This window comes from Betaproteobacteria bacterium (genome assembly GCA_016194905.1).
Taxonomy (GTDB): Bacteria; Pseudomonadota; Gammaproteobacteria; order Burkholderiales; family JACQAP01; genus JACQAP01.
The window spans coordinates 1-57,671 of the sequence record JACQAP010000012.1 but is presented as its reverse complement, the minus strand read 5'-3'; the positions used below and the strand labels follow the sequence as shown (position 1 = coordinate 57,671).

At 59.6% G+C, this 57,671-nt stretch carries 53 protein-coding genes, 1 tRNA gene and 1 pseudogene (1 of these 55 running past the window's edge); 12 read left to right on the top strand and 43 right to left on the bottom strand.

Annotation, left to right across the window (positions count from 1 at the left end):
• From HY067_06920 to HY067_06855, 14 genes and pseudogenes are all read right to left on the bottom strand, one after another.
• Positions 1-2,048: the 5' portion of a CHASE2 domain-containing protein gene (locus HY067_06920; GenBank protein MBI3527684.1), read on the bottom strand. It extends 496 nt beyond the left edge of the window; only the first 2,048 of its 2,544 coding nucleotides appear in the window; it begins with the start codon at positions 2,046-2,048; its stop codon lies beyond the left edge, outside the window.
• A 264-nt stretch (positions 2,049-2,312) separates the two neighbouring features.
• Positions 2,313-2,450, bottom strand: a complete 138-nt coding sequence (locus tag HY067_06915) for a phosphatase PAP2 family protein (protein ID MBI3527683.1) — start codon at positions 2,448-2,450, stop codon at positions 2,313-2,315.
• Positions 2,432-2,611, bottom strand: a complete 180-nt coding sequence (locus tag HY067_06910; GenBank protein MBI3527682.1) for a hypothetical protein — start codon at positions 2,609-2,611, stop codon at positions 2,432-2,434. Before HY067_06910 ends, HY067_06915 begins: the two co-directional genes overlap by 19 nt.
• A 136-nt stretch (positions 2,612-2,747) precedes the next feature.
• A pseudogene (locus HY067_06905) lies at positions 2,748-3,948 on the bottom strand (glycosyltransferase family 1 protein).
• Between the two features lie 103 nt (positions 3,949-4,051).
• Positions 4,052-4,435, bottom strand: a complete 384-nt coding sequence (locus HY067_06900; protein MBI3527681.1) for a diacylglycerol kinase — start codon at positions 4,433-4,435, stop codon at positions 4,052-4,054.
• Between the two features lies 1 nt (position 4,436).
• On the bottom strand, positions 4,437-4,937 hold the full coding sequence (gene tpx, locus HY067_06895) for a thiol peroxidase (GenBank protein MBI3527680.1): 501 nt from the start codon (positions 4,935-4,937) through the stop codon (positions 4,437-4,439).
• Positions 4,938-5,105: 168 nt separating this feature from the next.
• Complete coding sequence (locus HY067_06890; protein ID MBI3527679.1) at positions 5,106-5,918, bottom strand: zinc-ribbon domain-containing protein; 813 nt, start codon at positions 5,916-5,918, stop codon at positions 5,106-5,108.
• Positions 5,919-5,928: 10 nt separating this feature from the next.
• Positions 5,929-6,822, bottom strand: a complete 894-nt coding sequence (gene prmA / locus HY067_06885) for a 50S ribosomal protein L11 methyltransferase (protein MBI3527678.1) — start codon at positions 6,820-6,822, stop codon at positions 5,929-5,931.
• 24 nt (positions 6,823-6,846) lie between these two features.
• Positions 6,847-8,202 carry an acetyl-CoA carboxylase biotin carboxylase subunit gene (accC, locus tag HY067_06880; GenBank protein ID MBI3527677.1) on the bottom strand — a complete coding sequence of 452 codons (1,356 nt, stop codon included), beginning with the start codon at positions 8,200-8,202 and terminating at the stop codon, positions 6,847-6,849.
• 46 nt (positions 8,203-8,248) lie between these two features.
• The gene (locus HY067_06875) at positions 8,249-8,707 is read right to left on the bottom strand and encodes an acetyl-CoA carboxylase biotin carboxyl carrier protein (GenBank protein MBI3527676.1); all 459 of its coding nucleotides are present in this window, start codon (positions 8,705-8,707) and stop codon (positions 8,249-8,251) included.
• Positions 8,708-8,718: 11 nt separating this feature from the next.
• Positions 8,719-9,213, bottom strand: a complete 495-nt coding sequence (gene aroQ / locus HY067_06870) for a type II 3-dehydroquinate dehydratase (protein ID MBI3527675.1) — start codon at positions 9,211-9,213, stop codon at positions 8,719-8,721.
• A 286-nt stretch (positions 9,214-9,499) separates the two neighbouring features.
• Positions 9,500-11,767 carry a protein-disulfide reductase DsbD gene (gene dsbD / locus HY067_06865; GenBank protein MBI3527674.1) on the bottom strand — a complete coding sequence of 756 codons (2,268 nt, stop codon included), beginning with the start codon at positions 11,765-11,767 and terminating at the stop codon, positions 9,500-9,502.
• A gap of 30 nt (positions 11,768-11,797) precedes the next feature.
• The gene (locus HY067_06860) at positions 11,798-12,133 is read right to left on the bottom strand and encodes a divalent-cation tolerance protein CutA (GenBank protein ID MBI3527673.1); all 336 of its coding nucleotides are present in this window, start codon (positions 12,131-12,133) and stop codon (positions 11,798-11,800) included.
• A 50-nt stretch (positions 12,134-12,183) separates the two neighbouring features.
• Positions 12,184-13,062 carry an SDR family oxidoreductase gene (locus HY067_06855; GenBank protein ID MBI3527672.1) on the bottom strand — a complete coding sequence of 293 codons (879 nt, stop codon included), beginning with the start codon at positions 13,060-13,062 and terminating at the stop codon, positions 12,184-12,186.
• Between the two features lie 50 nt (positions 13,063-13,112).
• On the opposite strand from HY067_06855, the gene HY067_06850 reads away from it, so the two are divergent.
• Positions 13,113-14,147 carry a CDP-6-deoxy-delta-3,4-glucoseen reductase gene (locus HY067_06850; protein MBI3527671.1) on the top strand — a complete coding sequence of 345 codons (1,035 nt, stop codon included), beginning with the start codon at positions 13,113-13,115 and terminating at the stop codon, positions 14,145-14,147.
• A gap of 11 nt (positions 14,148-14,158) precedes the next feature.
• On the opposite strand, the gene ppc is transcribed toward HY067_06850, so the two are convergent.
• From ppc to HY067_06805, 9 genes are all read right to left on the bottom strand, one after another.
• The gene (gene ppc, locus HY067_06845) at positions 14,159-16,942 is read right to left on the bottom strand and encodes a phosphoenolpyruvate carboxylase (GenBank protein ID MBI3527670.1); all 2,784 of its coding nucleotides are present in this window, start codon (positions 16,940-16,942) and stop codon (positions 14,159-14,161) included.
• A 180-nt stretch (positions 16,943-17,122) separates the two neighbouring features.
• A complete protein-coding gene (locus HY067_06840) occupies positions 17,123-18,331 on the bottom strand; it encodes a heme biosynthesis protein HemY (protein ID MBI3527669.1) in 1,209 nt (402 codons plus the stop codon).
• Between the two features lie 33 nt (positions 18,332-18,364).
• On the bottom strand, positions 18,365-19,411 hold the full coding sequence (locus HY067_06835; protein ID MBI3527668.1) for a uroporphyrinogen-III C-methyltransferase: 1,047 nt from the start codon (positions 19,409-19,411) through the stop codon (positions 18,365-18,367).
• A gap of 24 nt (positions 19,412-19,435) precedes the next feature.
• Positions 19,436-20,224, bottom strand: coding sequence for a uroporphyrinogen-III synthase (locus HY067_06830; protein ID MBI3527667.1), 789 nt, complete (start codon positions 20,222-20,224; stop codon positions 19,436-19,438).
• Positions 20,221-21,174, bottom strand: coding sequence for a hydroxymethylbilane synthase (hemC, locus tag HY067_06825; GenBank protein MBI3527666.1), 954 nt, complete (start codon positions 21,172-21,174; stop codon positions 20,221-20,223). The genes HY067_06830 and hemC overlap by 4 nt, the downstream gene beginning before the upstream one ends.
• Positions 21,175-21,284: 110 nt before the next feature.
• Positions 21,285-21,755, bottom strand: a complete 471-nt coding sequence (locus HY067_06820; protein ID MBI3527665.1) for a DNA starvation/stationary phase protection protein — start codon at positions 21,753-21,755, stop codon at positions 21,285-21,287.
• A 98-nt stretch (positions 21,756-21,853) separates the two neighbouring features.
• Entirely contained in the window at positions 21,854-22,345 is a 492-nt protein-coding gene (locus HY067_06815; GenBank protein ID MBI3527664.1) for a hypothetical protein, read from the bottom strand.
• Between the two features lie 17 nt (positions 22,346-22,362).
• Positions 22,363-23,136, bottom strand: a complete 774-nt coding sequence (locus HY067_06810) for a response regulator transcription factor (protein ID MBI3527663.1) — start codon at positions 23,134-23,136, stop codon at positions 22,363-22,365.
• A complete protein-coding gene (locus HY067_06805; protein MBI3527662.1) occupies positions 23,133-24,146 on the bottom strand; it encodes a histidine kinase in 1,014 nt (337 codons plus the stop codon). The genes HY067_06810 and HY067_06805 overlap by 4 nt, the downstream gene beginning before the upstream one ends.
• Before the next feature lie 73 nt (positions 24,147-24,219).
• Here HY067_06805 and argH point away from each other — a divergent pair, with 73 nt between their 5' ends.
• The 6 genes from argH to HY067_06775 all read left to right on the top strand — a co-directional run bounded on the left by argH (position 24,220) and on the right by HY067_06775 (position 30,418).
• Positions 24,220-25,629 carry an argininosuccinate lyase gene (gene argH / locus HY067_06800; GenBank protein ID MBI3527661.1) on the top strand — a complete coding sequence of 470 codons (1,410 nt, stop codon included), beginning with the start codon at positions 24,220-24,222 and terminating at the stop codon, positions 25,627-25,629.
• Between the two features lie 206 nt (positions 25,630-25,835).
• Positions 25,836-27,128 carry an ABC transporter substrate-binding protein gene (locus HY067_06795; protein ID MBI3527660.1) on the top strand — a complete coding sequence of 431 codons (1,293 nt, stop codon included), beginning with the start codon at positions 25,836-25,838 and terminating at the stop codon, positions 27,126-27,128.
• A 34-nt stretch (positions 27,129-27,162) separates the two neighbouring features.
• Entirely contained in the window at positions 27,163-28,059 is an 897-nt protein-coding gene (locus tag HY067_06790) for a branched-chain amino acid ABC transporter permease (protein ID MBI3527659.1), read from the top strand.
• Positions 28,056-28,997, top strand: a complete 942-nt coding sequence (locus HY067_06785) for a branched-chain amino acid ABC transporter permease (protein ID MBI3527658.1) — start codon at positions 28,056-28,058, stop codon at positions 28,995-28,997. Before HY067_06790 ends, HY067_06785 begins: the two co-directional genes overlap by 4 nt.
• Before the next feature lies 1 nt (position 28,998).
• Positions 28,999-29,784, top strand: a complete 786-nt coding sequence (locus HY067_06780) for an ABC transporter ATP-binding protein (GenBank protein MBI3527657.1) — start codon at positions 28,999-29,001, stop codon at positions 29,782-29,784.
• On the top strand, positions 29,771-30,418 hold the full coding sequence (locus HY067_06775; protein ID MBI3527656.1) for an ATP-binding cassette domain-containing protein: 648 nt from the start codon (positions 29,771-29,773) through the stop codon (positions 30,416-30,418). The genes HY067_06780 and HY067_06775 overlap by 14 nt, the downstream gene beginning before the upstream one ends.
• Before the next feature lie 50 nt (positions 30,419-30,468).
• Here the strand turns inward: HY067_06775 and HY067_06770 are convergent, their stop codons facing one another.
• The 3 genes from HY067_06770 to HY067_06760 are packed head-to-tail and all read right to left on the bottom strand — an operon-like array spanning position 30,469 to position 32,876.
• Complete coding sequence (locus HY067_06770; GenBank protein MBI3527655.1) at positions 30,469-30,717, bottom strand: hypothetical protein; 249 nt, start codon at positions 30,715-30,717, stop codon at positions 30,469-30,471.
• 3 nt (positions 30,718-30,720) lie between these two features.
• Positions 30,721-32,592 (bottom strand): ferrous iron transporter B, encoded by a 1,872-nt coding sequence (locus tag HY067_06765; protein MBI3527654.1) that lies wholly within the window; start codon positions 32,590-32,592, stop codon positions 30,721-30,723.
• Positions 32,589-32,876 carry a ferrous iron transport protein A gene (locus HY067_06760; protein ID MBI3527653.1) on the bottom strand — a complete coding sequence of 96 codons (288 nt, stop codon included), beginning with the start codon at positions 32,874-32,876 and terminating at the stop codon, positions 32,589-32,591. The genes HY067_06765 and HY067_06760 overlap by 4 nt, the downstream gene beginning before the upstream one ends.
• 362 nt (positions 32,877-33,238) lie before the next feature.
• Here HY067_06760 and HY067_06755 point away from each other — a divergent pair, with 362 nt between their 5' ends.
• Genes HY067_06755 through HY067_06745 form a run of 3 tightly spaced genes read left to right on the top strand, consistent with a single transcriptional unit; the run spans position 33,239 to position 36,359 of the window.
• Positions 33,239-34,648, top strand: a complete 1,410-nt coding sequence (locus HY067_06755) for a cystathionine beta-synthase (protein ID MBI3527652.1) — start codon at positions 33,239-33,241, stop codon at positions 34,646-34,648.
• A gap of 50 nt (positions 34,649-34,698) precedes the next feature.
• A complete protein-coding gene (locus HY067_06750; protein ID MBI3527651.1) occupies positions 34,699-35,868 on the top strand; it encodes a PLP-dependent transferase in 1,170 nt (389 codons plus the stop codon).
• Positions 35,868-36,359, top strand: coding sequence for a disulfide bond formation protein B (locus HY067_06745; protein MBI3527650.1), 492 nt, complete (start codon positions 35,868-35,870; stop codon positions 36,357-36,359). The genes HY067_06750 and HY067_06745 overlap by 1 nt, the downstream gene beginning before the upstream one ends.
• Positions 36,360-36,461: 102 nt before the next feature.
• On the opposite strand, the gene HY067_06740 is transcribed toward HY067_06745, so the two are convergent.
• The 13 genes from HY067_06740 to HY067_06680 form a co-directional block, all read right to left on the bottom strand.
• Complete coding sequence (locus HY067_06740; GenBank protein ID MBI3527649.1) at positions 36,462-37,364, bottom strand: protein kinase; 903 nt, start codon at positions 37,362-37,364, stop codon at positions 36,462-36,464.
• Between the two features lie 34 nt (positions 37,365-37,398).
• Positions 37,399-38,064: a nitrile hydratase subunit alpha gene (gene nthA, locus HY067_06735; GenBank protein ID MBI3527648.1), complete on the bottom strand. Its 666-nt coding sequence runs from the start codon at positions 38,062-38,064 to the stop codon at positions 37,399-37,401.
• Between the two features lie 2 nt (positions 38,065-38,066).
• Positions 38,067-38,372, bottom strand: a complete 306-nt coding sequence (locus HY067_06730; GenBank protein MBI3527647.1) for a nitrile hydratase subunit beta — start codon at positions 38,370-38,372, stop codon at positions 38,067-38,069.
• Entirely contained in the window at positions 38,359-38,643 is a 285-nt protein-coding gene (locus tag HY067_06725; protein ID MBI3527646.1) for a nitrile hydratase subunit beta, read from the bottom strand. Before HY067_06725 ends, HY067_06730 begins: the two co-directional genes overlap by 14 nt.
• Before the next feature lie 109 nt (positions 38,644-38,752).
• On the bottom strand, positions 38,753-39,943 hold the full coding sequence (locus HY067_06720) for an efflux RND transporter periplasmic adaptor subunit (protein MBI3527645.1): 1,191 nt from the start codon (positions 39,941-39,943) through the stop codon (positions 38,753-38,755).
• A 12-nt stretch (positions 39,944-39,955) separates the two neighbouring features.
• Complete coding sequence (locus tag HY067_06715; protein ID MBI3527644.1) at positions 39,956-43,189, bottom strand: efflux RND transporter permease subunit; 3,234 nt, start codon at positions 43,187-43,189, stop codon at positions 39,956-39,958.
• Between the two features lie 353 nt (positions 43,190-43,542).
• On the bottom strand, positions 43,543-43,851 hold the full coding sequence (grxD, locus tag HY067_06710) for a Grx4 family monothiol glutaredoxin (protein ID MBI3527643.1): 309 nt from the start codon (positions 43,849-43,851) through the stop codon (positions 43,543-43,545).
• Positions 43,852-43,918: 67 nt separating this feature from the next.
• A complete protein-coding gene (prmC, locus tag HY067_06705; protein MBI3527642.1) occupies positions 43,919-44,785 on the bottom strand; it encodes a peptide chain release factor N(5)-glutamine methyltransferase in 867 nt (288 codons plus the stop codon).
• On the bottom strand, positions 44,782-45,879 hold the full coding sequence (prfA, locus tag HY067_06700) for a peptide chain release factor 1 (GenBank protein ID MBI3527641.1): 1,098 nt from the start codon (positions 45,877-45,879) through the stop codon (positions 44,782-44,784). The genes prmC and prfA overlap by 4 nt, the downstream gene beginning before the upstream one ends.
• On the bottom strand, positions 45,876-47,129 hold the full coding sequence (locus HY067_06695; protein MBI3527640.1) for a glutamyl-tRNA reductase: 1,254 nt from the start codon (positions 47,127-47,129) through the stop codon (positions 45,876-45,878). The genes prfA and HY067_06695 overlap by 4 nt, the downstream gene beginning before the upstream one ends.
• A 110-nt stretch (positions 47,130-47,239) precedes the next feature.
• Complete coding sequence (locus tag HY067_06690) at positions 47,240-48,520, bottom strand: TRAP transporter large permease (GenBank protein MBI3527639.1); 1,281 nt, start codon at positions 48,518-48,520, stop codon at positions 47,240-47,242.
• Positions 48,521-48,522: 2 nt separating this feature from the next.
• Positions 48,523-49,023, bottom strand: coding sequence for a TRAP transporter small permease subunit (locus HY067_06685; protein ID MBI3527638.1), 501 nt, complete (start codon positions 49,021-49,023; stop codon positions 48,523-48,525).
• A gap of 33 nt (positions 49,024-49,056) precedes the next feature.
• Complete coding sequence (locus HY067_06680; protein MBI3527637.1) at positions 49,057-50,046, bottom strand: TRAP transporter substrate-binding protein; 990 nt, start codon at positions 50,044-50,046, stop codon at positions 49,057-49,059.
• Between the two features lie 638 nt (positions 50,047-50,684).
• On the opposite strand from HY067_06680, the gene HY067_06675 reads away from it, so the two are divergent.
• Positions 50,685-51,479 carry a TIGR04255 family protein gene (locus tag HY067_06675; protein MBI3527636.1) on the top strand — a complete coding sequence of 265 codons (795 nt, stop codon included), beginning with the start codon at positions 50,685-50,687 and terminating at the stop codon, positions 51,477-51,479.
• Positions 51,476-51,976: a hypothetical protein gene (locus HY067_06670; protein ID MBI3527635.1), complete on the top strand. Its 501-nt coding sequence runs from the start codon at positions 51,476-51,478 to the stop codon at positions 51,974-51,976. Before HY067_06675 ends, HY067_06670 begins: the two co-directional genes overlap by 4 nt.
• A 1,349-nt stretch (positions 51,977-53,325) precedes the next feature.
• Here HY067_06670 and HY067_06665 read toward each other — a convergent pair.
• The 4 genes from HY067_06665 to groES form a co-directional block, all read right to left on the bottom strand.
• A tRNA-Phe gene (locus tag HY067_06665) sits at positions 53,326-53,401 on the bottom strand.
• 185 nt (positions 53,402-53,586) lie between these two features.
• Complete coding sequence (locus HY067_06660; GenBank protein MBI3527634.1) at positions 53,587-55,203, bottom strand: MHS family MFS transporter; 1,617 nt, start codon at positions 55,201-55,203, stop codon at positions 53,587-53,589.
• Positions 55,204-55,425: 222 nt separating this feature from the next.
• Positions 55,426-57,072, bottom strand: coding sequence for a chaperonin GroEL (gene groL / locus HY067_06655; GenBank protein ID MBI3527633.1), 1,647 nt, complete (start codon positions 57,070-57,072; stop codon positions 55,426-55,428).
• Between the two features lie 46 nt (positions 57,073-57,118).
• Positions 57,119-57,412 (bottom strand): co-chaperone GroES, encoded by a 294-nt coding sequence (gene groES / locus HY067_06650; GenBank protein ID MBI3527632.1) that lies wholly within the window; start codon positions 57,410-57,412, stop codon positions 57,119-57,121.
• Positions 57,413-57,671 lie beyond the last annotated feature (259 nt).

Below are 57,671 nucleotides of genomic sequence, written 5' to 3'. Positions count from 1 at the left end.
CGCGCGACGATCGACAGCGTCTTCGGCAATGGCAGCAGTCCGCCCTGCTTGGTCTGGGGCACCAGATCCTTGCCTTTGAGGAACTCCATGGCGATATAGGCGAGATCGTGTTCTTCGCCGGCGTCGTAGATTGTGACAATGTTGGGATGATTCAGCCGGCCTGCGGTTTCCGCTTCGCGGAAGAAGCGCTGTTTCACGTCTTCAAGTTCGTCCGCTTCGAACTCCTGCGACAACGCCATGGTCTTGATTGCAACCACCCGACCGATCTTTGGATCCTTCCCCAGATACACCACACCCATCGCGCCCTTGCCGAGTTCCTTTTCCACCTGGTAGCGGCCGAGCATGGGTTTCTCCACCGAACCGCCTTCGAGCACCAGGGTGCTGGCATTGGTACGTCCGCCGCCACCGAGAATCACCGTCTCGGACATCTGTTTCGCACGATTGAGCTTCTGATCAAGATCGCGGAACTTCGGGTTGTACGTTGCCATGTACTCATAGACCGCCTGGGCCTTGTTGAACTGGCGCTTACGCTCGAAATCGAGCGCAAGGTTGTACATGTTGTCCATTACGGCGTCATTGAGCGGCACTTTCTTGAACTTGTCGAATGCCATGTCCAGCTGGCCCTGGCCCTGGAATGCGAGCCCGAGCATACGGTTGGACTCGGCCGATTCCAGATCCGATTTGGCCTTGCCGCGCTCGGTCACCAGGAATCGCTTCGTCGTCAGCAAGACGTGTCCGATGACAAGCAGCACGGCTGAGGCCATCAACTGGAGCCACATCAATTTGCCCGCCATCAATACGAAGTGGGTCGCGATCAGTGCGATCAGCAGCACCACACTTACGGCAAATCCCATTCCCGCCTTCAGTCGCGGCAGCAGCAGGATGATGTAGAGCGCGACCAGCAGGAAGGCCAGCTTCTCCACCCAGAACCCCCAGGTCGGCGCAACGAAGAAGTCTTCCTGCAGGATGCTGGAAACCGAGTGCGCCAGTGTGACCACCGGTGGCATCGCGGGCGAAATCGGGGTCACTTGGTAGGTACCGACTCCGGCCGCGGTGGCCCCTATAAGCACAACCTTGTCGCGATACTTCTCGGCGGGAATCTTCCCCGTTATCACGTCGTAGAAGGAGTCCAGCGGAAATGCCGGCTTGCCGTCCCTGTCCTTGTAGAAGTAGCTGTGCATCTGCAAGTAGGGATCGGTATTGATGGAAAGATTGCCCACTTTGATACCTTCACCGAGCCGCATCTCGATATCGCCGGGGCCGAGATTGAGACTTCTCGCAGCGAGCATCATTGCAAAGGAGGGGAAATACTGGTCGTAGTAGCGCACTACCAAGGGTTCGGTTCGCGTACTGCCATCGATGTCGGGAAGCGCATTCAGGTGACCGATGGCGGCGGCGGCGCCAGCGATTTCCTGCAGCGGCGCGACGGCTTGCAAGGTCGGTACCGGAAATATGTTGTTGTTTGCTGCGCCGATTCGGTCCGCGACCTTGGTGATCTGGTACTTCAGCACATAATCAGGAAGAGGCTTGTCAGGATTACCGAGCGGTTCACCAAGTACGAATAGCATCGGCAGTGCAACGTTGCCCGCTTCGGTAACGGCGGCCGCCAGCTTCCGATCACTGTTCAGCGCGTCTTCGGCCTCTCCAAGTACGGATGCAAATTGCGCCAGATTCTGCTGCTGGGGCGTAGGAAGAGCCTGATAGAGCTCGGTGAGCTTCTGAACATAGGCCAAGCCTGGATCGATCTGCGGCTCAAAAAAGAACGATGCATAACCGACCACCTTCGCGCCGGCCTGCTTTAGCTTTCCGATCATCTGTGCGTGAATTTCACGCGACCAGGGCCAGCGTCCGATGTTAGCAATGCTCTGATCGTCGATGGCAATCACCGCTACGCGCGTCGACGGGACGTGACTGGATGCTCGAACACCCCAGTCATAAGCCAGGCGTTCGAGACTTTGGACAAGAGCACTGCCTGATGCAAAAAACAACACCAGCGCAACGATGAGTCCGAGGAACCAGTCGGCTTTCCAAAAAGCCGTTCTCTTCATGCCAACCACCCTGATTGGATGCCTGAAGCCTTTGATTTCTAGCTACTTAAGGCCTTTGAGCTAGAGATTCTACGATATTCCGGCTAAAAGTATATGATTTTTTGCGAAACTGACCTTTCAATGAGGCGATCTGGAGCATTGCAACGACGGCCCCCACCGAAACCGTGCTGTCGCCATTGTCAGAATTAAAGCCTTCGTGCATCCATGGCCTGCACAGCGACCGAAAACGCCGCCAGCCTTAACTCGGGACAGGCGCGTTTAGAATTAGAAAGAGGGGGATATTGCCGCGACAATCATGCCGATGACGATTCCCGCGAGCATGTCGTTCGGATAGTGCAAACTCAGCACCATGCGGAACACAACGGCCAGAATGGTAAAAGAAATCAGGACAGTTGCGGACAATAGGCGGAAGCGATTGCGGTAAATGCAACGGCGTGCAAGAAGGCGTGGCCTGAGGGGAAGCTGATCGGATCCAGCGGCCTCGCATTGCAGACTAATGGCTCGATGTCGACCTGATAGGGTCGCGGCCGCAACGTCTTGGCCTTCAGCCACTTGTACAGCATGGTTACCAAGGTCCGACGATCATCATGTGCAGAACCACCCGAACGGCAGCAACGCACCGGTTCAAGTCGAGGGGCCCGATTGAAGCGAATATAAAGCCTTTCATCCAGTTCCAGTCACTGACGACCTGGGACAGGCTTAACCAAGGGTGGGCGCCTGCCCTTGTATGACGCCGCGCAGGACATTCTCGAATTCGTCGACCACGCCTTCCCAATCGATGAGCTCTGCGGCGGCGCGCGCGCGGATGCGCAAACGCGCGATGCGCGCCGAGTCCTTCATCAAGCTCGCCGCCAATTTAACGAACGCGCTCGAATCGCCAAATGGAGCCAATAAACCACTTTCGTCATGCACCAAGCATTGCCGGGCAGCTGCGTATTCGTATGCGACGACCGCCAGCCCGCTCGCCATCGCCTCCAGAGTTACGTTTCCGAACGTTTCCGTCAGGCTCGGAAACAGGAACACGTCGGCGGATGCATAGTAAGTCGCCAGGTCCTCTCCGGAGCGCGTTCCGGCAAAGACGACATTAGAGTGGCGGCTGGCCAGGGAAGCGCGCTCGGGACCATCCCCTACCATGACAAGTTGCACTTGCGGATCCCGCTCTTGCATTGCCAGAAAAGCTTTGACCGCCAACGGAAGATTCTTTTCCGGTGCCATCCTGCCGACATACATTGCAACGATTGCATGCTCACCCGCACCCCACGCCCTGCGCAGTTCCGGACTTCGTCGCACCGGAGAGAACAAGCGTGTGTCGACGCCCCGTGAGACGATATGCAGGTTCTGGAAGCCATAGCATTCCAGTTCGCGGCGAAGACCTTCGGTAGGCACGAGCGTTGCCAGTGCACGTTTGTGGAATTCGCGCAGGTACGCCGCGATCGGCTTCTGGAGAAATCCGGTACCGTAGTGCTTGCTGTAGCTGTGGAAGTTGGTATGGAATCCGGTAGAAACCGGAATCTTGAGTCTGGTCGCCGCAGCAAGCGCCGACCATCCAAGCGGGCCTTCCGTAGCGATGTGTACGATGTCCGGACGCCTCAACGCCCACAGGCAGCCAAGGCCGCGCTTAGCTGGTAAGCCGATCTTCAGGCCGTCATAGCGCGGGATCGGGATTCCCGGTTTGAGTACTTCTTCGAACTGTTCGCTGTGCACCGAATTGTCCAAGTGCGCCTTGCCGCGGGCGAATCAGTTGCACGCTGTGATTGCGCCGCTGCTGAGCCTCGACGATGCGTCCCAGGGTCATGGCTACGCCGTTTACTTCGGGTGGATACGTCTCCGTGACCACCGCCACCCGGAGAGGTGACGCCACAACAGGGGATTCCTGGAGAACAGAAGCATTTTCGGCCATGCCCGGCAAGTTTGCCGTTGCAGTACGAAACCACGATGACGTATTGATGACGAATTATTTACGGAAAGATAGATCAGCGCCGGTCGTTATGCCGAATCAATACTCACCCGAACAATACCAGCAGCCAGATCACGGCGACGTTTGCCAATGACATCATCACCGCTGCGCTGCCGATATCCTTGGCACGCTTGGCAAGTCGATGATGCTCCAGCGACACGCGGTCCACGGTCGCTTCCACAGCTGAATTCAGCAACTCGACGATCAGCACCAGAAGCACCGACGTGATCATCAATGCTTTTCCCAAACCGGAGGCCGGCAGAAACAATGCCAGCGGTATCAGTAACGCCGCTAGCAGGACTTCTTGCCGGAATGCGTCTTCATGCCGGTAGGCCGCTTTTAGGCCCGCGATGGAATAGAACATCGCATTCCATACGCGCCGCAGTCCGGTCTTGCCTTTATGCGGGCTTTCTATCTGGCTGGAATCCATTTCATTTCAGCGCTGCCAGCGCCGCGTCGTAATTCGGCTCACTGGCAATCTCCGGCACCAGCTCAGAATGCAGGACCCTGTTGTTCTCGTCCAGCACCACGACTGCGCGGGCCGCCAGCCCTTTGAGCGGACCATCCGCTATGTCTACGCCGTACTTGCCATGAAAATCCTTGCCACGAAAAGTGGACAGGGTCACCACGTTGTTGAGTCCTTCGGCACTGCAAAAACGCGACATGGCGAACGGCAGGTCAGCGGAGATGACCAGCACAATCGAGTTGTTCACGCTGGAAGCCTTTTGATTGAATACCCGCGTGGATTGCTGGCAGGTGGGCGTATCCAGGCTGGGGACGATATTCAGCACCTTGCGTTTTCCGGCGTAATTCTTGAGCGATACATCGCCAAGATCCTTGCCGGTCAGACTGAAGTCCGAAACGCCCTCGCCTTTTTTGGGCAGATTACCTGCCACGGTTACTGGATTGCCCTTCAGTGTTACGGTTGCCATCTAGGTCTCCTCTCTAAAATACGGCCAGTAAAATCAGGTATCGACATGCCTTGCTCCTAAAATATCGTTCGTTGGATCGGGTCCATAGCACAAAGCGTGAAGCGTCCCTGACAGGGCGAGACGATATATTACCGTTCTCGCAGGCGATCCCTTTTCAGCGCCGCGCTTTCACGGATAGAACAGATAAAGCCGATAGCCGGCGGCACGCAGGGCACCGATATCGAGAAACAACTGGATCGGCAATTCGGTGCCCGCCTTCAACCCCGCTGCCTGCGCGGCGGGCGGCAGATAGTCGGCGGGCAGGAAGACGCGGCGCGCGATTGCCTGTTCCAGGGAATTAGTCAACGTCAGTTCAAATGCCGGGTAGGCCAATTCAATTGGCGCCCGGTTTCGCACCGATAGTAGCAATTGAATTTCGTTAGGATGCGATGGATCGACGGCTTTCAGATCGGACGCTTCTATATGAAGGTAGCTCGATAACTTCGGCAATCCGATGGTGCATCCCAAAGACTCGCAAAACCGCTCGTAGTAGCTGCGCGAATGTGGCAGTAACACCATCAATTCGGTGCGAAATGCGTAGACGGCCTGCCCGGCAAAAACAATTGACAGCAACAGCGCCAGGACTGTCCAAAGTACGGTGCGTCGCGGCGATTCCGGCATCCTGAATTCCCACTCGTACAAGCTGGCCGCGGGATCCGGTCGTGCGGGTTGCGGCCCGTCTTTTCGGGTAACAGGCGACTCTGCGGCGGCTGGCGGCTGTTCGCTTGATTCGAGAGCGGACTGACTTTCTTCCGGCTGCTCCGCCGCCGAAGCAACCGGTTCTTGTGAAACGAATAGAGGCTCCTGGGCCGTCAGGGTGGCGAAGGCGTCAAATACTTGCTGACAATGCCCACAACGGACCTGCCCGCCTGATGCCTGCAATTGCCGTGTAGTGACGCGAAAGGTGGTATCGCAATTTCCGCAGCGGGTATACAGATCCATGCCGCCCGCCTCAGTTCAGGCGAGTGCCGCTCAATCGCACCCAGCCGTCGTCTATGGCTGGCGGTTCAATATCGAACCAGGACCGGTAGGCATCCGCAACATCCACTGCCTGGGGCACCAGAATTCCGGAGAGCACCAGCGTTCCGCCCGGAAGCGTCAGCCCTGCCAGCAATGGCGCGAGGACTTTGAGAGGATTGGAAAGGATATTTGCCAATACGACATCTGCCGGCTCGGGAAGAGCTTCATCCACGTTGGAAAATTCGGCGATCACATGATTGCGTTCTGCATTGTAGCGGCTGGACAGCACGGCCTGCGCGTCGATGTCGACACCTCGCACGCGAGCGGCGCCAAGTTTCGCCGCTGCTATCGCCAGGATGCCGGAGCCGCACCCATAGTCGACCACGGTGCAGCCTGGCGACAGGTTCCGGTCCAGCCAGTCGAGGCACAAACGCGTAGTGGGATGACTGCCCGTACCGAACGCGAGGCCCGGATCGAGAATGATGTTGATCGCTGCAGGATCCGGGCTGGAATGCCAGCTTGGAACAATCCATAGCCGCGCAGACACGGGGATCGGCGTGAATTGGCTCTGGGACAGCCGGACCCAGTCCTGTTCTGCAACCTCGATGATTCTGTATTCGGGCGTGGCTGAAAAACCGGCTGCGGCGCAGGCGCGGTCGATCACGACAGGCAAGTCCGTTTCGGGGTCGAAAAGTGCGACTACACGATTCGATCCAAATACCAGTTCGAGATCCTGACCGGGCTCGCCAAAAATTGGCGTTTCACGGTCCGTTCCGGCCCGCGCGTCGGCGACGTCCACCGAGAGTGCCCCCTCCGAAAGCAAGGCATCCGATACCGCCAGGACCTGTGCGGCATCCACCAATAATTCTATCGCGAGCCAGGCGATGGAATGCCTCCGTGATATCCGAAGCTACTCGACCTTGCCGTACTTGGCGAGCTTTTCTTCGAGGTAGTGGATGCTGGTACCGCCACGCATGAACGATGTATCCAACATGAGTTCCTGGTGCAACGGCAGGTTGGTCTGAATACCTTCTACAATCATTTCAGACAGCGCGATACGCATTCGCGCGAGGGCTTGCTCCCGGGTATCGCCATAGGCAATAACCTTGGCGATCAGCGAATCATAGTATGGCGGCACAAAGTAGCCGTGGTAAACATGCGAGTCCACCCTGATGCCGGGGCCGCCAGGTACGTGCCAGGAGGTGATTCGCCCGGGTGATGGCGTGAACTTGAAAGGGTGTTCCGCGTTGATCCGGCATTCGATCGCATGTCCACGAAAATTGACATCCTTCTGCCGGAACGGAAGCTTCTCTCCCGCCGCGACCAGTATCTGGGTCTTTACGATGTCCACCCCGGTAATCATCTCGGTGACCGGATGCTCGACCTGCACGCGCGTGTTCATTTCAATGAAATAGAACTCGCCCTTTTCATAGAGGAACTCGAAGGTGCCGGCCCCGCGGTAGCCGATCTTGCGGCAGGCGTCGGCGCAGCGCTCGCCGATGCGCACCCGCTCCTTCATCGGAATCAGCGGCGCAGGCGCCTCCTCGATGATCTTCTGGTGACGTCGCTGCATGGAGCAATCGCGATCGCCAAGATAGACGGCATTTCGGTGTTCGTCGGCAAGTACCTGGATCTCGACGTGTCGCGGGGTTTCGAGAAACTTTTCCATGTATACGGTCGGGTTGCCGAACGCCGTCTTCGCTTCTTGGCGAGTCATGGCCACTGCACTGATCAATGCGGCTTCGGTATGCACCACGCGCATGCCGCGGCCACCCCCGCCCCCGGCGGCTTTGACAATGACCGGGTAGCCGACCTTGCGTGCAATCTTGACGATTTCCTGTGGCTCTTCCGGCAATGCACCCTCGCTGCCGGGAACGACCGGAACGCCCGCCTTGATCATCATGTTCTTGGCACTGACCTTGTCGCCCATGAGGCGAATGGTGTCGGGACGCGGGCCAATGAATACGAATCCACTTTTCTCGACGCGCTCAGCAAAATCGGCGTTCTCGGACAGGAAGCCATAACCCGGATGGATAGCTTCGGCGTCGGTTACCTCGGCTGCACTGATGATTGCCGGAATATTGAGATAGCTATCAGCGGACGCAGCCGGGCCGATGCAGACCGATTCATCGGCAAGCCGTACGTATTTGGCTTCGCCATCGGCGACGGAATGCACGGCGACAGTCTTGATCCCCAGTTCGCGGCAGGCACGCTGGACACGGAGGGCGATTTCGCCCCGATTCGCGATGAGTATCTTTTCAAACATGCGGGACTCTAGCTGAGCGGCTCGGCTCTGCGCCGCCCGGGCTGTGCTACCCGATTATGAATAGTGGTTGGCCGTACTCGACCGGCTGGCCGTTCTCGACCAGCACTTTCTTGACGACACCACTCTGGTCGGCTTCGATTTCGTTGAGCAACTTCATCGCCTCGATGATGCAGAGCGTTTCACCTGCATTGATGTTCTGACCAATTTCGACAAAGGGCTTCGACCCAGGCGCCGAGGACCGATAGAAAGTCCCCACCATTGGCGACTTCACGATATGACCCTCCGGTTCTGCCGGCGCCTCCGCTGCCGCAGGCGCTGTTATCACCGTGGTCGTCGGGGCTGCCACCATGGGTGTAAGCGCTTGTGGGATGGTCATCATGCCTAGGTGTCCAGGGCTACCGACACGGTTGATCCGGACCTTTTCTTCGCCTTCAGTAATTTCCAGCTCGGCGATGCCGGATTCCTGCACCAGATCGATCAGTTTTTTCAGTTTTCTAAGGTCCATTGGGCAAGTCCCTATTTCGTGGGCACAGAGGCAATCGCATAGGCCAGTGCATATTCGTAGCCTTTGGACCCCAGGCCGCAAATGGTGCCCACCGCCAGGTCGCTGAAGTAAGAATGGCGCCGGAATGGCTCGCGGGCGTGGACGTTCGACAGATGTACCTCTATGAACGGGATCCGGACCGCTGCCAGTGCATCCCTCAGGGCTACGCTGGTGTGGGTAAACGCCGCCGGATTGATAACAATGAAATCCACGCCGGATTGACGGGCTTTCTGTATTCGTTCGATTAGCTGGGACTCGGAATTGCTCTGGAAGCTGTCGAGCTTGATGCCGGCACTGATAGCTTGGGCAGCCAGTCGTTTGCCGATGTCCGCCAGCGTTTCCCCCCCGTATATCTGCGGCTCCCGGGTGCCGAGAAGATTCAGGTTAGGACCATGCAACACCAGAACCTTCCGGAGGCTTCGCGCAGAGGGGAACCGCGCTTTGCCACCCTTCGAGGTGGTTTTCATGGCGGCCAGTTTGCCGTAGTTAACGGGATTTTGTCCAGATTTAAGCGAAATTGGTCGCCGCATCCGGATCGAGGTTTTTTCGTTCTGACTGCCTCCAGGCCCTCATGGTCCTATTTTGGCACGGACCCGGTCAGACGATAGTGAAAATAAGCGGATAGTATTCAGAACCCGCGTAAATAACCGAAATTAGTAGAATTTAAGGGCGTAATAGCGACATTTCGTGTTACATCCACGACGAACAATATCTATTTCGGGCGTAAGAAACGAAGTAGGCCTATTTTGATCCTCAACGTGCGCCGGCCACTTGAATCAGGATAGGAAGAAATCGTTCTGCTGATCGATAACCGATTACGCGGGAACCTTCGATTTCCTTGCCGTTGCGATCGAAGAAGATAATCCCGGGCGGTCCGAAAAGACCAAAGCGCTTCAGAAGAGCCGCGTCGTCGGCAGAATTGGCGGTTACGTCGGCCTGGAGCAACAGCATCGCTCCAAGGCGCTTTTTGACCTCTTCGTCCCGAAATGTCAGCCGCTCCATTTCCTTGCAGGACACACACCAGTCGGCATAGAAGTCCAGCATGACGGGTTTACCCGCCTGAGCCAAGGCATGGTCGAGTTCCGCAACCGATGCCACGCGGACGAAAGGGGTCTGCGCATCCCCGCCGCCCGCCCTCATCCGCAGGCCGGACAAGGGTTGAAAGATATCGCGCGCGCCGGAAAGTCCGCCAATCAGCATAGCAACGCCGATCAACAGCACGATGACGCCAACACCTTTCCAGAGCCTGCGCAAACCGCCCGCCCCGGCCGGCAGAGGATCGATTGCATGCAGATAGATCCCGGAAATAATCATCAGCGCCGACCAGCACAGCATCTGGGCAATGGTCGGGATGAGCGGCGAAATCATCCAGATCGCCGCGGCAAGCAACAGGACACCAAAGAAATTCTTCACGGCCTGCATCCAGGCACCGGCCTTCGGCAAGAGCGCGCCGGCTGAAGCCCCGATTACGAGCAGCGGCAGACCCATGCCCAGGGCCATCATGAATAGAGCCGATCCCCCCAACAGCACGTCGCGCGACTGGCTGACGTAGAGCAGCGCGCCAGCCAGCGGCGCAGCGACGCACGGCCCCACGATCAAAGCTGACAGCACGCCCATGACAAATACACCCACCAGCGTGCCTCCTGTAAGCCGGTTGCTGGTATCGGTCGCGCTTGTCCGCCATGCGGACGGCAATTGCAGTTCGTAGAAGCCGAACATGGACAATGCCAGCAATACGAATATGCCCGCGAACGCGCCCAACACCCAAGGGTTCTGCAATGCACCGGACAAAAGGGTTCCGGATAATCCCGCGAGCACCCCGGCAATCGCATACGCGAGCGCCATGCCGAGAACATACGTCGCGGACAAGGTAAATCCGCGCGCCCGCGTCACCTTGCTGCCCTGACCGGCAATCATCCCGGACAGGATCGGAATCATCGGCAGAACACACGGCGTAAACGACAGCAGTAAGCCGAAGCCGAGAAAGCTCGCCATGACCAGCCAGAAGTTGCCGGTTCCCAGCAGCCGTGCAATCCGCCGGTCTTCCGCAGGCTGTTGAATCGAACCGTCCGCGGGCTTCGACACCGTGTCAGCAAAGGATTGCGTCGAGGGAGCGGCCGCATCGAGCGCCGCGAGCGCGATCGGATGCTGCCGGGTCACCGGCGGGTAGCACAATCCTTTTTCACTACAGCCCTGAAAACCGACGTTCAAAACCAAAGGGATCTGCTCCGGGGTATTCCTTACCAGCCGGATCACTGCCTGCACCGGCGCATGGAATACCTCGGTCTCGCCGAAATTCGGATCCTGCTTCGGCTCTCCGCGAGGCAACTGCACCGTATCGATCGCCGCCTTTTCATCGGGCCCGATCGAGAATCGAATCTTGTCGCGATACAAGTAGTAGCTGTCTGCCGGAGTCAGGCGCGCAACGAGCGTCTGAGCATCCGCCGCACGAACTTCGACGGTGAACGCCTTCTCGACCGGAAGAAATTCTTCCTCGCCCGCAGAGGGCGTGGCCCCGCCCTGAAGTCGCGCAAGCAACCCTGAAGACTTGCCCGAGGTATCCGGCCCGGCATCCGAATACCCCGCAGGGAACAATTTCACCCTCTGGGTCAATGGCGTATAGCACACGCCAATGTCGGCGCAACCCTGGGAAACAACGCTTAACGTAAAACCCGCGGCTGAGACCGGTGATTTAAGCGGCAAATCGATCACCAGCGTGCCGCGATAAGTCTCGACCTTGCCGAAGAACTCGTCCTCCGTGATCTTGCCGTCAGGCATGCGCGCCTTGCCGAGCTTCACCGAGCCTTGCGCGTCTGCAAAGTGGAAGCGGGTACGATACATGTAATAACCGTCCGCAATCTGATAGCGCACCTGAACCGTTTCCAGGTCGACGATTTTTGCCGAAATGCGGAATGCCAGATCGGGCTCTAGAAGTTCCTCTGCGGCCAAAGCCGGGCCGAGCACGATCGCAGGCAGAATTGCCAGCAGGAGTGCGATGACGCGTTCGGAAGGAAATTTCATGTTTGCAATAGCGGGATTGAACTCGGCGTCTTACTCAACGACGGATTCCGCCGCCACCCAGTCCAGATACGCGGGCAATCCGGCCCCGAGAGGGACACTCACGATCTCGGGAAGTTCATACGGATGATTGGCGAGAATTTCCTCTTCGAGACGCGAATAGGCGGACCGGGAAGTCTTGATCAACATCGGCACTTCGATGGCTGTCTTAACCCTGCCCTCCCAGCGATATACGGACGTACACTCGGCGAGGATGTTGACGCACGCTGCGTGGCGACGCTCGACCAGCAAGGCCGCCAACCGTGTTGCAGTTGCCCTGTCCGGAAGATTGGTCAATACAATAATAATGTCGCGGTTGTCGACGGCCATACGATCCTCCTCCAATCCAGGATCCTTCGCGCAGGCTGCATCGATCAGAACTATTTCGCTCCTTCCCACGCAGCCACAACGCCCTGCTGCGCGGAAGGATATAGCAACCGCACGCGCAACTCCTTCTTCAGCCGCCCATTGGCCAGTCGTCGCGATTCGCGCATGAATGACAGCAGGTTCTCGGGAAGTTCCGTTTGCGCGGCCTCCCAACTCACCCGTGGTGGACGAGGGAGGTTGAATTGCGCGGCGACCATATCGAAATACTCCCCCATCTTCATCCAGCAGCCGTCCGACGCGTTATAAGCACGCCCAGCGCGTCCGCGGGTCAAGGCCGCCAATACAGTACGTGCCAGATCGTCGGCGTGGATGTGGTTTGTATAGGGATCCCGCTCCGGTGCCAGAGCCGGTATGCCCGCTTTGAGGCGAGCAATCGGTAGCCGCCCGGCGGAATAAATTCCCGGCACGCGAAGGATACTGACCTGCACGCCATTCTCGGCGCCCCACCCACGCAACTGTTGTTCCGCATCGAGCCGGCGCTTCGCGCGATCGCTGAAAGGCCGCGCGCGGCGCGTTTCGTCGATCACATCGCCGCCGCAATCGCCATATACTCCGCTGGTACTGATGTACACCAGGCGCTGTGGTAGACTGCCGCCCTTCGCGAGAACTCTTATGAGGTTGATGGTCCGCGTATCGCGAACGCCCGAACCTGGCGGTGGCGCGAGATGCACGACGTCCTGGGCGAGGCCGGCAATCCGTTGCAGTGTTTCCGGACGATCCAAGTCTCCAGACACCGGCATGACGCCTTCCGCACGCAGCGTCGAATAGCGGTTCTGCGAGTGCGTAAGCGCGTAGAGGCGCCAGCGGCCCCTCAGCACGTTGGCCAAGCGCAAGCCGACATCTCCGCAACCGATGATAAGCAATCGTCTCATGCGTTCATTTTAACCCGGACCCGGATCGGCTTCGGGAGAGTATCGACGTTATGTCTCGTCAGGTAACGATCAAACCCAGCAATCATACCTTTACGTGCGGCGACGGTGAGACCGTGCTTGCCGAAGCGCTGCGGGCAGGCTTTACGCTGCCCTACGGATGCCGCAACGGCGCCTGCGGCGCCTGCAAGGGAAAAATCCTCGAGGGCAGTGTGGACTATGGCAATCCGCAGCCGTACGTCTTGGCCGAATTCGAAAAAAAGGCCGGATTTGCGCTGTTCTGCCAGGCCAGGCCGCTTACGGACCTCGTCATCGAAGCACGCGAGATACGCGGCGTCGGTCAACTAGATATCCGGAAGCTGCCTTGCCGGGTGCAGGAAACGCACAGGCTTGCACCAGACGTCATCGTGTTGAAGCTGAAGTTGCCGGCGAACGAACGCCTTCAGTTTCTCGCCGGCCAATACATCGACATCCTGATGAAGGACGGCAAACGCCGATCGTATTCGATGGGCAATCCACCGCACGACGACGAATATATCGAACTGCACGTGCGCAACATGGCCAACGGCGCTTTCACCGAGTTCGTTTTCAACAAGATGAAGGAAAAGGACATCCTGCGCTTCGAGGGGCCCTTGGGTACGTTCTTCATGCGCGAGGATTCGGACAAACCGATGGTCCTGGTCGCCAGCGGCACCGGTTTCGCACCGATCAAAAGCATCATCGAACATGCGTTCCATACGGGATCCACGCGTCAAATGGTGCTCTATTGGGGTGGCCGCCGTCCGACGGACTTGTACATGGCAGATCTCGCAGGGAAATGGCAGCAGGAGCACGACAACTTCAGCTTCATCCCGGTGGTTTCAGATGCGATTGCTGAAGACAGTTGGCACGGGCGCGCGGGATTCGTCCACAAGGCGGTCATGGAGGACTTGCCCGACCTGTCGGGATATCAGGTGTATGCCTGTGGCGCACCTGTGGTTGTCGAGTCCGCGCACAAGGATTTCACGACCCTGTGCCGGTTGCCGGAAGACGAGTTCTACTCCGACGCGTTCACGCCTTCGGTCGATCCTAAACCGGCCGCAGCCTGAGTCCCAAATTTCTAGCCGCTGTTGCGCAAGCCCGCGGCGATACCATTGATGGTCAGCAGGATCGCACGCCGTGTCCGCTCCTGCGTTTCACCCGCACGAAAACGCCGGAGCAGTTCCACCTGCAGGTGATTGAGCGGATCGATATAGGGCGAACGGTTGCGCAGACTGCGCGACAGCGCCGGATTAGCCTCCAGCAGTTCGCTCTGGCCGGTGATCATCAGCAGGTAACGCACCGTCCGGTGCCATTCGTCCTGAATCTGCGCGAATATGCTTTCGCGCAGTTGCACGTCCGTCACCAATTCCGCGTAGCGTGAAGCAATGCTGATGTCGCTTTTCGCCAGCAGCATGTCCATGTTCGAGAGTAGTGTGCGGAAGAAAGGCCACTCCCGGTACATCTGTCGTAGTACTTCCATGCCGCTTTCGCCGCGACGCGCGATCAGTTCTTCGACTGCGGCGCCGAAACCATACCAGCCCGGCAACATGATGCGCGACAGCGACCACGAAAATACCCAGGGGATCGCCCGCAGGTCTTCGATGCGGTCGGTCTTCTTGCGCGAGGCAGGGCGGCTTCCCACATTCAGATCGGCAATTTCCGTGATCGGGGTCGCGCTACGGAAGAATTGCACGAAGCCAGGCGTTTCGTAGACCAGCTTTCTATAAGCGGCGAATGCCGCCGCACTCATTTCTTCCATGATTTCGAGATAAGCAGACTGCTCGCCGCCTTCCGCCCTGAGCACGGTAGCCTCGAAGGTTGCCGCCAACAGAGTCTCCAGATTGCGCCGACCAATGTCCGGATCGGAATACTTGCTGGCAATCACTTCACCCTGCTCGGTGATGCGGATCTGTCCCGCAACGCTGCCGGGCGGCTGCGCAAGGATGGCCTGGTAACTCGGGCCACCGCCGCGACCAACTGAGCCGCCGCGACCATGAAACAGCCGCAGCTTCACGCCATGGCGGGCGAATACTTTGACGAGTTCGACTTCCGCCTTGTACAGCTCCCAGTTTGCAGTAAGGAATCCCCCATCCTTGTTGCTGTCGGAATAGCCGAGCATCACTTCCTGCACCCCACCGCGGCTCGTGAGCAACTGTCGATAGTAAGGCTCAGAGAACAACTGGTCCATGATGGGGCCGCAGTCCCGCAGGTCCGCAATCGTCTCGAACAACGGGATGATGTTGAGTTCCAACCGCGGATTCTCGCCCGCGTGCAGCAAACCGACTTCCTTCAGCAGGAGCGCAACTTCGAGCAGATCGCTGACGCCGTCGGCCTTGGAGATGATGTAGTTCGGCAACGCCTCGGCGCCAAATCGGCGGTGCATCTGCGCGGCGGTATCGAGGATCGCCAGTTCCTTGGCGACATCCTCGCTGTATTTCAGGTAGGGAGAACGCAGCAATCTCGGCAGTTTGAGTTCTTGTAGCAACCATTCGCGGCGCCGATTTTCGTCGAGTTCGGCATAGCCTTCTTTGCGCGCGCCGAGCGAGAACAATTCGCTGACGACTTGTTCGTGCACGCCGCTGTGCTGACGCATGTCCAGCGGCGCCAGATGGAAACCGAATACGTCTGCCGCCCGCAACAGATTGCGCAATCTGCCTCGTGCAACGCGCTTGGAGCCGTTGGCCGCCAGCGAGTCCGCCAGTACCGCAAGATCCTTCGCGAATTCGGCGTTGTCCCGATAGGGTTGCGCATGGGCAACCGCCGGCCTGTCGGGCACGCGATGACCGAGCGCATGCGAGGTCGCGGAAAGCCGGGCATAGATCCCGGTCAATGCGCGACGGTAGGGCTCGTCACGGCGATGCTCGGAAATATCCGGCGAGCGGGCCGCCAGCTCATCGAGTGCAGGCGTGGTTTCCACGATGCGCACCGATTGCGACAGCTCCCCGCCCAGCTGATGAAGCTCATCGAAGTAGTAGTCCATCGCAGTGACAGACTGGCGCGCAAGCGCGTGCCGCATCACGTCATCGGTCACATGGGGATTGCCGTCGCGATCGCCGCCGATCCAGCTGCCCAGCCTCAGGAAGTTTGCGGATCTGACCTTGCCAAAGTTCCAATCCGCGAGAAGATCCTCGATCTCCGCATAGAGCCTGGGCAGTTGACGCAGAAAGGTATAACGGTAGTACGACAGCCCGTTCTCGATCTCGTCATTCACCGTCAGCCGCAACTCGCGCAGGATGCGGGTCTGCCATAGCGTCAGCACAACGCGACGCAGCGCCTCTTCGTTCTGCAACAGTTCATCCGGCGTGAGCTGGGTGCGGTCTCGCTCGGTCAGCAGACGCGCGATCTCGAGCTGGCAATCGAGAATGCTCTTGCGCTGGACCTCCGTCGGGTGTGCGGTCAGCACCGGCGAGATCAATGCATGGGAGAAGAATTCCGAAACCTGATCCGACGTGACTCCGTCTTCGCGCGCGCGGGCCAGCGCCAGCGCCATGCTGCCTTCCTGCGGAGCCGAACCGACAATCAGGTGTGCGCGACGACGACGGTTGTGATGCTGGTCCTCGGCAATATTGGCCAGTTGCGAAAAATAGCTGAACGCCCGCACGACCGCGATGGTGCGCACCGGATCGAGCTTGTTGAGCATGGCCTCCAGCTCGCGCTTCGCCGCAGGATCACGATCCCGGCGAAATCGGATTGCATTCTGCCGCGTGCGCTCGATCAGGTCGTATATCGCCTCGCCCTCCTGCTCGCGCAGGGTATCGCCGAGGATACGTCCCAACAGGCGGATATCTTCCCGCAGTGGCGATTCCTTGTCGGTTGCAGCCGGATGCTGGCCTGGAGCATTCATGTGAACAAACTCAGTCATGGTTTCGCCGCGCGAGCCCTGCGGCATGGAAAAAACTTGGCTGCGCTAACGGCCCGCATGCCATCAAGCAAACCTTGCGCCCGCCTGTAAAAGGAATCCTTTTCCCCAGCAACTCAAGGCGTTGAATATTGCTTCCAGCCCGCCGCTGTGCGGACGCCCGCGCAATAACAGTGCGCGATATCAAACCACCGGCCTTCTGCGTCCGCCGGCGTATTGCTTCAATTGTTCGAGCGTAAGCTCCAACGCCTTTTGATACTCGGCGGTCGCCTCGGCGGGCTTGCCCTCGCGCTCCAGCAGGCGTCCGAGTTCGAGGTGCGCCGAGTGCGTGGGCTCGATCGAACGACTGGCTTCGAGATAACTGCGTGCCTTACCCCATAAACCCTGGCGGGCGCAAAGCCGTCCCAATGTCAGCAGCAGCACGGCGTCACGTGGATGGCGCTCGAGCCAATTTTCCGCTCGCTCCAACTGCTGTCTCACGTCGGTGCCGAGGCATTCGGAATAAATTGCCAGAAGTGCTGAGTCCCACTGCCGTTCGAGCCCCTCCTCCACAATCTTGTGCGCTTCCCGACAGCTGCCCAGGGCGATGAAAGACTGCGCTGCCGTTGCGGCAATGCGGGGTTCGTATCGATCTTCCGCAGGAAGCCTGTCCCAATATTCCCGCAGCGATTTGTCGTCTACTGCCTTGCGCTTTAGGCTTTCGATGACGGCTTGCCGGCGCAGTTGGGCGACGACCGGACGCTCGAACACCCTGCGCTTTTCGAGCTGGGGAATGAGTGCCAGTACGCGTTCCCAGTTCATTGCCATCTGCTGCGCACGCAATTCCAGGCGAAGTGCCGCAGTATGCTTCTCCGGAAGCCTTTTCAGAACGTCCAGAGCGTCGTAGTAACGACGCTCATCGAGCAGCATTTCCGCTTGCGCCATGAACCTCATCGCGTCTTCGTCGGGATCCGTGCTGGCGGCCTTCGCGAGATATTTGTCGCGGGTGGCATAGGCACGCATACCGTGTGCGGCGCGCGCCGCCAGCATGGCGGAAAGCGCGGGGGATTCGCCAGCTTTCAGCGCTGCGGAAGCGGCTTTTTCCGCCCGCCCGAAGCGGCCCTCGAAGAAATTGATCAGCGCTTCATTGAATACCGCTCGCGCCCGGTTCTCCGAGCGCCTCTTCTGGAACGCACGCACACGCGCCGGCATGGTCGCCGTGACAATGATGGTACGTACCACGACATAAGCGATGAAGAAGACCGACAGCGCCAGCATGATCGCGAGGTTGAGCGAGAGCTCGACGCGCCACGGCGGCAGTACCAGCAGTACGTAGCCGTTGTTGTAGCGTGCCGCAATCACCAACCCGACCGCGACCGCAAACAGGCCCAACACCCACAACAATGCTCGCATCAGTGCCCCTTGCTCAGTCTTGGCCGCATTGAATCAACGAGGCGAGCGTTCGCGCACGAGCTTGAAATTGCGCGCCGCATCCAGGCTCGCGGAAATGTCGGGCATCTGGATGCCGATATCCGACTGGATCAGTTGTTTGAGGGTGGATTGGGCGGCTGCAACCGTCTTGTCGGCACCGTCGTAGTACTGCGTCAGCCAGCCGGAAGCAGCTTTCAGGTCGGCCTTGAAACTGCCTTCATCGTGCGCGAGCAGCGCCAGGCGAGCGCCGAGCAGGCGGAACTTCAGATTCTGTCTCAGGAAGAATGCCTGGTCCGGCGAGAGCAGCGGGACTTCAGGTTTCTCGACGTTCTGGATGCGGATCAAATCGCGCATGTCCTGTTTCCCCTCGCGCCACAATCGCTGCCAGAAACCGGCCGCGGTCGATTCCGGTTCAGGATTCGGCCGCGCGGGTCTTTGTTCCATGGCCAGCGACAGCGTGTCGACTTGGTTCACGACGTTGTCCAAGCGCAACGCCATGCCCACGACGTCCACGTAAGGCATCGCTTTCAACCGCTCCATATCCTGGTTGATCACGCGACGCAGCGGAGTCAACTGCGGCCGGTCCATGCGCGCCAGGCGTGCATCGGCCGTTTCCAGGGCGATCAGCGCCGCCTTCACGTTGCCGGCCAGTTGCAACTGCTGGTTGGCGATCAGCAGAACCTGTTCGACCTCGGCCAGCGTCCACTCGTCGCGACTGCGCGCGAGATCGCGATAAAGCGACTCGAGCGCGAGCCGCTGGTTCTGCGTTTCAAACACGCGCGCCTCGAGCTGTCCGAGCCTCGCGGCTACGTCAACCATCGTGTCGCGCGATTGCGCCGCCAGCGCACGGGTGTCGCGACCCAGGGCATCGACTTCGCCAAGGCGTTTTGCCACCTCGTGCTCGAGGAGGCCGAAACTGCGGCGAGAATCGAACCACTGCCACCCGGCAAGTGCCGCCGCTGCGAGTGCCAGCAGCAAGGCCATGGTTACGAACGGCGACCGGCGCGGCGTCGACATCGGCGCGGTCGTGACCAAAAGCTTATCGTCGGATTGATCGGCCATCTCTTTTGCGTGAAATCCAATGACTCACGAAGCGGGGTGGGGCACACGCAAACGTGCGAACCAGGTTTCCAGTCCCGCCACCAGGGCTTCATCGCCGTTGCCGGCGACGAACACACATTGCACCCTGCGGGAAAATGCCGTGGCAGCCACCCGCGGATGGGGAACGAAGAACGGCAGGCTGCACAGCCAGGAGCGCCCCGCCGCTCCAGCCATCTCAAACAGGTTTCCGACGATGCTCGAACTGGTTGCCAGGCAGGCCTTCATGCCATCGCGCCCCGACCGCGACAACAATTCCCGCATGTCGCGATCCGGCTTCACCCGGCGATAGCACTCGAGATATTCGACTGCGGCACCGCGCGAGCGCAAGGTCTCGCCCAGGAATTCGCGGCCGCCACGTCCCCGGACTATGAGGGCTCGGCTGCCGCCGAACGGCATGGCCGACAGCTCGCCCATCAAGGCCTCGCTGTCGAAACCCTCCCGTGGTGAGATGATGTTCCGCACCCCGGATTTTTTCAACTCGGCCGCCGTTCCCGGCCCGACCGCAGCGACTTTGGCGTGAGCGGGCAGGCCGCCATTCTTCAGAATTTGCGGCATGGCCATGCGCGCCGCATTCGGGCTGACGAAAACAACCAGATCGAAATGCAGCAGGTGGTTGAGGACGGGTGCCATCGCCGTTTCCGCCAGCGGTTCGATCTCCAGGGCCGGGAACAAAATGGGTTCGCCGCCTGCATCGCGGATAAGCCGGGCAAGCTGAACGGATTGTTCTTCGGGCCGCGTAACCAGGATTCCCGCTCCGGCTAACTGCGGTTTCATTCGGGCTGCCCGTCCAGCCCGGCGAGAATCTCGCGTGCGCCCTTCGCGATCAGGCGCTGCGCTACGGCATTACCGAGTTCCTGCGGCATGCCCGAACGCGGCGTGGTAACCTCGTCATAAACCATGCGGCTGCCGTCCGGACTGGCGACGAATCCGCGCAACCGCGCACTGCCGCCGCTGATCTCGGCGAAACCGCCCAGCGGTACCTGGCAACTGCCGGCAAGTGCCCGGCTCAGCGCGCGCTCGGCTTCCACGCACCAGCGAGTGTCCGGATCATTCAGTGGGGCCAGCGCCGCGATCACGTCACTGCGCTCGGAACGGCACTCGATCCCCAGCGCACCCTGCCCAACTGCCGGCAGGCTGTATGCCGGTTCGAGAATCGTGGTGATGCGTGCGGAAAGTCCGAGGCGTTTGAGTCCGGCCGCTGCGAGGATGACGGCAGCGTACTTGCCTTCGTCCAGTTTGCGCAGACGCGTCTGGACGTTACCGCGCAGGGGCTCAACGCGAAAATGGGGAAAGCGCGCGCGCAACTGACTCGCGCGCCTCAGGCTGGAGGTGCCTATCGCGCTGCCTGGCGGCATACTCTCCAGGTCTCGATAGCCGTTGGACACGAAGGCGTCCCGCGGATCCTCGCGCTCGGTGATTGCCGCAATACTGAATCCGGCCGCCAGATTCATCGGCACATCCTTCATCGAATGCACCGCGATGTCCGCCTGCCCCGATTCGAGAGCCAACTCGAGTTCCTTGACGAACAGTCCCTTGCCGCCGATCTTGGCGAGCGGCGTGCCGAGCACGCGGTCTCCTTCCGTGGTGATGCCCAGCAGATGCGTCTGAATTGTCGGATAAAGGGCGCGCAGCCTTGCCTCAATGTGGCGTGCCTGCCACATCGCCAGCGCGCTCTTGCGGGTGGCGATGACGAATTGGGAAGGATGATTCACGGCGGAAAGCAAACCTCAGGCTTTTTGCTGGGACAAAGAAAGAATCCGGGCCGCTGCGGGGTAGCCGGAAGCGGCCCGAGGATCAGTAAGACTTGAATAAGCTTGCGGGTCCGCGTACCGGATTATTTCTCCAAGAGACTTCTCAGCATCCAGGCTGTCTTTTCATGAACCTCCATTCTTTGGGTCAGAAGATCCATGGTCGGCTGGTCGTTGCCGCTCTCGGCGGCAGGAAAAACCTTTCGCGCCGTACGCGTGACTGCTTCGTGTCCCTGCAGCAGGATCTTGATCATGTCCTGGGCCTTGGGCACGCCCGGCGTTTCCTTGATGGATGCGAGCTTCGAAAACTGCGCGTAAGTGCCCGGCGCGGGCGCATCCAGGGAGCGGATGCGCTCTGCAATCAGATCGATATTGGTCCACAGCTCGGTGTACTGCGTCTGGAACATAAGGTGCAGCGTCTGGAACATCGGGCCGGTCACGTTCCAGTGAAAGTTATGGGTCTTCAGGTAAAGCGTGTACGTATCGGCAAGCAACTTCGACAAGCCATCGACGATCTGTACCCGGTCTTTCTCCTTGATGCCAAGATCAGCAGCCATTCTTGATTCCCTTGCGTCTGGGTTGAAGAGGACCTGCACCTGATTCGAATCATAGGACAATTCTTCGCCGTTTTCAGCGGGACTTGCGCGATGCTGCTCTAAAGATCGCGTGTGCCGCGAATGCGCACGGCATCGCGGGCATGCATGAGTTCCCGGTAGTCGTCCGAGGTCAGATAGCGAAGCGCCGAACTGGTGATCTTCCCGGAAAACTGCTCCAGCATCACGACATTGCCGTCTCTGCGCCAGACGCGGACCCGACTGGCGATCGCGCCGGCCATGCCGCTGCGCAACTGTTCGTCGTGAACCTCGGACGCGCCAAACCGCGCCGTCAGGCGGCCCTCGACTTCGGCAAACCGCGCCTCATCGAACAGGACCGTCGTTCGATTCAGAAGTTCTCCGCGGTACTCGAGCGTCATCCCCAGAACCGGCAAACCCAGATGCTCGAGGGCCTTTCCCCCTGCCCGGCACAGGGTGTGCGCACCGGTCTCGGCACACGAGTAAAGCCTGCGGTCGAGATCGGAAAGCCGCGAGCCGAGCGCTTCGATACCCTGCGCGCCGGATGCTGCGCCGGCGACCAGCAAAAGGAACACTGTGCAATGACGTGCGCTCACAGGACGTTGCGCCCCAGTTCCTTGACGATGTGCTGCTGGCGGCGGCTCACCTGCAGTTTTTCATCGAGTCCGGCCAGCGTCACCACCCAACGCGCCTCGCCGCTGTCGCCGCCCTCTTTCTCGAAACCGATGATGTGCGCTTTCGCCACCAGGCAGCTGCGATGGATGCGCACGAATTGATCGGTGAACTCTTGCTCCAGGCGGGAGAGCGACTCTTCCACGAGATGCTCACGGATAGCCGTGCGTACGGTCACGTATTTGAGCTCGGCCCGGAGATAGCGAATATCGGACACGGCGATCAGCATGACCTTGCCGCGTTCCTGTACTGAAAGATGTTTGCGCGGCTCGGGAGCGATTCTCTGCAGGACGTCCAGACTCAGCGGCGTGATCGCCCGCGCTCTCGTCAATGCGTCGTGCAACCGCCGCAGCCGGATCGGCTTGACCAGATAATCTACTGCATGCAGCTCGAACGCCCTTAGCGCGTAGTCGTTGTACGCCGTCGTGAAAATCACCGAAGGCGGGTCTGGAAATTTTAGAAGATGCTGCGCCGCTTCGAGTCCATCCATTTCCGGCATGCGGATGTCGAGCAGCACCACGTCCGCCGTCGTCCTTCCCAGCAACGCGAGCAACTCGCGTCCGCTTGCGGCCTCGCCGACGAGCTCGATCGGGAAGCTGCCCGCGCAGTCTTCCAGCAGATCGCGTACACGACTGCGAGCAGGCGTTTCGTCGTCGGCAATGACGACCTTCAATGCCTGGGGATGTTTCGTCATTCGTCCGCTCTCACGTACGGAATTGTAATGTGAACCTCGTACTCGCTATCGCCTACACGGGCCTGCAGGCTCGCTTCTGCGTCGAAGTGCAGCGCCAGACGCTCCCGGATATTGCCCAGAGCCATCTTGTTGCCGGCGTGGTGATTGCCGTCCTTGCGATATGGATTGCGCAGAACCATGTGCACCTGATCGCGAACATGGTAGATATTGACGCTGACCACGCCGGGTTCGATCGACGTCTCGATGCCGTGATAGACCGCATTCTCGAGGAGCGGCTGCAGCACCAGCGGCGGCATGAGCGCATCTTTGGGCATATTGTCCACATGCCATTCGATCTGCAGTCGTTCTCCCAGACGCAGTTGCTCGAGAGCGAGATACTGACGGCACAACTCGACCTCGTTTTCCAGCGGTACAAGGTCGCGATTGTCGGCCATCAGTACGCGGAACAGATCGGCCATGTCCTCGAGTGCGGCCTCCGCGCGTCGAGGCTCGGCTCGTATCAGCGACAGCACCGCGTTGATGCTGTTGAACAGGAAATGCGGCCGGATGCGTGCCTGCAGCGCTTGCAGTCTGGCCTCCGTCAACGCGGGCGAAAGCGCGCGATTGCGCAGATTGAAATACCCGATCAGCGCGAGCGTGGTTGCGACGGCAAAGAAAACGTCGCGTCCGGCCTCTTCCATTCCCGTCTCCAGGATCAACGCCCCGAAGCGTAGCACGAGCAGGGTGATGGCGAGCTCCGCGAGCACGATCAGCACGACTGCGGAACGATATTCAATCCTGTGCAGCCACGAATTCGCTGCGCCCAGCAGCAACACCGAAAGGATCGCAATCGGCTGCACCACGGCTGCGATACCTACCCACTGCTGCAAGAGGCTGCTCCAGTTCGACGATTTCAGCATCGCCGCAACGACAGTTAGCGCCGTAACGATGACCAGCACCCGCAGCATGACTCCAAGATTTCGGAAATTCGGCAGCAGAGTCGCGGAGGGGTTTTGATTTATACTTGCCATCTGTAAAGACGTGCCGAAACGCACGCCAAAACAATTGTTTAACGCATTCCATTGTGAACGGGGCAGACCACCAATGCAACAACAGGAACCGCCGGCAGACAAGAACGGCAAGACGTGGTCGGGCAGATTCGACGAGCCCGTCGCGGAATTGGTCAAACGCTACACGGCGTCCGTCGGCTTCGACAAGAAGCTGGCCGAGTTCGACATTCAGGGCTCACTCGCGCATGCGCGCATGCTGCATGCGGTCGGCGTGTTGTCCAAGGCCGACCTCGCCGACATCGAACGTGGCATGGCGAGCATCCTCGATGAAATCCAGCAGGGGAAGTTCACGTGGTCGATAGACCTCGAAGATGTCCACCTCAATATCGAGAAACGCCTGACTGATCTGGTCGGCGATGCCGGCAAGCGTTTGCACACCGGCCGCTCGCGCAATGACCAGGTGGCGACCGACATCCGGCTTTACCTGCGCGCCGCCATCGACGAGACGCTTATGCTCATCGCCGCGTTCCAGGGCCGCCTGCTAGATCTTGCAGACCAGCATGTCGATACGCTGATGCCCGGTTTCACGCACCTGCAGGTCGCACAGCCGGTGAGTTTCGCGCATCATCTGATGGCCTATTACGAGATGCTCGGGCGGGACGCGTCGCGCTTTGCGGATTGTCGCAAACGGCTCAATCAGCTTCCGCTGGGCGCCGGTGCACTTGCGGGAACGACATTCCCGATCGATCGTGAACGTGTCGCGTCAGAGCTCGGCTTCGACGGCATCTGTGAAAATTCGCTCGACGCCGTATCCGACCGGGACTTTGCGATCGAGTTTTGCGCCTGCGCGGCCCTGGTCATGATGCACCTGTCCCGGCTTTCCGAAGAATTGATCCTGTGGATGAACCCTCGCTTCGGCTTCATCCGGCTGGCCGACCGGTTTTGCACCGGCTCGTCGATGATGCCGCAGAAGAAAAATCCGGATGTGCCTGAACTCGTCCGCGGCAAGACCGGGCGCGTCAATGGCCATCTGGTGGGGCTGCTGACGCTCATGAAGGGTCAGCCGCTCGCCTACAACAAGGACAACCAGGAAGACAAGGAACCGCTGTTCGATACCGTGGACACCCTCGGCGCGACCTTGAGGATCTACGCTGACATGGTGGGCGGCATCACCGTCGACAAAAAGGCGATGCGTCGCGCCGCAATGGAAGGCTGTGCCACGGCGACCGATCTCGCCGACTATCTGGTGAAAAAGGGCATGCCGTTCCGCGAAGCCCACGAAGTCGTCGCACGTGCCGTACGCCGCGCCGCGGAGAAAGGCATCGATCTCGCGCAACTGGGCGTGGACGAATTGAAACAGTTCTCGAACCTGATCGACGCGGACGTGATCGACAAGCTGTCGCTCGAAGGTTCGCTGGCGGCGCGCGATCATATCGGCGGCACGGCACCGAAACAGGTACGGGCCGCTATCGCGCGCGCGCGCCGCTGGTTGGCCGGGCGTTAATTTTTCCGACAGGCGGCTGTCGTCGGTCTGCTCCACGCCGCTGTCCGGGCGATTTTCTTCCTGCGCTCTCCCGGGCTATCGATGCGTTGCTGGGCAAGGTCAAAACCTGATAGATTCCGGCTAAATTCGAATAGTCCGTCTCGGCGAAAGGCTCGCAGGATTATTTTCCGAAGCATCATAAGAACTCTATAAAAAGAGGAGACAGCATGAACACGCATGCCCTGAAGTTGCTCAAGCCGGCGTTCGCTCTGCTTGTTGCAGTGCTGGTTACCGCCCCCGCCGTCTGTAGCGCGCAGGACAAGCCGATCCGGATTGGCCTGGTGACTTTTCTCTCGGGTCCTGCTTCCGGACCGTTCGGTGTCCCCGCCAAGCTCGCCGCCGAAGCGATCGTGGATTCGCTCAATGCGGGCAAGGTACCCGCCCCGTACGCCACCAAAGGATTTGGCGGCACGCCGCTGGAACTGGTGGTGATCGACGAAGCGGGGGGCGCGACCAAACAAGTCGCCGAGTTGCGCAATCTCGTCGAACGCCAGGACGTCGATTTCGTGATCGGCTACATCGGCAGCGGCGATTGTCTAGCCGTGGCGCCGGTGGCGGAAGAACTCAAGAAGATCACCATCCTGTTCGACTGCGGCACACCGCGCGTGTTCGAAGACGCGAGCTACAAATACGTGTTTCGCACCAGGCCGCATGCCACCATGGACGCAGTGGCCGGCGCAATGTACCTGTTGGAGAACCGGCCCGCCGTGAAGAGCCTGGGGGGCATCAACCAGAACTACGCATGGGGACAGGATTCCTGGGCCGACTTTACGGCGGTCATGGCGGCGTTGAAACCCGAGCTCACCATCACCACGTCGCAAATGCCGAAGTTCGGCGCCGGTCAGTACGGCCCTGAAATCTCGGCGCTGCTGCAGAGTAATTCCGACGTGATTCACTCCAGTCTGTGGGGCGGAGATCTGGAGGCCTTCATGCTGCAGGCCACGCCGCGGAACCTGTTCACCCGCAGCCAGCTCATCCTGGTGGCCGGCGAACCTTACCTGCACAGATTGCCGGGTAATATTCCCGACGGCACCATCATCGGCGCGCGCGGTCCCAGCGGGGTTTATGCGCAGAAAAGCGCGTTGAACGACTGGCTGCGGCATATTTACAAGGAGCGCGCGGAAAATTATCCGAATTACCCGGCGTACAGCGTCGCCCAGGCGTTTCTCGGCCTGAAGACCGCCTATGAAAAAGCGAAGTCGCAGGGCACACCCGGCACCGATGAGATCATCAAGGCATTCGAGTACGAGACCTTCGATTCGCCGAGCGGCAAGGTGATGATGAAGCTCGGCAAAGGACATCAGGCCGTGACCGGCACCGCTTATGGCACGACGCGCACGGTCAATGGACAGATCGCCGTCGGCAACATCAAATATTACCCGGTCGAGCGCGTCCAGCCCCCGGAGGGTATAAAGAGCGTCGACTGGATCAAGGCGGGCATGAAACCCGGCAAGTGGTAGGCACCCGGCGCCAAGCCTCACCCCGCTTTAAATCATGGCTCAACTTCTCGCCGTCCTGATCGACGGGCTGATCTATTCGTCGTGGCTGTTCATCATCGCCGTCGGCCTCACGCTGATCTACGGCGTGATGAAGATCCTGAACATCGCCCACGGCAGCCTGTACGCCCTTGGCGCTTACAGTGCCGCATCGCTCGCCGGCTATTGGATCAATCATGGCTACCCGCCCATGGGCAGCTATGCCGTCATGCTGGTTGCGGCAATCCTGGTGGGATTGATCGCCGGTCCGGTAATCGAACGCGGCCTGCTGCGTTTCATGTATGGCAAGGACGAGATCGTGCTGGTCCTGGTCACCTATGCGGTATTCCTGATCCTCGAAGACTTCGTCAAGCTGGCTTGGGGTGTCGACCCCTATTTCATCGCACAACCCTACGGCCTGCTGGGCAGCTTCGATGTCGGCGACCTGACGTACCCGAACTACAATCTTGTGCTGTTCGGCGCCGCGGTGCTCATCGGCGCGGTGCTCGCCTGGGTTCTGACCAAAACCCGGCAGGGCAAGATGTTGCTGGCGGTGATTCATGACCGGGAAATGTCGGGAGCGATGGGCATTAACGTCGGTCGCGTGTACTTCATCACCTTCACCGTCGGCGCAATGCTCGGCGCGCTTGGCGGCACGCTGACGGCGCCGATGATCTCCGTGCAACCCGGCATCGGCGCGGAGACCATCGTGCTCGCGTTCGCCGTCGTGGTGATCGGCGGGCTGGGCAGCCTGCCGGGAGCCGCGCTCGCCGCGATACTTGTCGGCATCGTGCGCTCGGCTGCCGTACATTACCGGCCGGAACTCGACCTGTTCAGCATTTACCTGGTCATGGCCGTCGTGCTGATCATGCGGCCCAAGGGCCTCTTCAGCGCACAGGAAGCCCGCAAGATATGAAGCACGACCCGACACTCCCGATTCTCATTGCAGGTTCGATCATCCTTCTCGCGGTCGGCCCCTTCCTGCCACGCTGGGCGATGTTCCTGATCAACGTGTCGTTGTGCTACGGCATCGTGGTACTCGGCATGATGCTGCTGATGCGCACCGGCGTCGTGTCGTTCGGCCATGGTCTGTATTACTGCCTTGGTGCCTACGCGGCCGGCACGCTCGACCAGGTATTCAAAATCTCGGACATGGCCGTGATGCTGGTCGCCGCCGTGATGGTGACCGCCCTGGCGTCTGCCGCACTCGGGCTGCTGCTGCGGAAGTATCGCGACATTTTTTTCGCCATGCTGTCGCTGGCGTTTTCGATGATTCTGTACGGCTTGCTGGTCAAGACTTCGTCGCTGGGATCGAGCGATGGCTTCAACATCGCAGCGTCCAGGATCGCAGGCATTACGGTCGCGGGAACATCGGTCGACCGTTACGTGCGCTATGCCTTGACGGTGGTATTCGCTTTCATTGCCGGCGTCTTCATGCACAGGTATCTGAACTCCCACATGGGCAGGCTGGCCGGGGCGATCCGCGACAACGAGTTGCGCGTCGAGTACATGGGCGCGTCGGTGGGCAACGTCATTCATGTGAATTATGTGATCTCCGCGGTACTCGCCGGCGGCGGCGGCGCGCTTGCGGCGATCGCCGTCGGTCACATCGATCCCGAGATGGCATACTGGACGACATCCGGTGAATTCGTTTTCGTCGGCATTCTGGCCGGCACCGGCAGCGTGCTCGCCCCTTTCCTCGGCGCATTCATCTTCGAGACCATCCGCAGCTTTGCCTATGAGTATTCGCCGAATACCTGGCAGATGGCGCTCGGCATCACCATGCTGGTCGTCATCATGTTCCTGCCCGGTGGACTGTGGTCATTGTTCACGCGCAAGCGCAAGGCGGCCTGACATGGCTATCGTTCTCGAAGCGAAGGGATTGAACAAGAGTTTTGGCGCAGTGACAGCCGCCAACGACATCAATGTTGCAGTCGAGCAGGATGCCATAGTGGGGCTGATCGGCAGCAACGGCGCCGGCAAGACGACGTTCATCAATATGGTCACCGGCTATCTCAAACCCAGCGCCGGCACCATCACATTCGGCGGCCGCGACATCACCCCGTTCAGCCCGCGTCAGATCACGCGGCTGGGTATCTGCCGCTCGTTCCAGATTCCGCAATTGTTCAATTCGCTGTCGGTTTACGACAATCTGCTGGTCGGAATCGGCATCGTCGTATCGGGAGGAAAGAATTGGGCGCAGGCCAGCCACTACGTCGATACACCCGGCGAAGCGGTCAATAGCATACTCGAGCGTTTTCGGCTGACCGACTATCGCGACAAGCTGGCCGGTGTACTACCCGAAGGCATACGTAAATTGCTCGATATCGCGATGGCGATGGCGGTGAAACCGAAGATCCTGCTGCTCGATGAACCGACGTCCGGCGTATCGGCGGACGAGAAATTCACGCTGATGGACATGGTGATGGAAGCGGTGCGTGCGCAGAAGGTGACTGTGCTATTCGTCGAACACGACATGGAAATCGTCACCCGCTATACCCAGCGCGTGCTGGCCTTCTATGAAGGCCGCATCATTGCCGACGGCCTGCCCGCCGCAGTGCTGAGCGATATCGAAGTCCGCAAATACGTTACCGGCGAAACTCAACATACCACTGCTGGGGGACGTCATGCTGCGCATTGACGGGCTCGACGTCTCGATCGCATCGGTCGGCATCCTGCGCGGCGTGAACATGGATGTACCGACTGGAAAATTCGTGGGTCTTATCGGCCGCAACGGCGCCGGCAAGACCACGCTCATGCGCTCGGTAATGGGCATTCTGCCGCCGCGCCAGGGAAGCATCCGTTTCGACGGTTCGCCGCTCGGAAAGACGCCGGTCCACCAGCGCGCACGCAATGGCATCGGCTACATGCCGGAAGACCGCCGGTTGGTGCCGTCGCTGACCGTCGAAGAAAACGTGCTGATCCCGGCCTGGTCCGCAGGTGTGGGCGATACTCGTGCGCGGTTGGCCGACGTATACAAAATGATCCCAGAGGTCGAGGCTTTCTCCGGCCGCAAGGCATTGCAGCTTTCCGGCGGGCAACAAAAACTGGTGGCGCTGGCGCGAGCGCTGATGTGCGGTACCAAACTTCTATTGCTCGACGAACCGTTCGAAGGCGTGGCACCGGTACTGGCCAAACGACTTGCGGAGGTTATTGCAGGACTCAAACAACGGGGACTTTCGATTGTCCTGACGGAATCCGATCTCTCGCACTCGCGGGAGATGCTCGACGTGATTTACTCGATCGACCGCGGCCAAGTTTCGGTCGCCGGCTGATCCACTCTGCCGTGCCATTTCCGCAGCGGCACCCGCATTAAAGATTCGGGCTAGCGGCGGTGCAGTTGAATTGTCTCGACCCGCGAGGCCGGCTGCGCATCCGTCGCACACCCCTTGCAAGTGCTGCAGCCCACGCTTTCGGCGCCCGATTGCAGACGGGTGAACCGGGCGCGCTGTGAGGCTGGCGCAAGCGTGATGAGACGGGCAATCAGCCAGCGGCGCATGGTTTGCGGCATGAACAGCCATCCGGCGTAGATGATCGCAAGGGCGACGATGAAGTAAGCAATCAGGGTCTGCATGAATCAGCCTCCCGTCAACACCAGGGCAACCCGATAAGTGATGAAGGAAGCCAGGTAGGCAAGTAGAAACAGATAGCCCGCCATGATCAACGGATAGCGTATCGAATTGGTTTCACGCCGCACGATCGACAACGTCGAAATGCATTGCGGCGCAAACACGTACCAGGCAAGCAGCGAGAACGCCGTGGCGAGCGACCAGCTCTGCGCGATCATCGGCGTCAGCTGCGCCGCCACATTTTCGCCGGTCGCGGACAGCGCGTAGACCGTTCCGAGCGCACCCACCGCAACTTCGCGCGCCGCTAGTCCCGGTATCAGGGCAATCGATATCTGCCAGTTGAATCCTATCGGCGCCAGCACCGTTTCGAGCGCCCGCCCGATCATTCCGGCGAGGCTGTATTGGATCGCAGGTTCGGTGGCGCCGGCCGGGGGCGCCGGGAACGAGGACAGGAACCACAGCAGGATGGTCAACGAGAGGATGATCGTGCCGACGCGAGAGAGAAAAATTTTCGCCCGCTCGACGAGCCCCATCACGAGGTTTCTCGGATTGGGCCAGCGGTAGGAAGGCAGCTCCATCAGGAGCGGATGCAGCATTTTGCGTCCGGCGACGAGCTTCAGTACCCAGGCGACCGCCATCGCGCTCACGATTCCCGCGAGATACAGAACGAAGAGCACCACCCCCTGAAGATTGAGGAATCCGAGAACGGTTCTCTGCGGAATGAACGCACCGATGATCAGCGCGTAGACCGGCAGCCGGGCCGAGCAGGTCGTCAGCGGAGCAATCATGATCGTGGTCAGACGATCGCGCCAGTTGCCGATATTGCGCGTAGCCATGATCCCGGGGATCGCGCACGCGAAGCTCGACAGCAGCGGAATGAAGGAGCGGCCCGAGAGCCCCACCGTGCCCATCAGCCGATCGAGCATGAACGCGGCGCGCGGCAAATAGCCTGAATCTTCCAGCGCCAGGATGAACAAGAAAAGGATCAGGATCTGGGGCAGGAATACCAGTACGCTTCCCGCGCCCGCGATGACGCCATCGACGAGCAGGCTTTGCAGGATGCCCTCGGGCAGCCATGTCTTCATCAGGTTGCCGGTTGCCTCGACCCCCGCCTTGATCGCATCCATCGGCAACTGCGCCCAACTGAAGACAGCTTGGAACATCAAAAACAGCGTTACGGCCAGGATGACATAGCCCCACAAGGGATGCATTACAACGCGATCGAGCGCGTCGTCAACGTGCAATTCGTTCGGCGGTTCGCGCACGGCAATGGCAAGGACGCGCCGGACTTCGCGCTGTGTCGTCGCCACATCAGCGTCATCCGGTGCCTTCCATGCGGAAACAGCCATCGGGTGGTCCAGAATATGGCTCTGAATCGCGCTGATCAGTTCGTTCGCTCCACCACGCCTCACCGCCACGGTCTGCACCACGGGCATGCCGAGTTCCCGCTCGAGCGCGGCGACATCGATCTCCACGCCACGATGCTTTGCGACGTCGGCCATGTTCAACGCAAGCACCGTCGGCAGCCCCAACCGCTTCGCTTCCACGACGAGCCGAAGGTTGAGGCGCAAGTTGGTCGCGTCGGTTACGCACACCAACAGGTCCGGACGCTCTTCATTCTGTACCGTGCCAAGCACGACGTCGCGCGTGATAGTTTCGTCCAGGCTGATCGCATTCAGACTGTATGCGCCCGGCAGATCCAGAACACGGATACGTTGCCCGTTCGGCGTTTCGAACAGGCCTTCCTTGCGTTCGACCGTCACGCCCGCATAGTTCGCAACCTTTTGCCGGCTGCCAGTCAGCAGATTGAACAACGCGGTCTTTCCGCAATTGGGGTTGCCGAGCAGTGCGACGCGCAACGCAGGCTGGGAAGGGGTCATGAACTCGATCCCGATTGCGCCGACCCTACCACCAGGACATGTTCGGCCTCGAAGCGGCGCAATGCGAAAGTCGTGTTGCCTATGCGCACGGCAAGGGGCTCGCGGCCAGGATAGCCGTGAGCGATGACGCGCAGGGATTCGCCTTCGACGAATCCGAGTTCGAGCAAGCGCAGGCCGATATCGCTACCCTCGGACTCGGATGTTCCGGTGCGCACCTCGCGGATGATGGCGGTCTGACCAACACCAATGCTGCTCAGCGGAACCAGCCGTTCTGCTATCGCCATCGAATCAGGGGAAGAATCTAAAGGCATGCTGTGTTCGCGGAATCGGGGTTAATGGGAATCGTTATTATTATGAGCCTTTTTGCCGGCCTTGGCATCAGGGAACAGTTCACAGGGAACAGCGGGCTTTCCCGACCGGGCAACATTGTCTGATCCGTCCTCGGCTGGCCGGATCTGCGCGGGACTTCATGGCCTTCAAGCTCCGGCATGACGCCTGACCATGTCGATACCAGAGCATTCATGCGGGATATGCCTGATTTCTACCGGTTTCCGGACCGTTTCTCCCCGGATTCACTCGTCCATCCCGTCGGGGTAAACTTGCGCGCCGTCCGAATGTTCTTTGCCGGAACGACTGGTGGAGACGGATGTTCGAACCCCACTTGCCGAACCATTTCGCCGAAGGAGAAGCTTCAGTGCCCGCGCAACAAGTACTCGACCTGATCGGAAACACGCCGCTGGTCGAGATCACCCGCATGAATGCAGGCCCCTGCCGCCTGTTCCTGAAAATGGAGAGCCAGAACCCCGGCGGTTCGATCAAGGACCGCATCGGCCGCTCGATGATCGAGGCGGCGGAGAAAGACGGCCGCCTCAAGCCCGGCGGCACGATCATCGAAGCTACCGCCGGCAATACGGGCTTGGGCCTCGCGCTGGTGGCGGCGCTGAAGGGCTACAAGCTGATCCTGATCGTTCCCGACAAAATGAGCCGGGAAAAAATCTTCCATCTGAAGGCAATGGGCGCGGAAGTCATGCTCACCCGCTCCGATGTGGGCAAGGGGCACCCCGAGTACTACCAGGACATGGCCGAGCGCATCTCGAAGGAGACCGGCGCGTTCTTCGTCAACCAGTTCGGCAATCCGGCCAATCCGCTGGCACACGAAACCACCACGGGCCCGGAGATTTGGGCACAGATGGATCACGACGTTGACGCAGTAGTATTCGGCGTCGGCTCGTCGGGCACCATGACCGGACTGGCGCGCTACTTTGCCAAGGCCTCGCCGCAAGCCGAGATGGTGCTGGCCGATCCGGTCGGCTCGGTGCTGGCGGATTATGTCCACACCGGGAAATACGGCGAAGCGGGCAGCTGGATCGTCGAGGGCATCGGTGAGGACTTCATTCCGCCGATCGCCGATTTCTCGCGGGTGAAGAAAGCCTATTCGATCAGCGACGAGGAAGCCTGTTCCACGGTGCGCGACCTGTTGATGAAGGAAGGAATTCTCGCCGGCTCATCGTCAGGTACGCTGATCGGCGCCGCACTGCGCTACTGCCGTGAGCAGAAATCACCTAAACGCGTGGTGACCTTCGTCTGCGACAGCGGCAACAAGTACCTGTCGAAGATCTTCAACGATTACTGGCTGATCGACCAGGGCCTGCTCAAGCGCGAACAGTTCGGCGACCTGCGCGATCTCGTCACCCGCCGCCACGACGAACGCGCCACTGTAACGATTGCGCCGGACGACAAACTGATGACCGCGTATGCGCGCATGAAACTGTACGACATCTCGCAGCTTCCGGTGCTCGAGGACGGAAAGGTGGTCGGCATCATCGACGAATGGGATCTGCTCACTGCAGCACAGGAAAATCCGGTGCGCTTCAGCGACCCGGTGCGAACAGCGATGACACAGCGGATCGATACCGTGGGCCTGAAAACGCCACTGGCACAGCTTACGGAATTATTCAACAAGGGACATGTCGCCATCGTGGTGGATAAGGGCCAGTTCTACGGCCTGATCACCCGCATGGATGTATTGAATCATTTGCGCAACCGCGCGCCTTGACGTCTAGTACAAGCACTCACCGCACCCGGATCAACAGGTAAGATTCAATCATGACAAACGACAAATCCAAGCTAGGTTTCGCCACGCGATCCATCCACGCCGGACAGTCGCCGGATCCAGCGACCGGCGCGGTGATGACGCCGATCTTCGCCACCTCCACATTCAAACAGCATTCGCCGGGCGTGCACACAGGCTACGAATACGCCCGCTCGCAGAATCCAACCCGGCACGCGTTCGAGCGCTGCATCGCCGATCTCGAAGGCGGGACGCGGGGATTCGCTTTCGCCTCCGGGCTCGCGGCCAGCAGCACCGTGCTGGAGCTGCTGGACGCAGGCAGTCACATCGTCGCGGCGGACGATTTGTACGGCGGTTCCTGGCGCCTGTTCGAGCGGGTGCGCAAGCGTTCCATGGGTCTGAGAACGAGCTACGCCGATCCGAATGTCGCCGGCTCGCTGGAAAAGGCGATCCAGCCGGATACGAAAATGATCTGGGTGGAGACGCCTTCGAATCCTCTGCTCAAGATCACCGACCTGGAACAAGTCGCGAAGATCGGCAAGGCTCGCGGCATTCTGACGGTCGTGGACAACACCTTCGCATCGCCCTACGTGCAACGCCCGCTCGATCTTGGCATCGACATCGTGTTGCATTCGGTGACTAAGTACATCAACGGCCACTCCGACATGGTCGGTGGCGCTGTCATCGTCAGGGATCGCGGTGATCTCGCAGAGAAGCTTGAGTACATGCAGAACGCGATCGGCTCGATCCTGGATCCGTTCTCCAGTTTCCTGGCGCTGCGCGGCATGAAGACGCTGCCGCTGCGGATGAAGCAGCACTGCGGCAATGCCATGCATCTGGCCGCGTGGTTGAAGTCGCATCCGAAGATAGAAAAGGTGATCTACCCCGGTCTGCCGAATCATCCCCAGCATCTGCTGGCGGCAAAGCAGATGAACGGCTTCGGCGCGATGATCGCGATCTATCTGAAAACCGACATGGGGGGCGTGCGCCGGGCACTGGAAGCCTGCAAGGTATTCACACTCGCGGAAAGCCTGGGCGGCGTGGAAAGCCTGATCGGACATCCGGTCACCATGAGCCACGGCTCCTTGCCGGTGGAATTGCGCGCCCGGCTGGGCATCACCGACAACCTGGTGAGACTATCCGTCGGTATCGAGGACGTGGAGGACCTGATCGCCGATCTCGACCAGGCCCTGGGGAAAATCTGATGCCGCTCGACTCAAGGCTCGTTTATCTGGCGATCTTTCTGGCCTGCGCCGGGTTGATCGGCTTTGCACTGTATCTGCAGCATTCGCTCGGCCTGGAACCCTGCCCGATGTGCATCCTGCAGCGCTATGCTTTCGTCGTCGTCGGCGTCGTCGCGCTAGTGGCGGCAGTCCACAACCCCGCTCTGCTGGGGCGCTGGATCTACAGCGGCCTATTGGTCCTCATGGCCGCAACCGGCGGCGGCGTGGCGATTCGACATGTTTATCTCGAACACTACCCGCCCAAGATTTTCGATTGCGGCGCCGATGTCGGCTTCATGCTCGAATCCTTCCCGCTCACGGAAGCGCTGCCGATGATTTTTCGCGGTACGGGCGACTGCACGAAGGTGCTGTGGCGCTTCCTCAGCCTGTCGATCGCGGAGTGGTCGCTGATCTGTTTTGCCTGCCTGATCGTCGCCGCTGTCATGGCGGCGATGATCAAGCAACGCCGCTGATTTTCCCGCGATGACGCAGCCGGGATGCGATCCGCCCATCGGGAAAATCGCAGGCATTGCAATGGTTTTGAAGTTCCGCTATCGCAACAGATGCGGGCAATATCAGGGGCTGTCGCCCACCACGGCGGAGAGTTCACGCCAGAACTCCAGCGCGGTCTGCGTGCGCCATTCCACGTGGCGACGCAGCGCCTTCGCCACGACCGGGCCGAATTTGGAATCGTGCTTGGCGGCCAGCGCCTGCGGAATACCGCCGAGAATTTCCTCGCGCGTGAAGTAGGGAATTTCCCTGAGCATCAATGCCAGCAACAGCAATCCGGTCTGGTAGATATCCACATGGCGCCCGATCGCGCCGAACTTCTCGGGTTCGAAGGCTTCCGGCGGACGCATCCAGTCGGCGAGCAGGGTCTGGAACACACGAATATCGGACTCGAGCCGGGTAAGGCCGAGATCGCCGACTTTGAACGACCAGACCTGTTCCTTGATCATCCTGCGCTTGCGCCGCTGCTCTGTGACGAACACATTGCCGGGATGCAAATCCTTGTGCACGTAACCCGCTGCGTGGATGTAGTCGAGCGCCTGCAGCACATCGCGGGCCACGTAGGGAATCCAGCGGTCGGCATCCAGCCCCAGACGCGTGATCAGACGCGACAGCGGGAAACTGCAACGTTCGATGATGAGATAGAAAGTGTCCTTGAACTCGAAAGCGTCGTAGACGAAGGTGATGTTCGGATGACGCATGACCAGGAGCTTGCGCAATTCGTCCTGCCAGACGCGGCGCACTTCGCGGTAAGACTGGTCGTGCGGAATGAGGATCTTGGCGACCAGCGGATTGCCCCAGTCGTCGATGCACTCGTACACCATGCCGAAACCGCCCTGCCCGATCGCATCGCCTATGAAGTAGCAACGATCCCCGTTGACGAGCACTTCGCCTTTCTCCGGCGGCTGGAAACGCCGAGGCTGGCGGAAAGCAATATTCCTGATCGCTTCGAGACGGGGCGATTTCATCGCCGTGCCTCTCCTGGTTGATTCAGACCGACTGTCAAGGCGTCGTAGCGAAGGCTACCCCGATCATGGAGTCGCGCGTGACCAGCGCGGCGAGCTTGTCCTCCGGCCATCCGTCGGTACCGGCGGGGCGCCTCGGCAGCACGAGATAGCGCATGTCGGCGGTGGAGTCGTGCACCCGTACCACTGCGTCGCCCGCGATTTCCGTGCCGAATTCCCTGAGCACCTCGCGCGGTTCATTGATCACCCGCGAACGGTAATTGCGGCTCTTGTACCAGTCGGGCGGCAAGCCGAGCAGCCAGCGCGGATAGCAGGAGCACAGCGTACAGACGATGACGTTGTGCACGTCATCGGTATTCTCCACCACCACCAACTTGTAGATGCCGCCATCCATGCCGAGCGCCTCGCAGGCAGCATTGCCATCGGAAAGGAGCAGCCTGCGGAATTCCGGATCGGTCCATGCTTTCGCCACAATCCGCGCACCCTGCAGCGGTGAGCGGCTGTCCATGTCTTCGACGGCACGGCGCACTTCGTCCGCGCTGAGGATGCCCTTTTCGATCAGGAGGCCGCGGACCGCAATCTCCATCGCCCGCCAATAGGTAATGGTGTCGTCCTGATCCGGACGCAAAGGAGGATGCCGGTGCGGTGCCGCGTGGTCGTGGGAATGGGAATGATCGCGCGGATGATCGTGATCGTGCGGCATGGTTATCGGTCCGGTTCGAGCCAGTGCTGATAGATTTCGATGTCCACCGTATCGTCTGCCTGGCCCCGATACTCGGGCCAGACGTCGCGCTGCAGGAAACGCACACGGTACAACGGCTGCTTCGGCAGTCCCAGCCGCGCATAGGCCAACTCTTCGGGATTGCGATACACGCCGCAGAGCCGTTCGATGATACCGCGCTTGCCGCGGATGTAATAAGGCGTGCGGACGTGGCCCACCGGATAAACCGCACGCACGGCGACCGCATCGCCAGGAACGAATTTCGGACCGGCCCCGTCAGCGCTCGCCATGGGCCTGCGCTTGCGCAATTGCGCTGCCGAGTTCGTCGATGGTGATGACGCCACGCTGGATCAGCGTCTGCGTGATCGAGTAGATCCAGCGCTCGTAATAACTCATCTTGTCGTAGGCGTCGGCGCCCAGCGTCTCGATATTCCGGCGCAGTTCGTCCACCGTCAGATGCCCCTTCTTCGACAGCAGCACCATCAGTGCATCCACGCGCTTTTCCCACAATGCGTAGTCATGCTCATTCGCCTCGACTTTGCCTGCAGGCAAGCCGCCCATATCGTGAATGCCGCGATAGTTCATCATCGTCGATACGCGAATTCTGATTGGACAAAGGTTAGCGCGCCTGCCCCGATCCGGGCAGGCGCAAGAGAATTATAGGACGAGGTTACTTCGGCTGCTGCGGATTTGCAGCCGGGGCGGGCTTGACGATCGGCGCGGCGGGAGACGCGGACGGACCGGGCGCAGCGGCTGGATTGACCTTGGCGCCATCCGGTACGGTATTCGGCAGGCTGAGCACGACCCGGACGCCCTCGCCGATGCCATTGGCGATTTTCACCGACGCGCCATCGGTACCGGCGATTTCGATGGGCGTGAGCTTGATGTGATTGTCGGCTTCGAGCACCGCGACGAAATTCTTGCGGTCACGTACCACCAGAGCGGACGCCGGCGCCTCGATGTAGCTGGTCTGCGGCACCATCAGCGAAACATTGACGAACGAGCCCGGAATGAAGGCGCCTCCGCGATTGTCGAAATCGACTTCGGCCAGCAGCGTGCGCGTCCTCGGATCGAGTTCGCCCGCCACGCGACTGACCTTGGCCTTGATGCGCTGTGTGGGATTGGCCGTATCGATGATTTCCGCCTCGATACCGGGACGTACGACGCGTGCATCGACCTGTTCGACATAGACGCTGACGCGGAGCTTCGACGGATCCGACACGGTGACGACCGGCTGGGATGAAGTCTGGTTGTTGGCGGCGTTGGTGATCAGCGCGCCCGGATCCACATAGCGCCCGGTCACGACGCCGGCATAGGGCGCATACAGGCTGCGGTAACCGAGTTGCGAACGCAAGGTGTCCACGCGACCGCGGGCGGTACGCACGTCGGTATCTGCGTTGTCCAATGCCTGCTGGGAAAAGAATCCCTTGGCGGCGAGGTCGCGCGTGCGCTGCGCCAGGCGCTCACGGTTTTCCATCTCCGACACCGTGCTCTTGTATTCCGACTCGAGTTCAGGCGCCTGCACTTCGGCAATGAGTTGCCCCGCGTGCACGCGATCACCGACATCGACTGTGATCTTCGACAAATAACCACCGACTTTCGAATAGAGGGTGGTCGCCTTGTAGGGGCGCAGTTCACCGGTCAGGTTGATCTTGCGAGCGGCGGATCCGCGCACGGACTGGCCGATGACCACGGTGGGGCCGGCATCGAGCTGCGCCGTGCGCGCCTTGGCCTCCTCCGCGAGGTGGTTCTGCTTTTCCTGCCAGAACCACCAGACGGCAGCACTCGCCACGGTCACCAGTACAAAGGCGACAATGTAGAAAACCACAAAAGAATCGCGTCGTCGCTGCAGCGCAGCCATTCTCGTCACTCCTCAGGCTTGGCGTCCCTGCGCCTCGGCCTCGAACCGGGCATCGAGTTCGTGCAGGATCGGCATGTTCTTTCTGACAAAGGTATAGATCACCGGGACCACGAACAGCGTGGCGATGGTCGCCATCGCCAGCCCGCCGATCACGGCGCGCCCCAGCGGCGCGTTCTGTTCGCCGGCTTCTCCCAGTCCGAGCGCCATCGGCACCATGCCGATGATCATGGCCAGCGCAGTCATCAGCACCGGTCGCAAACGCGTCCTGCCGGCTTCGATCGCCGCTTCAATCACGCCCAGGCTCTTTTCGACGCGCAGATCGTTGGCAAAGCTCACGATCAGGATCGAGTTCGAGACGCCGATGCCGACCGCCATGATCGCACCCATCAATGACATGACATTGATCGTGGTTCCGCTCAGCGCGAGTATCCAGAGGATGCCGATCAATGCGCCCGGCACGGCCATCATGATGATGAACGGATCGATCCACGACTGGAACAGCACCACCAGCAGCGCATACACCAGCACGATCGCCAGCAGCAGGCCGCCGATCAGGCTTTCGAACGAGGCATTCATGACCTGGTACTGGCCGCGAATCACGATCTTCGAAGTCGGCGGGAAATCCTTCTCCGCGGTCATTGCGTCGATCCTGCGCTTGATGTCGGAGACCACGCCGCCCAGGTCGCGGCCGTCGATATTGGCAGCAATGTCGAGTACGCGCTGCACGGTGTAATGCGACACCGATTGGTAGCTGGTTTCCGGCCTGAGCGAAGCGATATTGGACAGCCGGGTCACCGGCGCGCCCGGCACGGCGTTCAGCTTGGCGGCGGCCGTGTTGTCGAGCACCGGTGTCGCGCCCGAGGTTATCGGGGTAGCCATCAGATCTTCCACCGAGCTCATGCGCTCGATCGGAGTCTGCACAGCGACGGTGTAGTTGACGCCGTTGGGATTCAGGAAATACGAGGGATTGACGATGGCGCTCGACGACAGCGTTGTCAGCACGTTGCTGGCGACGTCGCGCTGCGTGAGTCCGAGTCGCGCGGCGCGCACGCGATCGACCTCCACGCGCAATGCCGGATAGTTCAACACCTGCATCTGACGCACGTCGACCGCGCCCGGCGTCTCTTCGATGATCTTGCGCACCCGCGCTGCGTAGCCCTGGGCGCGCTCGAAGTTCGCATCCTGGATCTGCACGTCGATCGGTGCCGGCAGTCCGAAGTTCAGTACCTGGGTGACGATGTCGGCATTCTGGAAATACATGGTCGAACCCGGGAACTTCGGCGGCAGCTTGTCCCTGAGTTCGCGCATCCAGTGCGCGGAAGGCTGGTGCGGGTGCTTGAGCGAGATGAGAATATCGGCATCCATGCCGCTGATGTTGTCGGTGGGTACGAAGGCGAGGTTGAAGAACAGCGGCACTCCGAGCATATCGTTGATTGTCGAAATCTCCTCGGCCGGGATGACTTTGCGAATTTCCTCCTCCACGGCGAGTACCAGCTTCTCGGTTTCTTCGATTCGCATCCCCATCGGCGCGCGGAAATGGAGCTTCATGATGCCAACGTCGGCCGCCGGGAAGAAATCGGTGCCGACCACCCGGCCCAGAAAGACACTCACTCCGCCCATCAAAATCAGGCAGACCAGTACGAACGGGCGATGGTGCATGATCACCGTCAGCACCGCGCCATAGGTGTCTTGCAACCATTCGAGGGAGTTTTCGCGTGCGCGATTGAAACGGGCGCCGATACCGCTGCCATTGCCGTCATCGTGATGTTCGCCGGCCAGCAACTGCCGGGACAGCATGGGCACCAGCGTGAACGACAGGATGTACGAAGCCAGCAGCGAGAACACCACCGACAGCGCAAGCGGGACGAACAGGAACTTCGATACGCCGTACAGGAACGCAACCGGAATGAACACGATGCAAATCGCCAGCGTGGCCATCGTGCGCGGCAGCGCGACTTCACGCGAGCCCTCGAGAATGGCGACCGTGAGCGGCTGCCCCATCGCCCGGTGGCGATGGATGTTTTCAACAGCGACGGTCGCGTCATCGACCAGGATACCGGTGGCGAGCGACAGGCCGGCCAGGGTCATCAGGTTGATGGTGTTGCCGGAGAAATAGAGTCCGAGCATTCCGGCGGCCATCGCGCACGGGATCGAAGTGATCACGACAATGGTATTGCGCCATGACCCGAGGAACAACAGTACCATGAGCGACACCAGCAGCGATGCAATGACCGCTTCCGAGGCGACGTTCTTGATTGCCGCTCGCACGTAGACCGACTGGTCGAAATCGAGTTTGATTTCGATGCCTTCCGGTGCCGCCTTCCGGATTTCCGGCAGCAGGTCGCGCGTAGCTTCAACCACCGCGAGCGACGACGCTTCGGAATGCTTGAGGATGGTCAGGTAGGTCGCGCGGCGACCATCGACGTGGACTATGTTGTTCTGCACCGCGAAGCCGTCGGCGACCTTGGCGACATCTCCGAGCAGCACCGGCACGCCGTTCGACACCCGCAGCGGCATCTGGTTGAACTGGTCCACCGTCGGTGGACTGGAATTCATCACCACGTTGTAATCCGTGGACCCGATGCGCGCCGTGCCCGCTGGCACCAGGATGTTCGAACTCTGCAACGCGTTGACGACGTCATTCGGCGAGACGCCCTTGGCCGTCATCAATTGCGGATTGAGGTCCACCATGATCTGGCGCAGCCGGCCGCCGAACGGTGCCGGCACAGTCAGGCCGGGAATGGTGAACAGCTTCACGCGCACGAAGTTGAACGCGTGGTCGAAGATACGCCCCTCGGGAACGGTCTTGCTCGACAACACCATTTGCACGATGGGTACCGTGGCCGGGTCGTACTGAATGATCACGGGCGGCGTTATGCCCGGCGGCAGGATGCGCAGGATGGTGCCGTTGATGGCATTGATCTGTGCAATCGAAGCGCCGATGTCGGTGCCCTGATGGAAATACACCTTGACCAAGCCGATGCCGGGGATGCAATTGGATTCGATGCGCTCGATGCCGTTGACCGTCGTTGAGTAGGCGCGCTCGCTGATGATGATGACGCGGCGCTCCATTTCCTCGGCCGACAGGCCGGGGTAGTTCCAGCCGACGAAAACGACCGGGATGTCGATCTTGGGGAAAAAATCGACCACCATACGCGTCACCGCCAGGCCCCCGAGCAATAGCACGAGCAGCGACAGCACGGCGATCGTGTACGGGCGGCGCAATGCCACCCGCACCAATTCCATCATGATATTTCTCCGGCTAGAAGGGGGTCAGCGGCGTGAAATGGAAAATCGCGCCGCTTGCCGTCGTGGCCGCAGCGGCCATGATAGCGCCTAACGCCGATTTCGATTGTCATGAAACGAGATTGAGAAGTTAGTCTACGGGTTCGGATCGCGGTAGCGACTCTGCCGGAATATGCATTATGCGAGTCAAGAATAAATCGCAGCTCGATCGGCGGCGCAACGGCCCCGCGATTCGTGCCGGCCGGCGCACGGATCCATTGATCGGATTCTACGTAGTCCTATGCCGGCAATGCGGGATTCTTCACGAACAAAAAAGGCTGGCACCATGGCCAGCCTATCCGGACGTGATGCGGCTATTTCCCGAATAGCTTCTGCAGCTCACCGGACTGGTACATCTCGCGCATGATATCCGCGCCGCCGACGAATGCACCATTCACATACAGCTGCGGAATCGTCGGCCAGTTGGAAAATTCCTTGATGCCCTGGCGGATATCCTGGTCGCTCAGCACATCGACCGTAGCCACGTTTTCCACACCACATGCTTCAAGAATCTGCACTGCAGCAGCGCTGAACCCGCACATCGGCGCATCCGGCGTGCCCTTCATGTAAAGCACGATTGGATTGCTTGTTACCTGCTGCTTGATCTTGTCCTGAGCGCTCATGCGTAATACCTCTGGATGGGTGAAGGAGTCTCAACTGCGGAGTCACTCCCGTTAGACAGTTCCGATGTTAACGAGTCGGCGATTTCGACGTCAATAGCCGTCCGCCCGACACGCGAGGCAATCCGGCGATATCGGCGCGGCTGATCACCTCGCCAAAACCCGCGTCGAGCAAAAGGTCTCTGCAAATTTCGGCCTGTTCGTAGCCGTGCTCGAATAGCAACCAACCTCCCTCGCGCAGATACGCCGGCGCATCTGCAACGATGACGCGAATGTCGGCCAGACCGTCCTCCCCCGATGCCAGCGCCGTTGCGGGCTCGAAGCGCAAGTCGCCTTGTTGCAGATGCAGATCTCCCGTAGCTACGTACGGGGGATTGGAGACGATCAGGTCGAATCGGCGGCCAGTCAGCGGTTTGAGCCACGCGCCTTGCACAAGTTCGACGTCCACGCCGATTGCGACAGCGTTTTCACGCGCGACGATCAATGCGGCAGCCGAAACATCCACTGCGGTGACGCGTGCTGCGGGCCGTTCATGGGCCATGGCGATGGCGATGCAGCCGCTGCCAGTGCCAAGATCCAGCACGTCAGGTTGCGCCCCTTGCACCAGTTTTTCGAGCGCCGCGTCCACCAGCGTTTCCGTATCCGCGCGCGGGATCAATACGTCCGGGGTAACGCGGAACTCGAGTCCGTAAAATTCCCGCCTGCCCACCAGATAGGCGACCGGCTCGCCGATTCGCCGGCGCCGGATGAGTTCGCGGAAAGGTTCGACCGCGGATGGATCGGCTGCATCATCGCGGTGCGCGGAAAGCCAGGCGCGGGAAACACCCATTGCGTGCCCGAACAGTATTTGCGCTTCCCGCCTCGCTTCGATAAGGTCCGCACTCGCGGCAAGATTGCGTGCCGCATCGTCGAGCAGTCCGCCGACGGTTGGGTTCACGCCTGCGCGGCGAACGTCTCTTCGGCCATCGCAGCGAGCAGCTCGGTCTGATGTTCGGAGAGCAATGCGTCGATCAGGTCGTCAAGCGCCCCATCCATGATCTGATCGATCTTGTAGAGCGTCAGGTTGATGCGATGATCCGTCACCCTGCCTTGGGGAAAATTATAAGTGCGAATGCGCTCCGAGCGATCGCCGCTGCCGATCAGCGATTTGCGCGTCGCCGCCTGTTTCGCCTGCCGCTCGCGCACCTGCTTGTCCTTGATCCGCGCGGCCAGTACCGACAACGCCTGCGCTTTGTTCTTGTGCTGGGAGCGATCGTCCTGGCATTCGACAACGATACCAGTAGGCAAATGGGTCACGCGCACCGCGGAATCGGTCTTGTTGATGTGCTGGCCGCCGGCGCCGGAGGCGCGGAATGTGTCGATGCGCAACTCCGCCGGATTGAGCACGACGTCTTCGATCGCATCGGCTTCCGGCATCACGGCGACCGTGCAGGCGCTGGTATGAATGCGGCCCTGCGTTTCGGTTGCCGGCACGCGCTGCACGCGATGTCCGCCCGATTCGAACTTCAGCTTCGAGTAGGCGCCGAAACCGATGATTTTGGCAATCACTTCCTTGTAGCCGCCCAGTTCGCTCTCGCTTGCCGAAATCAGCTCTACCTTCCAGCCGAGGCGTTCGGCATAACGGAAATACATGCGGAACAGATCGCCGGCGAACAAGGCCGATTCGTCGCCGCCGGTGCCCGCTCGGATTTCCAGAAAGATATTGCGCTCGTCGCTGGGGTCCTTCGGCAAGAGTTGCTTTTGAAGCTCGGACTCGAGATCGAGCAACTGCTGCCTGCCCTCCTTCACTTCGGCTTCGGCGAGTTCGCGCATTTCCGGATCGTTCGCCAGATCCCGGGCCGCCGCGATGTCGCGCTCGCTCTTCCCGTAGGCGTGATAGAGCGCGACCACCGGCGTGATCTCGGCGTGCTCGCGGGTCAGCTTGCGATAATTCTCCAGGTTCTTGGTGACGTCCTCGCTGGACAGCAAGGCGTTGAGTTCCTCCAATCTGGCCGACAGTTGCGCCAGCTTGGAGGCGATGGAAGGTTTCATTCCGGCGGGTTGATCTCGTAGAGGCGAGTCAGCGCTGCAACCAGGACGTCGCGGTCCCTGGCTTCCGCGCTGTTCAGCGCGTGCGTGGGCGCGTGCAGAAATTTGTTGGTCAGCGAATGCGACAGCTGTTCGAGCACCTTCTCCGGATCGTCGCCCTTCGCCAGCATGCGCGCAGCGCGCTCCAGTTCGTGACGGCGCATGCGCTCGGCCTGATCGCGCAGCGCACGGATGGTCGGAACGAGTTCCCGGTTCTCCAGCCAGTGCATGAAAGCATGCACGTTGGCGTTGATGATGGCCTCCGCCTGCGCGACGGCGGCATGGCGGGTGTCGAGGCCTTCCTGCACGATTTTGCCGAGATCGTCCACACTGTAGAGGAACACGTCATCCAGTTCGGCGACTTCCGCCTCGACGTCGCGCGGCACCGCGAGGTCGATCATCAGAATCGGCCGATGGCGGCGCGCCTTGAGGGCGCGTTCGATCATCCCCTTGCCGAGGATGGGAAGCGTGCTTGCCGTACAGGTGACCACGATGTCGTGCAGCGGCAACTGCTCGGGCAAATCGTTCAGCGTGATTACACGACTCCGGAAACGGCTGGCAAGTTGTTCGCTGCGCTCGATCGAACGATTCGCGAAAGTCATTTCGCGCGGCTGCTTCGCGGCAAAGTGGGTCGAACACAGTTCGATCATTTCGCCCGCGCCGACGAACAAGACCTTCTGTCCGGCGATGCTCGGGTAAATCCGCTCGGCAACCTTGATCGCCGCCGCCGCCATCGAGACCGAACTGGCGCCGATGTCGGTCTGGGTACGTACTTCCTTCGCCACCGAAAACGTGGACTGAAACAGCTTGTGCAGCACGGTGCCGAGCGTGCCGGCGTGCTCGGCGGATTTCACCGCGTCCTTCATCTGGCCGAGGATCTGCGGCTCTCCGATCACCATCGAGTCGAGCCCGCTCGCCACGCGGAAGGCGTGGGTCACTGCGCGTTCGCGCGGCAGCGTGTAAAGAAATGGCTCCAGGACCGGGGCCTTGAGGTGATGGAAACGCGCGAGCCAGTCGATCGCGCGAATCGGCTCGTGCGTGCTGCAATAAACCTCGGTGCGATTACAGGTGGAAATGATCGCGGCTTCGCGTACCGATTCGCGTGCCACGAGATCGCGCAGCGCCGCTTCCAGATTTTCGGCGTGAAAAGTCACCTGCTCGCGAACCGCGAGCGGGGCCGTATGGTGATTCATGCCGAAAGCGAAGAGCTGCATCGAAGTCCGGAATTGACGGGGGGCAACTAACCCCGATCGAGGCCCCTGATTATAAGCCAAAAGGCCTGCTTTCCCTTCGATTCAGGGATTGGGCGCCGGCCTTCCGCCGTCTATTTGATCTGGGCCGGCAGCCAGATGGTCAGCGGCGGGAAAACGATGGTCAGCCCGAGCACGACGATCGCCCAGGCGAGGAAGGGCAATACTTCCCACATGACCGGCCCAAGGCGGATTTTGCCCACGCTGGAGACGACGAACAGCAACAACCCGATTGGCGGATGCATCAGGCCGATCATCAGGTTCAGCACCACGACCGCGCCGAACTGAATCGGATCGATGCCCACCTGCGCGCCGAGCGGAATCAGCAGCGGCAAGAAGATGATCATGGCGGGCAACGGTTCGACGATACAGCCGATTACCAGCAGAAACGCGTTGATCATCAGCAAAACGATGATCGGATTGGTGGAAATACTCTGGATAGTGTCGATGACCGTCTGGTTGATCTGGCTTTCCGCCACCAGCCAGCTGAACGGCCCGGCGGCTGCAAGCAGGAACAAGATGACGGCGGTGGAACGTCCCGCACTGAAAATGAGCTTGGGAAGCTGCCTGAGGGTAATCCCGCGATAGACGAAAAAACACACGAATAGCGCGTACAACACTGCGAGCGCCGCCGATTCGGTCACGGTAAGCAGTCCGAAGCGGATGCCTCCGATGATGATGACCGGCATCATCAGCGCCCACGATGCACGGCCGGTCGCCTGAAGTTTTGTCTTGAAGCCGGCCGCTTCGCGGCTCGGATATTTGCGGAATCTGGCGACGATGCTGCAGATCACCAGGAAGCCGGCGGCCAGCAGGACGGCCGGTACCACACCCGCCATGAACAGCTTCACCACGGATTGGTTGGATATCTGCGCATAGACAACCATCGGAATCGATGGCGGCAGAATCGGCCCGAGCAGCGCGCCTGCAACAATGACCGCCCCGGCAAATCCTTCGCCGTAACCTTCCTTGCGCATCGCCGGAATCAGCGGCTTCCCCGTGGCGACCGCATCGGCGACCGCCGATCCCGACACGCCTGCCATGACAAAGTTGGTGATGATGGATACGTGCCCGAGGCTGCCCCTGAGCCGGCCGACCAACGCCATCGCCCAATCGATCAGCCGCATCGTCAAACCGCCGCTGTTCATCAGTTCGCCCGCGAGAATGAACAGCGGCACCTGCACCAACGCGTAGCTATCTACGCTCGCCATCATGGATAGCGGCATCATCGCCATGTCGATGACGTCGTCGGGTTTGGCCAGAATGCCGAGCCATGCCGAAAAGATCATCGAGAAGCCGACGTCGAAGCCGATCAACAACGCCAGCAGGAAAGCGATGAACAACAGAGCCAGCAACGCTATTTCTCCTCGTAGCCGGGCGGTTTGCGGCCCATGACCCCGGCAACGAGCCTGACGCCGACGTAGAGCAGCATCACCAGGCACGCGATGAACACGCCGGCGGCGGGAACTGCGGCGCTGAACACGGTTCCCAGTAACTCCTGATCCTTGCCGATCACCATCAGGCGCCAACTCCCCGGCACCAGGACGACGAGCAACACGATCAGCAGCGCATCGAACGCCAGTTCCAGAACCTGTCGGATCTTCGGCGGAAGGTGGGAATCGATCAGGTCGACGCGGATATTGACCATCGCACGCACCGCAATTGCGAAGCCGACGAAGGTCAGCCAGACCAGCGCGATGCGGGCGTACTGGTCAGGCGCCGCAATGCCGGTATCGATGAAGTGACGATCGACGAATTGCAGGGAAACGATGACGACCAGCGACACCATCAAAGCGATTACCGCCCATTCGATCACGATATCGAGCAGGCGTAATCCGCGTTTGAGAATCTCCAGCATGCAGGCGCCGTGCGCTGAACCAGGTGGCGCGGACTACTGCTGCGCGGCCTTCAGGCGCTCGACCAGGCCATTGGGCCAAAACTTGCCCTCATAGCTCTTGTAGACATCTTTCCACGCAGCTTCGAAAGCCGCTTTGTCGGGAACGACGTAATTCACGCCTTGTTTCTTCAACTCCTCCATGCCCTGGCGATCGAACTGCTCGCCGAGATCGGTCGCGACTTTGCCGCCGGCCTGCGCGGCGCGCTTGAAGAGTTCCTGCTGCTCCTTGGTCATGGATTTCCAGCGCCGATCGGAGATGTACCACGCCGCTACATCGTAGACGTGGTCGGTGGCAGACCAATACTTGGAAACCTCATGGAAGCGGAATGTGACGGTCAGGTCGAAACCGTTGTCCTGGCCGTCGACCTGGCCGCGTGACAACGCCATGTAAACCTCATTCAGACCAAGCGGCACCACTTTCACGCCGAGGGACTCGAATGTCTCGCGGAAAATCGGAATCGGCGGAATGCGCAGCCGCAAACCCTTCAGGTCCTCGGGCTTTCGGATGGGTCCCTTGGTCGTGACGATCGCGCGCGGCGAGCGCGCGCCTGCCACCGCAAAAATTCGTATGCCAGAAGACTTGGCGCAGTTGTCGTAGAACTCCTGCATGATCGGGCCGTTGAGAACCTGGGCGGCTTTTTCCTTGTTCTTGAACAGGTAGGGCAGATAGGCAACGTTGAGCGCACCGCAGTCCTTGAGTTGGCCGGAGTTGCCGACTCCCAGATAAGCCATGTCCACGGTGCCGAGCTGCATGCCGGCGATGAGCTGCTGGATGTCGCCGATCTGACTGTCGGCATAGACCTGCACGCGAATCTTGCCGCCGCTTTCCTTGTCGACGACCTCGGCGAACTTCTCCATCGCCTTGTGCAGGTTGCTGTTGGTGACGAACGGCGTGCCGAAACGCAACGTCAGGTCCGCCGCCTGATTGACGGAACCTGTCGCGGTGAGCAGCAGAGCCAGCACAGCAGAAATACAGAGCTTCATGTTTCTCCCCCCGGAGCATTTCTAATTTTTATAGCCGGCAGGCCTCGGCCCGCCGGTCATTTCAAGGTGCTGAACTATCAATGCACGCATGCATCGCTGTCAAGCTGCGCCGCGGATAACAGGGAGTGAGATGGAACCGAATGTCGCCTGGAAGAGGGATGGTGGCCAAGGGCGGAATCGAACCACCGACACTAAGGTGAGCCGGTGGGATGGTAGATTTTCGGGGTGGAGTTCGGATCAACCGCCTGCCCGACTCGCCTGCACGACTGGACAGTCGTTCGCCAGAGCACCCAGGCCGGCAACGAGCGCTCGGAACCGATTACGAAACGACGGGATGAGCCAGCCTCCGGCGCCGGCGAGCCGTCCGGGCGGCACGCGCCTGCGGCTCGCGTGCCGCCCGGACGGCTCGCCGGCGATGAAGCATTGCACTTTGTGGACGCCACGTATAGCCGGAGAGATTTTGCGGGTTCTTGGAGTACTGTCAATAACTGTACGGTCAGAAGGTTTCATCCTCGTCTGCCCGGGGTGCTGTAACTGAAGAGGATCGTGTGCGGTTTCTTCGATAGGCTGAATACGCTACCATTCGTGCCTTGTACACTTTAATCTACGCACTACACATCGGCTAGGAATCCCGCAGAATGAGCGCTGCCACAGGAACAAGCGCTGCCTCGGGAATCAGTGGGGCACCGTCTCGGCGAATTTATAACCGCGCTCCGATCGTAGAAGCGGTCATAGATATACAAGTGCGTTATCCAGATCATCTCGAATTCCCTGTTGTGACTGAGTGCGCAGATGCATTCGCTGCAAAGTTCGCGAGGCGAGAACCCCTACAGTTTTTCACCGTTGGACTGAAGAACGAAGATGGGCACATAGAATCAATGCCGTCTACGCAAGGACAAACTGGGTGGAAACTCTTTACAGCCGAAAATGACCGCATCTTGCAAATTCAACGCAAGAGTTTTACTTATAGCCACTTGCCACCATATACGCGTTGGGAAATTTTCAAGCAAGAGGCGATGCCACTTTGGGCGAAGTTCGTCGAGCTGTGCAAGCCAGAACAAATTACGCGCGTGGCAGTGCGATACATTAATCGCTTGATGTTGCCAGCAGGGCCGATCGATCTTAGCCACTATTTGCGAGTTGTCCCTGAAGTACCTGATTCCGTTGGACCAATTTCCGGTGTTTTCATGCAAATTCTGATCCCACAACCAAGTCTTGGTCCGAATGTACATTCTACGGTTTCCGTAGCATCGCAAGCGTCACCGGACCCACGTTCACAAGCGTTCGTGCTGGACATTGATGTTTTTCAGACAGGGGTTGAACTTTCGTCTGGCGATGCGACGATTTGGACTTTGTTAGATGGTCTGCGCGATAAAAAGAACGAACTGTTCGAAACTTGCTTAACCGACAAAATGAGGGAACTAATCGCATGAGATTCCAATCCAGCGGTGAGAGCTCTATTGTTCATGAGTTAGCCTTACGAGATGTAGGCATTGGCGAAGTCGTCGCCAATCTGCGTAAGGATTGGCTTGTGCCCGCATCGGAACGTTTACGCGATCTGACATCGCGCAGGGTGCGTCTAGCAATCTTTAAGATGGCCAGCAGGAATGCGAATTGGGATGGCTACGGAAGTGCGGCACACAACGAAAATTCCATCGCTAGCGCGGTGGAGGCTATTGAGGAGCTATTTGACCAAACCAAGATTGCGAATTTCGGCTGGGTAGATCCTCATGTGGGACTGAACGAACGCGGTGATGTGGTTTTTGAGTGGTGGAATTACCACAAAAAGTTAACGCTCTATTTTTCGCCAGAGACAATTGAGTATGTAAGCAGTTGGGGATCAAATATTGAGACGCAGATGGAAGCCGGCGTTCTGGAAAAAGACGGTTTTGCTGATCTATGGCGTTGGCTCAGATTGCAGATTGACTAATGTGCGTGGGACCGGTCACAGACGACGAGGTGCTACACCGAAGCGTTCGCTACGAATATGTGGTTTACGATGGGACCAGTTGGCGTTTGTCCAATCAGGCGTTCAATGACACTGAATGGAAGCCATCTGTAGATCGTAAGAGTTTACGGGACGACCCTAGAGATACTCAAATCAGTGCTACCGACGGAGTAGCTCAACTAGAGGCTCTCCAAGTTCGTGCCATCGCAGGACTCGTCAATAATCCAGGGGCCGCTCAGACGGAGCGAATCACGCTGAAAGTGGACGTAATTGCTCGTCCGATTGAGTCCGGAAACCCCTCCGGACTTCCGGAGAATCGATCTCATGCGCAAATCGAAACGGATCCTTCGTTCGCAAATGGCAACCGCTTCAACAAGCTTAAGGATGCGCTCTGTCGAATTGCAGAATCCCACGGGTGGGCGATAGAGCCATACCGTCAGTCATAGCCAGGCATCACTTACCCTTCGGTAACGTTGCTCTCTTGCAAGTCGACATCTCCAAGCGTCTTTAAGCATTGGTGAACATATCTTGTTCGGAAACGATCTTTACATCGATCGGAAGTGTCCGTCGGATCGGGGGGTAGCTCATTATGGACATTGCCAGAGCCCAACAGATCATAAACGCTTACGGCGCAACCCTAACTGCGGTCGCAAAGATTCCGCAGCCTCACGTCATAGATCTGAGGGAACTGCCGTTTTCGAAATCAGAGATCAAACAAGCAATCAGGTTGCTCTTGCCAGTAGCGCCTAACCCCCAGGTTTTGAAATCGCTGGTGTTTGGTTACGTCTCTCTAGCCGACTGGCAAGAGGGCGTTGGCCCAGAGCCCATTGGTATTATGCTTTCGGATTCGGACTCGCCCACGGATCCCGAGACCTTGAAGCGCATAGCTGCTCGGGGAAGTGCATGGCAAAAATGGCGTCCTAAGGTAAACGCGGAATCTGTGGCTCTCGCGTCGGAACTGAAGATGTTAGGGTTCTAATACATTGTTCACCACAATGTGTCTGTATTGAACTTTCTGCAGCTTGGCAATTTACGACTCCTCGGTCCTTCACGGAAAGAACTCCTTTAATGGGACACCGAGCTGCAGGTCGCCACTGGCCGCGGAGACAGGGCCAGGCCCTCCCGGAAACGGTTTTACAGCGTCAATGCCAATAGTGACACGTCTACACAGCATCTACGCAAACGAAATTGGCCCGCAGTCCTCCAGCCATTGTTTTACTGGTGCTGATGAGAAGAGTTGAACCTTCGACCGCCTGATTACGACTCAGGCCCGTTACAGGGACGAATTGGCAGTCGGTTCCTGCTATGTTCCTACTAATTCAGAAGGGAGATGGTGGCCAAGGGCGGAATCGAACCACCGACACAAGGATTTTCAGTCCTCTGCTCTACCGACTGAGCTACTTGGCCCCCGCTTGCAACTTCTGATCCGAATGGGAGTCGGATCGCTTTCTTATGTTCCCGATGGCGGAAGCCGCCAGCGCTCGGAAAGCGCGGCATTTTACCCGAAAACACCTGTGCCCGGTCAATCCGGATTCCCTGCTGAAGAACAGAAAAGCCCGCGTCAGCGGGCTTTTCGTTTACGTGGGCCTGCTTCAGTTCTGATGAATGTCCCTGTCCTTGGTTTCCTTGAGGAACACTATCCCGATCACCACGGTCATCACGGCCACGACGATCGGATACCACAGTCCGTAATAGATATCGCCCGTGGCCGCCACCATCGCCGTCGCGGTGAGCGGCAGCATGCCGCCGAACCAGCCGTTGCCGATGTGATAAGGCAGTGACATCGAGGTATAGCGGATCCGTGTCGGGAACAATTCGACCAGGAAGGCTGCAATCGGTCCATACACCATCGTCACATAGATCAGCATGATGACCAGTATCAACAAGGTCATGCCGTAGTTCACCCTGGTCTTGTCCGCCGGCCCGGGATATCCGGATGTTTTCAGCGTTTCCGACAGCTTCTTTTCATCCCAGCCTTCGATCTCGACCTCGCCCACTTTGGTGACGACGGCCTTGCCGGGAACCGCGGGTACCGAACTGAAGCTCAGGCCCTGCTTCGTCAGGAAGTCCTTGGTTCGATCGCAATCGGTGAACTTGCTCCACGGGCCGACAAATATGTGAAAGCTGCAGTCGGTCGCGGCCACCGAGATCTTGGTGGTCTGCTGATACTGCTCCAGTGCCGGATTGACGTAGTGAGTCAACGCCTGGAACAGCGGAAAATAGGTCAGTGCCGCTATCAGGCATCCGGCCAGGATGATCTTGAGACGACCGATCTTGTCGGAAAGCCAGCCGAAGAATATGAAGAACGGCGTGCCGATCAGCAACGACGCACCGATCAGCGCATAAGCCGTCACGAACTCCAGCTTCAGCGTAATGATCAGGAAGAAGAGCGCGTAGAACTGGCCGCTGTACCAAACCACGCCCTGGCCTGCTGTGGCGCCAAGCAGCGCCAGCAATACAAATTTGTTGTTGGGGTAGCGCAAAAAACTGTCCGTCAGCGGCGCCTTGGATCCCTTGCCTTCGGACTTCATCTTGGTGAACACCGGCGACTCTTCCAGTTTCAGCCGGATGTAGACAGAAAATGCCAGAAGGATCACCGAGAACCAGAACGGAATCCTCCAGCCCCAATCGGCAAAAACTTTCGCATCCATCTGGACGCGGCAGATTCCGATCACCAGCAGCGCCAGGAAAAAGCCCAGCGTGGCGGTGGTCTGGATCCAGCTGGTGTCGTAGCCGCGCCGATGATTCGGCGCGTGCTCGGCCACATAGGTCGCCGCACCGCCATATTCACCGCCAAGGGCAAGCCCCTGCAGCAGCCGCAATGACACCAGCAGAATCGGGGCACCCCAGCCAATGGCCTCGTATGTCGGCAGCAAGCCGACCGCAAAGGTCGCGCCGCCCATGACGATAATGGTGACCAGGAACGTGTATTTGCGACCCACCAGGTCACCGATACGACCGAACACCAGCGCCCCGAATGGACGGACCAGAAAGCCGGCGGCGTAAGTCGCAAACGCCGACAACAGGGCGGCCGTTTCGTTGCCTTTCGGAAAGAACAATGCCGCGAAGAACGGCGCCAGTGTTGCGTACAGATAGAAGTCGTACCACTCGAAAACCGTGCCCAGTGAGGAAGCGAAGATGACCCGCTTCTCTTCCGGCTTGAAATCCGGATGATTCTCGTCGTGGATGCTGGTTGCGATGCCAGTCATGTTCTCTCCTCCCGTGTGATTGTTGCCGCGGCAGTCAGGCGCCGACGCAGTCTGACCGACAGTTTAATTGCCGAGCCCGGGCGACTGTCAATGTCATGCTACGCCGCGGTTGCAGCAAATCTGAACGGCCGGTAAGGGGGAGGCGTTGACCATCGTCCTGGCGCCAAAAAGAAAAGCCCCGCCGAAGCGGGGCTTTTCGTAGTCCGAGAGCGGCTAAAGCTCTTACATATCCATGCCGCCCATGCCACCCATACCGCCCATGCCGCCGCCACCGCCGTGGGAATGTTCTTCCTTCGGCGCCTCGGCCACCATCGCCGCCGTGGTCAGGATCAGACTGGCCACCGAAGCAGCATTCTGCAATGCGTAGCGGGTAACCTTGGTAGGATCGAGCACGCCCATTTCCATCATGTCCCCGTACTCACCCGTCGCGGCGTTGTAGCCGAAGTTGCCCTTGCCTTCGGCAACCTTGTTGAGCACCACCGACGGCTCATCGCCGGCGTTGGCGACGATCCAGCGCAGCGGCTCTTCCAGTGCGCGCAGCACGATCTTGATGCCCGCATCCTGGTCGTGGTTCTCGCCCTTGAGCTTGCTGATCGCGAAACGGGCACGAATAAACGCGACGCCGCCGCCGGCGACGATGCCTTCCTCGACTGCCGCACGCGTCGCGTGCAGCGCGTCTTCGACGCGTGCCTTCTTCTCTTTCATTTCGACTTCCGTTGCCGCACCCACCTTGATCAGCGCCACGCCGCCGGCGAGTTTCGCTACGCGCTCCTGCAGCTTTTCCTTGTCGTAGTCGCTGGTCGCTTCGTCGATCTGCTTGCGGATCGACTTTACGCGGCCTTCGATGGTCTTGCCGTCGCCGGCGCCGTCGATGATGGTGGTCTCCTCCTTGCCGATTTCGATGCGCTTGGCCTGGCCCAGGTCTTTCAGGGCGGCCTTCTCGAGAGAAAGTCCCACTTCTTCCGCGATGACAGTGCCGCCGGTCAGAATGGCAATGTCTTCCAGCATGGCCTTGCGGCGGTCGCCGAAGCCCGGTGCTTTCACCGCGCAGGTCTTGAGGATGCCGCGAATGTTGTTGACCACGAGGGTTGCCAGCGCTTCGCCGTCAACGTCTTCGGCAACGATCAGCAATGGACGTCCGGCCTTGGCGACCTGTTCCAGAATCGGCAGCAATTCGCGAATGTTGGAGACCTTCTTGTCGTGCAGAAGGACGTAGGGATTGTCCAGAATCGAAATCTGGCGATCCGGATTGTTGATGAAGTAAGGCGACAGATAGCCGCGGTCGAACTGCATGCCTTCCACGACTTCCAGTTCATCCTCCAGGCCCTGACCGTCTTCGACGGTGATCACGCCTTCCTTGCCGACTTTTTCCATGGCTTCCGCAATTTTCTGTCCGATCACGGCGTCGGAATTTGCGGAGATCGAGCCAACCTGGGCGATTTCCTTGCTGGTGGTGCAGGGCTTGGAGATCTTTTTCAGCTCTTCGACGACGGCGATGACGGCCTTGTCGATACCACGCTTCAGGTCCATCGGGTTCATGCCGGCGGCCACGAACTTCATGCCTTCCTGCACGATCGCCTGTGCCAGCACGGTTGCAGTGGTGGTACCGTCACCGGCGACATCCGAGGTCTTGGAAGCCACTTCCTTGACCATCTGGGCGCCCATGTTTTCGAACCTGTCCTTGAGTTCGATTTCCTTGGCGACCGACACGCCGTCCTTGGTAATGGTGGGGGCGCCAAAGGAGCGCTCCAACACCACATTGCGGCCCTTCGGGCCCAGGGTCACCTTGACCGCGTCGGCCAGGATGTTGACTCCAGCCACGATGCGGGCACGGGCTGAGTCATGAAATTTGACGTCTTTTGCTGCCATAGGAATTTGCTCCTGAAAATTATAGAGGTGGAACTTGATGGTTGACTTAGGCTGCTTCGACGACGCCCATGATGTCTTCTTCGCGCATCACGAGCAGCTCTTCGCCGTGAACCTTGACGGTCTGGCCCGAGTATTTGCCGAACAGGATCTTGTCGCCCTTCTTAACATCCAGCGGGCGGACCTTGCCGTCTTCCATGACCTTGCCATTGCCAACCGAAATCACCTCACCTTGGTCGGGCTTCTCGGCGGCGGTATCGGGAATCACGATTCCGGAAGCGGTCTTGCGCTCTTCCTCCAGGCGCTTGACGATCACGCGGTCGTGCAAAGGACGGATTTTCATTTCAACTCTCCTTGTTATGGACAATAAATCGAGAGCGAGCTCTCATTGGCACTCAATACTTGCGAGTGCTAATAATAAGGGCGGGGAGGCCAGAATTCAAGGCCTGTGGCTAATCTCGACGGAAGTATGTACTTGACGAAACAGGTCAAAAAGTAAGCGGACTGCTATAAATACTTGATTACCTAGCGTGGCTTTCTGGGCTTCCTAGGTTTGCTACGGGGCGACTTGGCTTTGGCCGGAACTCGCTTCTGAAGCGCAG

What these genes read in the sequence shown, in the direction of transcription:
- HY067_06910 (MBI3527682.1), bottom strand. Translation starts at nt 2,611, where the DNA reads ATGCTGTACAAGTGGCTGAAGGCCAAGACGTTGCGGCCGCGACCCTAT.
- HY067_06900 (MBI3527681.1), bottom strand. Translation starts at nt 4,435, where the DNA reads ATGGATTCCAGCCAGATAGAAAGCCCGCATAAAGGCAAGACCGGACTG.
- tpx (MBI3527680.1), bottom strand. Translation starts at nt 4,937, where the DNA reads ATGGCAACCGTAACACTGAAGGGCAATCCAGTAACCGTGGCAGGTAAT.
- HY067_06890 (MBI3527679.1), bottom strand. Translation starts at nt 5,918, where the DNA reads ATGGATCTGTATACCCGCTGCGGAAATTGCGATACCACCTTTCGCGTC.
- accC (MBI3527677.1), bottom strand. Translation starts at nt 8,202, where the DNA reads ATGTTTGAAAAGATACTCATCGCGAATCGGGGCGAAATCGCCCTCCGT.
- HY067_06875 (MBI3527676.1), bottom strand. Translation starts at nt 8,707, where the DNA reads ATGGACCTTAGAAAACTGAAAAAACTGATCGATCTGGTGCAGGAATCC.
- aroQ (MBI3527675.1), bottom strand. Translation starts at nt 9,213, where the DNA reads ATGAAAACCACCTCGAAGGGTGGCAAAGCGCGGTTCCCCTCTGCGCGA.
- dsbD (MBI3527674.1), bottom strand. Translation starts at nt 11,767, where the DNA reads ATGAAATTTCCTTCCGAACGCGTCATCGCACTCCTGCTGGCAATTCTG.
- HY067_06860 (MBI3527673.1), bottom strand. Translation starts at nt 12,133, where the DNA reads ATGGCCGTCGACAACCGCGACATTATTATTGTATTGACCAATCTTCCG.
- HY067_06855 (MBI3527672.1), bottom strand. Translation starts at nt 13,062, where the DNA reads ATGAGACGATTGCTTATCATCGGTTGCGGAGATGTCGGCTTGCGCTTG.
- HY067_06850 (MBI3527671.1), top strand. Translation starts at nt 13,113, where the DNA reads ATGTCTCGTCAGGTAACGATCAAACCCAGCAATCATACCTTTACGTGC.
- ppc (MBI3527670.1), bottom strand. Translation starts at nt 16,942, where the DNA reads ATGACTGAGTTTGTTCACATGAATGCTCCAGGCCAGCATCCGGCTGCA.
- HY067_06840 (MBI3527669.1), bottom strand. Translation starts at nt 18,331, where the DNA reads ATGCGAGCATTGTTGTGGGTGTTGGGCCTGTTTGCGGTCGCGGTCGGG.
- HY067_06835 (MBI3527668.1), bottom strand. Translation starts at nt 19,411, where the DNA reads ATGGCCGATCAATCCGACGATAAGCTTTTGGTCACGACCGCGCCGATG.
- HY067_06830 (MBI3527667.1), bottom strand. Translation starts at nt 20,224, where the DNA reads ATGAAACCGCAGTTAGCCGGAGCGGGAATCCTGGTTACGCGGCCCGAA.
- HY067_06820 (MBI3527665.1), bottom strand. Translation starts at nt 21,755, where the DNA reads ATGGCTGCTGATCTTGGCATCAAGGAGAAAGACCGGGTACAGATCGTC.
- HY067_06810 (MBI3527663.1), bottom strand. Translation starts at nt 23,136, where the DNA reads ATGACGAAACATCCCCAGGCATTGAAGGTCGTCATTGCCGACGACGAA.
- HY067_06805 (MBI3527662.1), bottom strand. Translation starts at nt 24,146, where the DNA reads ATGGCAAGTATAAATCAAAACCCCTCCGCGACTCTGCTGCCGAATTTC.
- argH (MBI3527661.1), top strand. Translation starts at nt 24,220, where the DNA reads ATGCAACAACAGGAACCGCCGGCAGACAAGAACGGCAAGACGTGGTCG.
- HY067_06795 (MBI3527660.1), top strand. Translation starts at nt 25,836, where the DNA reads ATGAACACGCATGCCCTGAAGTTGCTCAAGCCGGCGTTCGCTCTGCTT.
- HY067_06790 (MBI3527659.1), top strand. Translation starts at nt 27,163, where the DNA reads ATGGCTCAACTTCTCGCCGTCCTGATCGACGGGCTGATCTATTCGTCG.
- HY067_06785 (MBI3527658.1), top strand. Translation starts at nt 28,056, where the DNA reads ATGAAGCACGACCCGACACTCCCGATTCTCATTGCAGGTTCGATCATC.
- HY067_06780 (MBI3527657.1), top strand. Translation starts at nt 28,999, where the DNA reads ATGGCTATCGTTCTCGAAGCGAAGGGATTGAACAAGAGTTTTGGCGCA.
- HY067_06775 (MBI3527656.1), top strand. Translation starts at nt 29,771, where the DNA reads ATGCTGCGCATTGACGGGCTCGACGTCTCGATCGCATCGGTCGGCATC.
- HY067_06770 (MBI3527655.1), bottom strand. Translation starts at nt 30,717, where the DNA reads ATGCAGACCCTGATTGCTTACTTCATCGTCGCCCTTGCGATCATCTAC.
- HY067_06765 (MBI3527654.1), bottom strand. Translation starts at nt 32,592, where the DNA reads ATGACCCCTTCCCAGCCTGCGTTGCGCGTCGCACTGCTCGGCAACCCC.
- HY067_06760 (MBI3527653.1), bottom strand. Translation starts at nt 32,876, where the DNA reads ATGGCGATAGCAGAACGGCTGGTTCCGCTGAGCAGCATTGGTGTTGGT.
- HY067_06755 (MBI3527652.1), top strand. Translation starts at nt 33,239, where the DNA reads ATGTTCGAACCCCACTTGCCGAACCATTTCGCCGAAGGAGAAGCTTCA.
- HY067_06750 (MBI3527651.1), top strand. Translation starts at nt 34,699, where the DNA reads ATGACAAACGACAAATCCAAGCTAGGTTTCGCCACGCGATCCATCCAC.
- HY067_06745 (MBI3527650.1), top strand. Translation starts at nt 35,868, where the DNA reads ATGCCGCTCGACTCAAGGCTCGTTTATCTGGCGATCTTTCTGGCCTGC.
- HY067_06740 (MBI3527649.1), bottom strand. Translation starts at nt 37,364, where the DNA reads ATGAAATCGCCCCGTCTCGAAGCGATCAGGAATATTGCTTTCCGCCAG.
- nthA (MBI3527648.1), bottom strand. Translation starts at nt 38,064, where the DNA reads ATGCCGCACGATCACGATCATCCGCGCGATCATTCCCATTCCCACGAC.
- HY067_06730 (MBI3527647.1), bottom strand. Translation starts at nt 38,372, where the DNA reads ATGGCGAGCGCTGACGGGGCCGGTCCGAAATTCGTTCCTGGCGATGCG.
- HY067_06725 (MBI3527646.1), bottom strand. Translation starts at nt 38,643, where the DNA reads ATGGGCGGCTTGCCTGCAGGCAAAGTCGAGGCGAATGAGCATGACTAC.
- HY067_06720 (MBI3527645.1), bottom strand. Translation starts at nt 39,943, where the DNA reads ATGGCTGCGCTGCAGCGACGACGCGATTCTTTTGTGGTTTTCTACATT.
- HY067_06715 (MBI3527644.1), bottom strand. Translation starts at nt 43,189, where the DNA reads ATGGAATTGGTGCGGGTGGCATTGCGCCGCCCGTACACGATCGCCGTG.
- grxD (MBI3527643.1), bottom strand. Translation starts at nt 43,851, where the DNA reads ATGAGCGCTCAGGACAAGATCAAGCAGCAGGTAACAAGCAATCCAATC.
- prfA (MBI3527641.1), bottom strand. Translation starts at nt 45,879, where the DNA reads ATGAAACCTTCCATCGCCTCCAAGCTGGCGCAACTGTCGGCCAGATTG.
- HY067_06695 (MBI3527640.1), bottom strand. Translation starts at nt 47,129, where the DNA reads ATGCAGCTCTTCGCTTTCGGCATGAATCACCATACGGCCCCGCTCGCG.
- HY067_06685 (MBI3527638.1), bottom strand. Translation starts at nt 49,023, where the DNA reads ATGCTGGAGATTCTCAAACGCGGATTACGCCTGCTCGATATCGTGATC.
- HY067_06680 (MBI3527637.1), bottom strand. Translation starts at nt 50,046, where the DNA reads ATGAAGCTCTGTATTTCTGCTGTGCTGGCTCTGCTGCTCACCGCGACA.
- HY067_06675 (MBI3527636.1), top strand. Translation starts at nt 50,685, where the DNA reads ATGAGCGCTGCCACAGGAACAAGCGCTGCCTCGGGAATCAGTGGGGCA.
- HY067_06670 (MBI3527635.1), top strand. Translation starts at nt 51,476, where the DNA reads ATGAGATTCCAATCCAGCGGTGAGAGCTCTATTGTTCATGAGTTAGCC.
- HY067_06660 (MBI3527634.1), bottom strand. Translation starts at nt 55,203, where the DNA reads ATGACTGGCATCGCAACCAGCATCCACGACGAGAATCATCCGGATTTC.
- groL (MBI3527633.1), bottom strand. Translation starts at nt 57,072, where the DNA reads ATGGCAGCAAAAGACGTCAAATTTCATGACTCAGCCCGTGCCCGCATC.
- groES (MBI3527632.1), bottom strand. Translation starts at nt 57,412, where the DNA reads ATGAAAATCCGTCCTTTGCACGACCGCGTGATCGTCAAGCGCCTGGAG.